Annotated in this window: 48 protein-coding genes and 1 tRNA gene (1 of these 49 cut by a window edge); 33 read left to right on the top strand and 16 right to left on the bottom strand. The window is 73.4% G+C overall.

All coding sequences use genetic code 11. The annotated features are described in order from the left end of the window. Nucleotides 1–257: 257 nt before the first annotated feature. Together AC2H4J_RS08135 and AC2H4J_RS08130 are read left to right on the top strand one after the other, a co-directional pair. On the top strand, nt 258–1,136 hold the full coding sequence (locus AC2H4J_RS08135) for a tetratricopeptide repeat protein (protein WP_487464349.1): 879 nt from the start codon (nt 258–260) through the stop codon (nt 1,134–1,136). A 99-nt stretch (nt 1,137–1,235) separates the two neighbouring features. Further along, nucleotides 1,236–1,595, top strand: a complete 360-nt coding sequence (locus tag AC2H4J_RS08130; protein WP_487464348.1) for a single-stranded DNA-binding protein — start codon at nt 1,236–1,238, stop codon at nt 1,593–1,595. Nucleotides 1,596–1,609: 14 nt separating this feature from the next. Here the strand turns inward: AC2H4J_RS08130 and AC2H4J_RS08125 are convergent, their stop codons facing one another. After that, nucleotides 1,610–2,908 (bottom strand): DUF1015 domain-containing protein, encoded by a 1,299-nt coding sequence (locus AC2H4J_RS08125; protein ID WP_487464347.1) that lies wholly within the window; start codon nt 2,906–2,908, stop codon nt 1,610–1,612. Nucleotides 2,909–2,987: 79 nt separating this feature from the next. Between AC2H4J_RS08125 and AC2H4J_RS08120 the strand changes: the two genes are divergently transcribed. Both AC2H4J_RS08120 and AC2H4J_RS08115 read left to right on the top strand, forming a co-directional pair. Next, entirely contained in the window at nt 2,988–3,383 is a 396-nt protein-coding gene (locus AC2H4J_RS08120; protein ID WP_487464361.1) for a tetratricopeptide repeat protein, read from the top strand. Next, on the top strand, nt 3,380–4,465 hold the full coding sequence (locus AC2H4J_RS08115; protein WP_487464346.1) for an HAD-IIA family hydrolase: 1,086 nt from the start codon (nt 3,380–3,382) through the stop codon (nt 4,463–4,465). Before AC2H4J_RS08120 ends, AC2H4J_RS08115 begins: the two co-directional genes overlap by 4 nt. Nucleotides 4,466–4,467: 2 nt before the next feature. Here AC2H4J_RS08115 and AC2H4J_RS08110 read toward each other — a convergent pair whose 3' ends face one another. Beyond that, complete coding sequence (locus AC2H4J_RS08110; RefSeq protein ID WP_487464360.1) at nt 4,468–4,797, bottom strand: alkyl sulfatase C-terminal domain-containing protein; 330 nt, start codon at nt 4,795–4,797, stop codon at nt 4,468–4,470. A gap of 114 nt (nt 4,798–4,911) precedes the next feature. On the opposite strand from AC2H4J_RS08110, the gene AC2H4J_RS08105 reads away from it, so the two are divergent. The 5 genes from AC2H4J_RS08105 to AC2H4J_RS08085 all read left to right on the top strand — a co-directional run bounded on the left by AC2H4J_RS08105 (nt 4,912) and on the right by AC2H4J_RS08085 (nt 9,535). Further along, complete coding sequence (locus AC2H4J_RS08105) at nt 4,912–5,148, top strand: hypothetical protein (protein ID WP_487464345.1); 237 nt, start codon at nt 4,912–4,914, stop codon at nt 5,146–5,148. Further along, entirely contained in the window at nt 5,148–5,945 is a 798-nt protein-coding gene (locus AC2H4J_RS08100) for a TlyA family RNA methyltransferase (protein WP_487464344.1), read from the top strand. The genes AC2H4J_RS08105 and AC2H4J_RS08100 overlap by 1 nt, the downstream gene beginning before the upstream one ends. Next, nucleotides 5,942–6,997, top strand: coding sequence for an NAD kinase (locus AC2H4J_RS08095; protein WP_487464343.1), 1,056 nt, complete (start codon nt 5,942–5,944; stop codon nt 6,995–6,997). Before AC2H4J_RS08100 ends, AC2H4J_RS08095 begins: the two co-directional genes overlap by 4 nt. Then, nucleotides 6,972–8,765 (top strand): DNA repair protein RecN, encoded by a 1,794-nt coding sequence (gene recN / locus AC2H4J_RS08090; protein WP_487464342.1) that lies wholly within the window; start codon nt 6,972–6,974, stop codon nt 8,763–8,765. The genes AC2H4J_RS08095 and recN overlap by 26 nt, the downstream gene beginning before the upstream one ends. 110 nt (nt 8,766–8,875) lie before the next feature. Further along, on the top strand, nt 8,876–9,535 hold the full coding sequence (locus AC2H4J_RS08085) for a class I SAM-dependent methyltransferase (protein ID WP_487464341.1): 660 nt from the start codon (nt 8,876–8,878) through the stop codon (nt 9,533–9,535). Between the two features lie 7 nt (nt 9,536–9,542). Here the strand turns inward: AC2H4J_RS08085 and AC2H4J_RS08080 are convergent, their stop codons facing one another. Beyond that, nucleotides 9,543–10,367, bottom strand: coding sequence for a TetR/AcrR family transcriptional regulator (locus AC2H4J_RS08080; RefSeq protein WP_487464340.1), 825 nt, complete (start codon nt 10,365–10,367; stop codon nt 9,543–9,545). 215 nt (nt 10,368–10,582) lie between these two features. Between AC2H4J_RS08080 and steA the strand changes: the two genes are divergently transcribed. Genes steA through AC2H4J_RS08040 form a run of 8 tightly spaced genes read left to right on the top strand, consistent with a single transcriptional unit; the run spans nt 10,583 to nt 20,819 of the window. Next, nucleotides 10,583–11,719 carry a putative cytokinetic ring protein SteA gene (steA, locus tag AC2H4J_RS08075; protein ID WP_487464339.1) on the top strand — a complete coding sequence of 379 codons (1,137 nt, stop codon included), beginning with the start codon at nt 10,583–10,585 and terminating at the stop codon, nt 11,717–11,719. Further along, nucleotides 11,716–12,663: a copper transporter gene (locus AC2H4J_RS08070; protein ID WP_487464338.1), complete on the top strand. Its 948-nt coding sequence runs from the start codon at nt 11,716–11,718 to the stop codon at nt 12,661–12,663. The genes steA and AC2H4J_RS08070 overlap by 4 nt, the downstream gene beginning before the upstream one ends. After that, a complete protein-coding gene (locus AC2H4J_RS08065; protein WP_487464337.1) occupies nt 12,660–13,490 on the top strand; it encodes a hypothetical protein in 831 nt (276 codons plus the stop codon). Before AC2H4J_RS08070 ends, AC2H4J_RS08065 begins: the two co-directional genes overlap by 4 nt. After that, the gene (gene murJ / locus AC2H4J_RS08060) at nt 13,487–15,121 is read left to right on the top strand and encodes a murein biosynthesis integral membrane protein MurJ (protein ID WP_487464336.1); all 1,635 of its coding nucleotides are present in this window, start codon (nt 13,487–13,489) and stop codon (nt 15,119–15,121) included. Before AC2H4J_RS08065 ends, murJ begins: the two co-directional genes overlap by 4 nt. Continuing rightward, complete coding sequence (locus AC2H4J_RS08055; RefSeq protein WP_487464335.1) at nt 15,118–16,257, top strand: glycosyltransferase family 4 protein; 1,140 nt, start codon at nt 15,118–15,120, stop codon at nt 16,255–16,257. The genes murJ and AC2H4J_RS08055 overlap by 4 nt, the downstream gene beginning before the upstream one ends. Beyond that, nucleotides 16,254–18,536: a hypothetical protein gene (locus AC2H4J_RS08050; RefSeq protein ID WP_487464334.1), complete on the top strand. Its 2,283-nt coding sequence runs from the start codon at nt 16,254–16,256 to the stop codon at nt 18,534–18,536. The genes AC2H4J_RS08055 and AC2H4J_RS08050 overlap by 4 nt, the downstream gene beginning before the upstream one ends. After that, nucleotides 18,511–20,235: a CTP synthase gene (pyrG, locus tag AC2H4J_RS08045; protein WP_487464333.1), complete on the top strand. Its 1,725-nt coding sequence runs from the start codon at nt 18,511–18,513 to the stop codon at nt 20,233–20,235. The genes AC2H4J_RS08050 and pyrG overlap by 26 nt, the downstream gene beginning before the upstream one ends. Further along, nucleotides 20,235–20,819, top strand: a complete 585-nt coding sequence (locus AC2H4J_RS08040) for an NUDIX domain-containing protein (RefSeq protein WP_487464332.1) — start codon at nt 20,235–20,237, stop codon at nt 20,817–20,819. Before pyrG ends, AC2H4J_RS08040 begins: the two co-directional genes overlap by 1 nt. On the opposite strand, the gene AC2H4J_RS08035 is transcribed toward AC2H4J_RS08040, so the two are convergent. Beyond that, complete coding sequence (locus tag AC2H4J_RS08035) at nt 20,816–21,427, bottom strand: hypothetical protein (protein WP_487464331.1); 612 nt, start codon at nt 21,425–21,427, stop codon at nt 20,816–20,818. The two genes, AC2H4J_RS08040 and AC2H4J_RS08035, sit on opposite strands and share 4 nt — an antisense overlap. Before the next feature lie 260 nt (nt 21,428–21,687). Here AC2H4J_RS08035 and ald point away from each other — a divergent pair, with 260 nt between their 5' ends. From ald to scpB, 6 genes are all read left to right on the top strand, one after another. Next, complete coding sequence (gene ald / locus AC2H4J_RS08030) at nt 21,688–22,803, top strand: alanine dehydrogenase (protein WP_487464330.1); 1,116 nt, start codon at nt 21,688–21,690, stop codon at nt 22,801–22,803. 41 nt (nt 22,804–22,844) lie between these two features. Then, entirely contained in the window at nt 22,845–23,774 is a 930-nt protein-coding gene (locus AC2H4J_RS08025; protein ID WP_487464329.1) for a site-specific tyrosine recombinase XerD, read from the top strand. A gap of 215 nt (nt 23,775–23,989) precedes the next feature. Beyond that, on the top strand, nt 23,990–24,895 hold the full coding sequence (locus tag AC2H4J_RS08020) for a ParA family protein (RefSeq protein ID WP_487464328.1): 906 nt from the start codon (nt 23,990–23,992) through the stop codon (nt 24,893–24,895). Nucleotides 24,896–24,971: 76 nt separating this feature from the next. Beyond that, complete coding sequence (locus tag AC2H4J_RS08015) at nt 24,972–25,463, top strand: hypothetical protein (RefSeq protein ID WP_487464327.1); 492 nt, start codon at nt 24,972–24,974, stop codon at nt 25,461–25,463. Nucleotides 25,464–25,482: 19 nt separating this feature from the next. After that, nucleotides 25,483–26,313, top strand: coding sequence for a segregation and condensation protein A (locus tag AC2H4J_RS08010; protein WP_487464326.1), 831 nt, complete (start codon nt 25,483–25,485; stop codon nt 26,311–26,313). A gap of 73 nt (nt 26,314–26,386) precedes the next feature. After that, nucleotides 26,387–27,232: an SMC-Scp complex subunit ScpB gene (scpB, locus tag AC2H4J_RS08005; RefSeq protein ID WP_487464325.1), complete on the top strand. Its 846-nt coding sequence runs from the start codon at nt 26,387–26,389 to the stop codon at nt 27,230–27,232. Between the two features lie 43 nt (nt 27,233–27,275). Here scpB and AC2H4J_RS08000 read toward each other — a convergent pair whose 3' ends face one another. Beyond that, nucleotides 27,276–28,097 (bottom strand): alpha/beta fold hydrolase, encoded by an 822-nt coding sequence (locus AC2H4J_RS08000; protein ID WP_487464324.1) that lies wholly within the window; start codon nt 28,095–28,097, stop codon nt 27,276–27,278. A 122-nt stretch (nt 28,098–28,219) separates the two neighbouring features. On the opposite strand from AC2H4J_RS08000, the gene AC2H4J_RS07995 reads away from it, so the two are divergent. The 4 genes from AC2H4J_RS07995 (at nt 28,220) to der (ending at nt 31,623) form a co-directional block, all read left to right on the top strand. Further along, on the top strand, nt 28,220–29,062 hold the full coding sequence (locus tag AC2H4J_RS07995; RefSeq protein WP_487464323.1) for a pseudouridine synthase: 843 nt from the start codon (nt 28,220–28,222) through the stop codon (nt 29,060–29,062). A gap of 154 nt (nt 29,063–29,216) precedes the next feature. Next, nucleotides 29,217–29,579 (top strand): chorismate mutase, encoded by a 363-nt coding sequence (aroH, locus tag AC2H4J_RS07990; protein ID WP_487464322.1) that lies wholly within the window; start codon nt 29,217–29,219, stop codon nt 29,577–29,579. Beyond that, a complete protein-coding gene (gene cmk / locus AC2H4J_RS07985) occupies nt 29,576–30,271 on the top strand; it encodes a (d)CMP kinase (RefSeq protein WP_487464321.1) in 696 nt (231 codons plus the stop codon). Before aroH ends, cmk begins: the two co-directional genes overlap by 4 nt. Further along, the gene (gene der / locus AC2H4J_RS07980; protein WP_487464320.1) at nt 30,268–31,623 is read left to right on the top strand and encodes a ribosome biogenesis GTPase Der; all 1,356 of its coding nucleotides are present in this window, start codon (nt 30,268–30,270) and stop codon (nt 31,621–31,623) included. Before cmk ends, der begins: the two co-directional genes overlap by 4 nt. 3 nt (nt 31,624–31,626) lie before the next feature. On the opposite strand, the gene AC2H4J_RS07975 is transcribed toward der, so the two are convergent. Next, nucleotides 31,627–31,848: a hypothetical protein gene (locus AC2H4J_RS07975; protein ID WP_487464319.1), complete on the bottom strand. Its 222-nt coding sequence runs from the start codon at nt 31,846–31,848 to the stop codon at nt 31,627–31,629. A gap of 137 nt (nt 31,849–31,985) precedes the next feature. Between AC2H4J_RS07975 and AC2H4J_RS07970 the strand changes: the two genes are divergently transcribed. Beyond that, nucleotides 31,986–32,059: transfer RNA gene (locus AC2H4J_RS07970), tRNA-Pro, on the top strand. 72 nt (nt 32,060–32,131) lie between these two features. Here AC2H4J_RS07970 and AC2H4J_RS07965 read toward each other — a convergent pair. Next, nucleotides 32,132–32,977 carry an SMP-30/gluconolactonase/LRE family protein gene (locus AC2H4J_RS07965; protein WP_487464318.1) on the bottom strand — a complete coding sequence of 282 codons (846 nt, stop codon included), beginning with the start codon at nt 32,975–32,977 and terminating at the stop codon, nt 32,132–32,134. Nucleotides 32,978–33,118: 141 nt separating this feature from the next. Between AC2H4J_RS07965 and AC2H4J_RS07960 the strand changes: the two genes are divergently transcribed. Together AC2H4J_RS07960 and AC2H4J_RS07955 are read left to right on the top strand one after the other, a co-directional pair. Further along, nucleotides 33,119–33,277 carry a hypothetical protein gene (locus tag AC2H4J_RS07960; RefSeq protein ID WP_487464317.1) on the top strand — a complete coding sequence of 53 codons (159 nt, stop codon included), beginning with the start codon at nt 33,119–33,121 and terminating at the stop codon, nt 33,275–33,277. After that, complete coding sequence (locus AC2H4J_RS07955) at nt 33,274–34,713, top strand: glucose-6-phosphate dehydrogenase (protein WP_487464316.1); 1,440 nt, start codon at nt 33,274–33,276, stop codon at nt 34,711–34,713. Before AC2H4J_RS07960 ends, AC2H4J_RS07955 begins: the two co-directional genes overlap by 4 nt. Nucleotides 34,714–34,728: 15 nt before the next feature. Here AC2H4J_RS07955 and AC2H4J_RS07950 read toward each other — a convergent pair whose 3' ends face one another. Then, entirely contained in the window at nt 34,729–36,114 is a 1,386-nt protein-coding gene (locus AC2H4J_RS07950) for a glycoside-pentoside-hexuronide (GPH):cation symporter (RefSeq protein WP_487464315.1), read from the bottom strand. Next, nucleotides 36,111–36,809, bottom strand: coding sequence for a cytidylate kinase-like family protein (locus AC2H4J_RS07945; RefSeq protein ID WP_487464314.1), 699 nt, complete (start codon nt 36,807–36,809; stop codon nt 36,111–36,113). Before AC2H4J_RS07945 ends, AC2H4J_RS07950 begins: the two co-directional genes overlap by 4 nt. 155 nt (nt 36,810–36,964) lie before the next feature. On the opposite strand from AC2H4J_RS07945, the gene AC2H4J_RS07940 reads away from it, so the two are divergent. Then, nucleotides 36,965–39,109 carry a beta-glucosidase gene (locus tag AC2H4J_RS07940; RefSeq protein ID WP_487464313.1) on the top strand — a complete coding sequence of 715 codons (2,145 nt, stop codon included), beginning with the start codon at nt 36,965–36,967 and terminating at the stop codon, nt 39,107–39,109. Nucleotides 39,110–39,112: 3 nt separating this feature from the next. On the opposite strand, the gene AC2H4J_RS07935 is transcribed toward AC2H4J_RS07940, so the two are convergent. Together AC2H4J_RS07935 and AC2H4J_RS07930 are read right to left on the bottom strand one after the other, a co-directional pair. After that, nucleotides 39,113–39,673 carry a DUF421 domain-containing protein gene (locus tag AC2H4J_RS07935; RefSeq protein ID WP_487464312.1) on the bottom strand — a complete coding sequence of 187 codons (561 nt, stop codon included), beginning with the start codon at nt 39,671–39,673 and terminating at the stop codon, nt 39,113–39,115. A 57-nt stretch (nt 39,674–39,730) separates the two neighbouring features. After that, the gene (locus AC2H4J_RS07930) at nt 39,731–40,966 is read right to left on the bottom strand and encodes an FUSC family protein (protein ID WP_487464311.1); all 1,236 of its coding nucleotides are present in this window, start codon (nt 40,964–40,966) and stop codon (nt 39,731–39,733) included. Between the two features lie 147 nt (nt 40,967–41,113). Between AC2H4J_RS07930 and AC2H4J_RS07925 the strand changes: the two genes are divergently transcribed. Next, nucleotides 41,114–42,505 carry a dihydrolipoyl dehydrogenase family protein gene (locus AC2H4J_RS07925; RefSeq protein WP_487464310.1) on the top strand — a complete coding sequence of 464 codons (1,392 nt, stop codon included), beginning with the start codon at nt 41,114–41,116 and terminating at the stop codon, nt 42,503–42,505. Between the two features lie 243 nt (nt 42,506–42,748). Here AC2H4J_RS07925 and AC2H4J_RS07920 read toward each other — a convergent pair whose 3' ends face one another. After that, nucleotides 42,749–43,969 (bottom strand): metal-dependent hydrolase family protein, encoded by a 1,221-nt coding sequence (locus tag AC2H4J_RS07920; RefSeq protein ID WP_487464309.1) that lies wholly within the window; start codon nt 43,967–43,969, stop codon nt 42,749–42,751. 130 nt (nt 43,970–44,099) lie between these two features. Between AC2H4J_RS07920 and AC2H4J_RS07915 the strand changes: the two genes are divergently transcribed. Next, the gene (locus tag AC2H4J_RS07915; RefSeq protein WP_487464308.1) at nt 44,100–45,362 is read left to right on the top strand and encodes an amidohydrolase; all 1,263 of its coding nucleotides are present in this window, start codon (nt 44,100–44,102) and stop codon (nt 45,360–45,362) included. A 114-nt stretch (nt 45,363–45,476) separates the two neighbouring features. Here the strand turns inward: AC2H4J_RS07915 and AC2H4J_RS07910 are convergent, their stop codons facing one another. From AC2H4J_RS07910 to AC2H4J_RS07895, 4 genes are all read right to left on the bottom strand, one after another. Then, nucleotides 45,477–46,508 (bottom strand): ornithine cyclodeaminase, encoded by a 1,032-nt coding sequence (locus AC2H4J_RS07910; RefSeq protein ID WP_487464307.1) that lies wholly within the window; start codon nt 46,506–46,508, stop codon nt 45,477–45,479. A gap of 114 nt (nt 46,509–46,622) precedes the next feature. Continuing rightward, a complete protein-coding gene (locus AC2H4J_RS07905; RefSeq protein WP_487464306.1) occupies nt 46,623–47,594 on the bottom strand; it encodes a transporter substrate-binding domain-containing protein in 972 nt (323 codons plus the stop codon). 49 nt (nt 47,595–47,643) lie between these two features. After that, nucleotides 47,644–49,275: an amidohydrolase gene (locus AC2H4J_RS07900; RefSeq protein ID WP_487464305.1), complete on the bottom strand. Its 1,632-nt coding sequence runs from the start codon at nt 49,273–49,275 to the stop codon at nt 47,644–47,646. A 20-nt stretch (nt 49,276–49,295) separates the two neighbouring features. Then, nucleotides 49,296–50,352 carry the 3' portion of an amidohydrolase gene (locus tag AC2H4J_RS07895; RefSeq protein ID WP_487464304.1) on the bottom strand. 203 nt of this gene lie beyond the right edge of the window, so 1,057 of the gene's 1,260 nt are visible here — the last part of the coding sequence; its start codon lies beyond the right edge, outside the window; it ends in the stop codon at nt 49,296–49,298.

Below are 50,352 nucleotides of genomic sequence, written 5' to 3'. Positions count from 1 at the left end.
AGTGGCAGGACCGCCGACCGCAGGGGGACCGTCCGGCGCAGTCGGGCAGCCCTCGCGGTCAGTGGGGCGACCGCCGGCCGCAGGGCGACCGTCCGACCGGTGACCGTCCGCAGTGGCAAGACCGTCGTCCCTCGGGTGACCGTCCTCAGCGCACTGCCGGAGGCCGGGGAGGCTGGCAGGACCGGAGTCCGTCCGGAGACCGCCAGGGGCGGCCATCCGATCGTCCGGCAGCGGCGCGCCAGGACCGCCGTCCGCCGTTGCCGCCGGGTCCGGAGATCCCCGAGTGGGTCGACAACCGGGATCTGGACCCTGCCGTGCGCGGGGTGCTGCGCGGGCTCGACCCGCGCAACGCCGAACGCGTCGCCGCGCATCTCGTGGCCGCCGGCAGCCTCCTCGACGAGGACCCCGACGCGGCGCTCGCGCATGCCCGCGCTGCTCGTGACCGCGCGTCCCGAGTCGCCGCGGTTCGAGAGGCCGTCGGCGTCGCCGCGTACCACGCGGGTGACTTCGCCGAGGCCGCCCGTGAGATCCGCGCCTACCGGCGCATGAGTGGCGACCGGGGATACCGCGCGGTCCTCGCCGATTGCGAGCGCGCCCTCGGGCGCGCCGACGTCGCGCTGCGCCTGGTGGCCGAGGCCCTGGCCGATTCCCCCGACACGGAGGAGTCGCTCGAGCTGCGCATCGTGGAGGCCGGCGCGCGCCGCGACCTCGGGGAGGACACCGCGGCGAGGCTCGTGCTCGAGACCGCCCTCGGTGGGCGACCCGACCCGTCCGCGCTCGACTCCGACGATCCGGCCCGCGTCCGCCTCGCCGCCGCCTACGCCGACCTCCTCACGGCCCAGGGAGAGGACGAACTGGCCTCCGCGTGGCTGACCGCCGTCGCCGCCGCTGATCCCGACAACCTCACCGGAGCGGTGGACGGCCCGGGCATCGAATTCATCGATCTGGAGGAGGAGTTCGAGAACGCGTCGGAGGCGCCAGACACGACGGGCGTGTCGGACGGCCCGCCGGCTCCGGAGGTCGTGGAGGAGTTGCCCGAGGACACGCACGGTCTCGGGAAGAGCTTTGACGAAGAGGTCGAGGCGGAGGTCGCGGAGCTGCTCGGCGAGAGTGAGCCCACGGACGGCGAGCACTGACCTACGACATCCGGCTGCTCCTCGTCCACAGCCGTCGGCGCCGTCCACAGATGCGCGTGAGCCCTGGGTCGATCGACGGCAGCACACCAGGCTGGCTGCATGAGCGTGGCTGTGATCGACCGAAACGACGTGGTGCTGCGGGGGCGCGTCTCCGCTGCGGCTGAGATCCGGACATTGCCGAGTGGGGACGACCTGTTGACGTTCCGGCTGATCGTGCGCCGGCCCGTGCCGAGGGCCCGCGGTCAGGCGATGGACGTGCTCTCCTGCATCACCTACGACCGGGCGCTGCAACGTCGCATTGCGCTGTGGCAGCCAGGTGACGTGGTGGAGGTCGAGGGCGCCCTGCAGCGTCGCTTCTGGCGGACGGGCTCGGGCACAGCCTCTGTGTGCGAGGTGAACTGCCGTCGCGGACGCAAGGTGCCGCGGTCGGCCGGAAGCGCTGCCGAGCGCAGCGCGTGACGCCTCGGTCGAAGTCAGTCGCCCAGCGGGCGGAGGACCAGGCCGGTCCGGGGCTTCGGCACGAACAGGGTGGACTTACGGGGCATCCGCGCCCCGGCGCGTGCCACAGCGGCCACGTCGACCGGCGAAGGCGCCCGGAGGAGCAGGGCGACGCCGGCCCGCTCGACCGCGGTCCGATAGGCCTCCTCGGCGGTGTGCGCGATCAGCACCGACTCCGGGTCGTCCCCGCGCCGCCAGAGGTGCGCCAACAGCCCGTGATGGGCGAGGACGACGTCCAGGCCACGCCACGCCGCCGGCGCCTCGTTCGGGACGGCGGCGAGCACGTCCGCGGACGGGTTCGTGAGCCGGTGGAGTCGCTGTCCGTCGGTGACCAGGAAACCCGACTCGCCGGGGGTCGCGAGCCAGCGCTGCACGGCGGCCAGGATCTCGGGCTCCGTACCTCCGCCCACGGGCATCTCGGCCACGTCGAACCCGGCAGCGGCACGGGACACGGCCGCGTCCTGGGACAGGTCGGGCACCACCCGGTGGATCGGTGCCACCCGCAGCCCCCCGGGGCCCATGGGCGTGACCAGCGCGAGCACGGCGTCGCTGCCCGGCGATCCGACGCGCGCGTTGGCCCGGACGGCGGCGAACCGGTGGTGGCCGTCGGCGATCACCGAGCCGGTGCGCCGAAAGGCCTCGCTCAGCCGCGCCAGCGTGTCCGGCGAGGTGAGCCGCCAGAGCCGGTGGACGACCCCGTCGGAGTCCTGGAGTTCCAGCGTCGGGTCGCCCCGCCGAGCCGCCCGGGTGAGTTCCGCGACCGTCTCCTCCGGATCGTGAGCCAGCACGATCGGCTCGAGGTCGGTGGCTGTTGCGGCGAGGAGTCGCCGCCGGTCCTCGACCGCGGGGGCGTAGGTGTCCTCGTGCGGCAGGACCGCCGCCGAACCCGCGGGTGGGAGGGAGACCGCCCCAAGCCAGCCCACGGTGGCCGGTGCGCCGCCGGGCGGCTGGAGCTCGTAGAGCCACAAGGCGGGATCGGCATCGCGCTCGAGGACACCCTCGTCGAGCCAACTGTTCAACAGGGCAGCGGCCTGGGTCGTTGGGTCCGCGCTCGGATCGGCGCCGGTCGCGCACCGCGGGAGGATGAGACGCACGATGTTGTGCGGATCGGCGTCGGCCAGGTGATCCCGCCCCGAAGGCGTCACCAGGTCGTAGGCTGGCGAACTCACCCGGGCGAGGTGCCCGGGGTCCCGCCGCCGATAGGTCAGCGCCCGGAAGGGACGGACCTCGAGGCCGGCCGCGGCAGGCGGCCGGGATTCCGACGACGTGGACATGACAGCGATCGTAGGAGCGCCCTGCTCGACGGCGGCGACGCGAGGGTCGCGCTGTGGTTCGAAGGAGGGGGGCGTGCGGATGACGGAGGCCCATTCTCCCGACGGCGACGTCTACGAGTGGTACCGGCGTGGCCTCACGCTGCTCGCCGACGGGCATCCTGCGGCGGCCGCGACGCTGCTCGCTCGAGCTGCGGAGGCGGAACCGGACTCCCGCAGCCTGCTCGAGGCGCTCGGGCGGGCCCAGTACGACGCGGGCCGCTACGACGAGGCCATGGCGACGTTCACCGCGCTGATCCTGCGGAACCCCACCGACGACTACGCCCACTTCGGGCTCGGCCTCGCCGCGAACAAGGCCCGCGCCCTTGCACTCGCCGCCGAGCACCTCGCCCTGGCCGTCGCCATGCGTCCCGATCTCGGGCACTACGCCCGGGCCCTCCGCGAGGTTCGGGCACGGCGCGCGAGGGAGTCGGCGTGACGGCGGCGCAGCCGCTCGCGGCCGGCAGCTCCGTGCCGCCGTGCGAGGCCTACGACGTCGCGTTGCTCGACCTCGACGGCGTGGTCTACGTCGGCCCGGACGCGGTGCCGGGGGTCCCTGACGCGCTGGCTGGAGCCCGCAGAGCCGGCATGCGCCTCGGCTTCGTCACCAACAACGCCGCCCGCACCCCGGCAGACGTGGCGGCCCACCTGACCGCGCTGCGCGTCCCGGCCGGCGCGGAGGACGTCATCACGAGTGCCCAGGCGGCTGCCACGGTCGTGGCGCAGCTGGTGCCCCGCGGTGCCCGGGTCCTCCCGGTGGGCGGTCCCGGAGTCGCTGCCGCACTCACCGCTGCCGGGCTGGAGGTCGTGGAGGGCGCGGACGACGATCCCGTCGCCGTCGTCCAGGGCTACGGCCGCGAGGTCGGCTGGACCGAACTCGCCGAGGCCGTCGTCGCCGTGCGGAACGGCGCCCGGCACGTGGCGACCAATCTCGACGCCACCATCCCGTCGCCTCGCGGTCCGCTTCCCGGCAACGGTGCGATGGTCGGCATCGTCTCGGCGATCACCGGTCAGGAGCCGCTCGTCACCGGCAAGCCGGACCCGGCGATGCACGCCGAATGCGTCCGGCGCACCGATGCCCGACGTCCGCTCGTGGTCGGTGACCGGCTGGACACCGACATCGAGGGAGCCCGGCGGGCCGGCGCTGCCAGCCTGCTGGTCCTCACCGGCGTGACCGATCCGGGCACGCTCCTCGCCGCCCGCCCCGACCACCGGCCCGACCTGCTGTCCACCGACGCCGGTGGCCTCCTGGTCGTCCACCCGCCGGTCGCCCTCGAGGGGCAGACCCATCGGTGCGGGAACTGGCGGGTCAGCCAGGCGGAGGCGGACGACGTCCTCGTCCTCGAGCAGGTGACCGACGGGGAGGACGGCGACGGCCTCGACGGTCTTCGGGCGCTCTGCGTCGCCCACTGGGCGCGCCATCCCGATGTCGGCGCTCCCGCCCGCGTGATCGCCTCCGGATCTCGGGCCGTCGCGGCCCTGCGGCGGTGGGCTCTGGCCGTCGACGACTTCACGAGCTGAGGTCAGAGGATCTTGCGCAGCCTCAGGATGTCCCGCAGCCCGGCCTCGAGCTTGACCTTCCCGCTCGCCCACGCCTTGCCGAAGTGCAGCCGCCCGTCGGTCATCGCGATCAGGTCGTCGCTGCTCATCGTGAGCCGGATGTCCGCCTTGGGCACTTCCGGCCCATGGGGCAGGACGTGGAGGTCGCGCACGGAGCCGGAGCTCAAGCGCCCCAGCACGACCTCGTCGAGGTCGGTCAGTCGGCAGGACAGGCTGCGGTCCAATCCGGCGGCCGCCGGATGGGAAGCGATGTCTCCGAGGATGCCCTTCAGTGCCTTCAGGCACTCGTCCATGGTCGCCACGCGGGCGGTCCTCCCACACTGCACTCGTCGATCCGGGCGCTGGGACGATATCGCCCCGGCCGCAGTGAGCCGTGCCCGTTCCCGGGCTGCCGGTAACCTCGCAGCATGACCGAGCCGAGCCCGTCGCGACCCGTGCCGGGTCCGCCGCGGCCCGTTCCGGGCCCTCCCTCGCCGCCTGCGGCCACGGCGCCGGAGAACCCGGCCACCCGGCCGGAGGACTCGGCCACCCCCGGGGACCGCTTCGCGGACCTAGGGGAGCAGCCGGTGGCCGACCACGTCGCGGTCTTCGAGGCCGAGCACGGCCGGCTGCAGCGCGAACTCGGCACGATCGACCAGCTCTGATGCCACGGCGCAGCCGACTCGACGCCGAGCTCGTGCGGCGCGGGCTGGCCCGTTCCCGCGAGCATGCGGTCACGCTGATCGCCGAAGGGCGGGTCGCCGTCGCCGGAACCGCCGCCACGAAGCCGGCGACCGGAGTCGAGGCCGGCACGCCGGTCGTCGTCCGCACCGATCCCGATACGCCCAGCTGGGTGTCCCGCGGCGCGCACAAGCTCCTCGGCGCGCTCGACGCCTTCGGTGTCGCCGTCGACGGACGACGCGCTCTGGACGCCGGCGCCTCCACCGGCGGCTTCACCGAGGTGCTGCTGACCCGGGGCGCCAGGGAGGTGGTGGCAGTCGACGTCGGCTACGGCGAGCTCGCCTGGAGCCTGCGCACCGACGACCGGGTGCACGTCCATGAGCGCACCAACGTGCGCAGCCTGACGCCCGAGGCGATCGAGGGCCCGGTCGACCTCGTGGTGGCCGACCTCTCGTTCATCTCCCTGCGCCTGGTGCTGCCCGCGCTCACCGCCTGCGCCCGACCAGACGCGGACCTGCTGCCCATGGTCAAGCCGCAGTTCGAGGTCGGCCGCGAGCGGCTGGGCAGCGGGGGAGTCGTCCGCGACCCCGAGCACCGGGTGCAGGCGGTTCTCGAGGTCGCGCGGGCCGCGGAGTCCCTCGGCTGGGGGACCGCCGGGGTGGTGGCGAGCCCGCTGCCAGGTCCGGCTGGCAACGTGGAGTTCTTCCTGTGGCTCCGGCGCGACGCCGGCCCAGCGCAGGAGCACCAGGTCCGTCGAGCAGTGGAGGAGGGACCCCAGTGACCGATGGCTCACTGACCGATGGCTCGAGCGCCGCCGAGGACACGCCCCGGCGCGTCCTCCTGACGGTGCACACCGGGCGACGGGACATCGTGGAACTGGCCCGCACGTCGGCCGTCCGGCTGATCGCGGGCGGCATCGTGGTGCGGCTACTGGAGGACGAGGCCGAGGCGCTGGAGCTCGCCGAGGCCGAGGTCGTCCCAGCCGACGCCGACGCAGCGAAGGACGCCGAGATCGTCATGGTCTTCGGGGGCGACGGCACGTTCCTGCGCGCCGCGGAGCTGGGCCGCTACACCGATGCCGCTCTCATGGGCGTCAACCTCGGCCGGGTGGGCTTTCTGGCAGAGACGGAGCCGGAGGCGGTGGAGGAGACGCTGACCGCCATCGAGCAGTGCCGGTACTCCGTCGAGGAGCGCCTGGCCCTGCACGTCGACGTCCGGGACGCCGTGGGCGAGATCGTCGGTGACACCTGGGCGCTCAACGAGGTGTCGGTCGAGAAGGCCGAACGCTCCCGCGTCCTCGACGTCGTGCTGGCGATCGACGGCCGCCCGCTGACCAGCTTCGGCTGCGACGGCGTCTTGTGCGCCACCCCGACGGGCTCCACGGCGTACGCGTTCTCCGCCGGCGGACCGGTGGTGTGGCCGGACGTCGAGGCGCTGCTGCTGGTCCCCAGCAACGCCCATGCGCTCTTCGCCCGCCCGCTGGTCACGTCGCCCAACTCGGTCCTCACCGTCGCGGTGCCTGCCGACGGCAACCGCGCTCGTGTCTCGGCCGACGGACGGCGCATCGTCGAGATCCCCGACGGCGGCCGTGTCGACGTCCGGCGCGCCGACATGCCGGTCCGGATCGCCCGGGTGCACGCCTCGACGTTCGGCGATCGGCTGGTCGCCAAGTTCGGGCTGCCGGTCCGCGGTTTCCGGGACGCGCGGCACGCCGGCCCCGGCCACGAGCTGTTCACCAGCAGGAACGTCCTGAGCCGGGACATCATCAGCGGCGACGGCAACGTCGTGGACGGGGGGGAGGCCCCAGGTGTCAGCGCCGACGACGACGCCTGACCACACGAGCGCCGCGAGTTCCGACGGTGACCTCGGCCGGCTGACCGAGCTGCGCATCCGCGGCCTCGGCTCGATCGACGACGTCACGCTCGAGCTCGGCAGCGGCCTCACCGTGGTCACCGGCGAGACCGGCGCCGGCAAGACGATGGTCGTGACCGGACTGACCCTGCTCTTCGGTGGCCGCGCCGATCCGGGGCGGGTCCGCGCGTCGGGGCGCGCCGGTGTGGAGGGCCGCCTGGTGCTGCCCGCCGACTCGCCGGTCTGGGAACGCGCCGCCGACGCGGGCGCGGATCCCGACGACGACGGCAGCCTGATCCTCGCCCGCACGGTCAGCGCGGAAGGCCGTTCGCGGGCGTTCCTCGGCGGGCGCACCGTCCCGGTGGGGGTGGTGTCCGAGCTCGCCGAGGGTCTGCTCGCGGTGCACGGCCAGTCCGATCAGCTGCGGCTGTCCCGCCCGGCCGAGCAGCGCCGCGCCCTCGACCGGTACGCCGGGCCGGCCCACCTGGAGCTGCTCGACCGCTACCGCGCCGCCCACCAGCGCTGGCGCGAGCTCACCGCCGACCTCGAGCGCCGGCGCAGCCAGGCGCGCGAGCTCGCCCAGGCCGCCGATGTGCTGCGGCACGGGCTGGAGGAGATCGAGGCGGTCGCACCCGAGCCCGGTGAGGACGACGCCCTCGACACGCAGGCCAAGCGACTCGGCGACGCCGACGCGCTGCGCGCCGCGGCCGACGAGGCGCGGGCGGCCCTGGTCGGTGACGTCACCGGCGACCTCGGCGGGGACGACCTGCCGCAGGACGCGACCGCCGGGTTGTCGATCGCGCAGCGGGCGCTGGCCGCCTCCGACGACCCCACCCTGGTCCTCCTCGCCCAGGACGTCGCCGATGCCGTCGCCGTCGTCTCCGACGTCGCAGCACAGCTGGCCGGCTACGTGGCCGACCTCGACGCCGATCCCGGGCGCCTCGCCGAGGTGCTCGACCGACGCGCCGCCATCACCGCCCTCGTCCGCAAGTACGCCGGGCCGGGGGAGGGGCTGGCAGGGGTCCTCGCCTGGGCCGAGGACGCCGCGCACAAGCTGTCCGCGCTGGACGTGTCCGACGAGGCGCTGGACGCGCTGGCCGCCGCGCGCGACACGGCGCGCGCGCAGGTCGACGACCTCGGTGCCGAGGTGTCGGCGGGCAGGCGCGCGGCCGCCGACGGTTTCGCGGCGGAGGTCGGCGTCGAGCTGGCCGGGCTGGCGATGAAGAGCGCGGCCGTGTCCTTCTCCATCGAGAGCCATCCCGACGAGCCGGGTCCCGAGGGCGTCGACGAGGTCGTGCTGCTGCTGGCGGCCCATCCGGGGGCGCCGGCCCGCCCCGTGCACAAGGGCGCGTCGGGCGGCGAGCTCTCCCGGGTGATGCTCGCGATCGAGGTCGTGTTCGCGGGCGCCGACCCGGTGCCGGTCATGGTCTTCGACGAGGTCGACGCCGGTGTCGGCGGCCAGGCGGCGGGGGAGATCGGCCGGCGACTGGCCCGGCTGGCCACGGACCACCAGGTCGTCGTCGTCACCCACCTGGCCCAGGTCGCGGCGTTCGCCGACACGCACATCGTCGTCGACAAGTCGCCGGACACCGGCGCGGGCGTGACCGCCACCGACATCCGTGCCGTCGACGGCGAGGACCGGGTGCGGGAACTGGCCCGCATGCTGTCGGGGCTGGCCGACAGCGACACCGGCCAGGCGCACGCCAGGGAGCTGCTGGCGGTCGCCGCGGGCGCCCGCGAGGTGCCGTAGGACACGGCTGGGTGACGGCGGGCGTGACCGGAGCCGTCGCGGGGTAGCGGACGTTCGTGGGTTGTTTCTCGTCCGCCGACGAATCGGCGCACTACGGTTTCTCGGTCTGCATGCTGCTCGAGCAGTACCGCACGGAGCTGGGCTGGGACGCCCACGGTGTCGTCGAGCTCGGGACGGGCGACGCCACGGCGATCAGCCAGGTGGCCAGTGCCCTGCCGGGCCTGCGGGTGCGCAGCTACGACATCAGCGCACCCTCGGTGGAGACCGCACGCGCGAACATCGCCGCCGCCGGGGTCGGCGACCGGTACACCGTCGAACTGGGCGACTTCTTCGACCAGGCCGACTCCGCGGGCGGCCCGCCCGTGTCCACGGTCATCTCCAATCCGCCCTACATCCCCGCACCCGACCGCGACATCCTGATGCCCGAGCTCTGGGGCGGCGTCCGCGGCAACGACCTGGTGCTCCGCCTGCTCAAGGCGGGCTACGACAACGTCATCGCAGCCGTGGCCAGCTACTCCGACCCGGGCGAGACCGTGCGCACGGCGGGCGACGTGGGCTACCGCGTGGCCAACTTCCTGGCGATGGGGCTGGACTTCGGCCCCTACAGCAGTGAGCCCAAGGTCGCCCGGCACATCCGGCAGCTGTGCGCCGAGGGACGTGGATGGGCCGATGACGACGGCTACATGGTCGCGGTGGCCCTGTTCACCCGGGACCCCGACGTCCCGGGCGACCGCGCCGGCCAGCTGCTGCGCGCGCTGCAGGTCGCCTGAGCCGCGCTCAGCGGCGCTTGGCGTACCCCGCGAGGCCGAACTGCAGGAGCGAGAGCCCGCGGCGGCCCTGGCGCAGCAGCTCGGCGGTCAGCTCGGCGCCGTCGACACCCTCGATCACCTGGTCGCGCGCCAGCTCGAGCAGCGACGCGTAGAGGCCCAGGACGGCGTGCGCGGCCAGCCACGGCTCCACCCGGCCGTGCCGGGCACCGGTCTCCTCCACGATCAGCTCGGCGAGCGCGTCGGTCAGCTCGCCGAGGATCTCGCGCTCCCGTACCTGCAGCACGCGGCTGCCGCGGATCACCCGCGCCATGCGGGCCACGCCGTCGGCCGCCTCGGGTGCACCCAGCATGCTCACTGCCGACACGACGAAGCTGCCGGCCGCGGCCGAGACCGATTCCCCGGCGGGACGACGACGGACGGCGTCCAGCAGCGCCGCCCGCATCGGCGGGTCGGCATCGAAGACCAGTCCCTCCTTGACCGGGAAATGGTTGAACACCGTCTTCTCCACCACGCCGGCCCGCTTGGCGATCTCCATCACACTGACCGCGTCGAAACCGCGCTCGGCGAACAGCTCCGCCGCCGCGTCGACGATCCGCGCCCGGGTCTCCTGACGGCGCAGCTCGCGCCGCCCGGGCCCGCGCTCGGCCCGGTCCTTGCGCCGGGCCCGCGCCGGCGGTTCGGCCTCCGGCCGGATCGGCGGTACGGCACGGATCACCGCTGCTGACGTGGGCGATTCGGTGGGCGCGCCGGCTGGAACCGCGGTGTCCTCCTCGCCGGACGTCGGCCCAGGTCGGTCGGTGGTGCGGGGCAGGGCGTGGGCCACTCCAGTCACGCCTGCCACGCTAGTCACGAGCAGATAACGGTCCCGCGAGAGAGCCGGAGGCCGCGGCCCTGGCGTGTCGTGGCGCCCGAAGTGTCGGACACGGTGCGTAACTGTGGGGTCGCGTTTGCGCGTCGGGGGACTCGCCCCCCGACAGGCGTGAAACCATGCCGGACATGCGCATCGGCACCCTTCGGCGCGGCCGGCCACAGGAGGCAGGGCCCGGTGTGGCCGGCACTGCCCGCCTGGACCGCCGAACGAAGAACCTCACCAAGCGACTGCGCCCCGGCGACATCGCCGTCATCGACCACGTCGACATCGACCGGGTCAGCGCCGATGCGCTGGTCGGCTGCAAGGTCGCCGCGGTCGTCAACGCCGCGCCCAGCATCTCCGGCCGCTACCCGAACCTCGGTCCCGAGATCCTCCTGGCCGCGGGGATCCCGCTGCTGGACGACGTCGGCCGCGAGGTGTTCTCCCGCCTGAAGGAGGGGACCCTGGTCCGGCTGGACGGCACGCAGCTGCTCGACGAGGAGGGCGCCGTCCTCGCCGAGGGCGTCGCGCAGGACGACACGAGCGTGGCCGAGGCGATGGCGGAGGCCAAGGCCGGACTCTCGGTGCAGCTGGAGGCCTTCGCGGCCAACACCATGGAGTACATGAAGCGCGAGCGCGCGCTCCTGCTCGACGGCGTCGGCGTGCCCGACGTGGCCACGTCGATCGACGGCCGGCACGTCCTGGTCGTCGTCCGTGGGTACGACTACAAGGAGGACCTCGCCGCCCTCCGCCCCTACATCCGTGACTACCGACCTGTCCTGATCGGGGTGGACGGAGGAGCGGACGCGCTGGTCGAGGCCGGGTACTCGCCCGACATGATCGTCGGCGACATGGACTCGGTGAGCGACGACGTCCTGCGCTCCGGCGCCGAGGTGGTCGTGCACGCCTACGCCGACGGCCGGGCCCCGGGCCTCGCCCGCGTCCAGGACCTCGGCGTGGAGGCGATCACGTTCCCTGCGTCGGCCACCAGCGAGGACATCGCCATGCTGCTGGCCGACGAGAAGGGCGCCCGGCTGATCGTCGCCGTGGGAACCCACGCCACGCTCGTGGAGTTCCTGGACAAGGGCCGTGGCGGCATGGCCTCGACCTTCCTGACCCGCCTCCGGCTGGGCGGCAAGCTCGTCGACGCGAAGGGTGTGAGCCGGCTCTACCGCAGCCGGATCTCCACGACCGCGCTCGTCGTGCTCGTCCTCGCCGCGTTCATCGCCATCGGTTCGGCCATCGCCGTGTCCGCAGCCGGGCAGGTCTACCTCGACCTGCTCCTCGATCAGTGGAACGGCTTCGTGTTCTGGTTGGAGAACCTCTTCTCGTGATCGATTTCCGCTATCACCTGGTCTCGCTGATCGCCGTCTTCCTGGCGGTGGCGCTCGGGATAATCATCGGCACGACGGCGCTGAACGAGCCGATCCTCGCCGACATCAAGAACCAGGTCAGTGCCCTGGAGAAGGACAAGCGCTCGCTCGAGGACCGCACGCAGCAGCTGCAGTCGCAGGTCAACAGCACCGACACCTTCGCCGACGCCGTGGCCCCCGCCCTCGTCGACCGCGCCCTCACCGGCCGCAGCGTCCTGCTGGTCGTGACCAACAAGGACGTCCCCTCCGACAGCGTCGACCAGCTCACCTCGCTCATCCGTGATGCCGGGGGCACCGTGAGCGGCACCCTCACCCTGCGGCCGGAGTACAGCGCCCCGTCGACCGCGACGAGCCTGAAGAACTACGTCACCGGGTCGGGCCTTCCGGCCGGTGTCTCGCTGCCCCCGGTCGACGACGCCGGCAAGCTGGTGGGGTCGCTCCTGGCGAAGGTCCTGATGATCCCGCCGTCGGGCACCGCCCCCGACCGTGCCGCGCTCTCGTCGGTGCTCGCCGGGCTGTCGGCGCTGAACGTCCTGAGCGCCGAGGGTGACTCCGTCGCGCCCGCCGACTACGCCATCGTCCTGACCTCGGGCGCGTTCTCCGGGTCCGACGCCGCCGACCGCAACGCCACCCTCGCCGAGCTGGTCAGCGCCCTGGACTCCGCCGGCACCGGCGCGATCGTGGCCGGGGACGCCGGCTCGGCCGCCGACAGCGGGCTGGTCGGGGTCATCCGCGCCGACCCCACGCTGTCGGCGGCGATCTCCACCGTCGACAACGCGGCCACGGCGGCCGGGCGGATCAGCGCGGTGCTCGCCCTCGTCAGCGAAGGAAAGGGCACCTCCGGCAAGTACGGCACTGGACCCGACACCCAGCCGGTCCCGCCGGTGCCCGCCTCGACACCGTGAGCGCCGCCCGCAACGCCGGCCTCGCGCTCACCGGGGCGGCCGCGCTCCGCGCCGCGCTGGCCGGTGCCGCCGCGCTGACCGCACGCCCGGCGGGCGCGCCCTGGCGGCGGATGAACTACGCCAAGCGCCCGGTCACCCTGCTCGGTGGGCCGGCGCTCGCCGCCTCCGCGACGGTCTCCGCCGTCCTCGGCGCCCCACGGGGCACCCGGACGGCGGCAGCCGTCGTCGGTGCCGTCTCCGGCCTGGTCGGCGGATACGACGACCTGGCCGGCGCCCGCCCCGAGCAGGCGCGGGACAAGGGGCTGGCCGGACACCTGGCCGCCCTCAAGGCCGGGCGCGTGTCGGCCGGCGCGGTCAAGGTGGCCGGCATCGGGGCGGCCGCCGCCGTCGCCGCCGTCCTCACCCGCGGGGACCGCCGGTCCGTCGTCGACGCCGTGCTCACCACCGGACTCGTCGCCGGCACGGCCAATCTGCTCAACCTGCTCGACCTGCGCCCGGGGCGGGCCGGCAAGGCCGGTGCCCTGATGGCCGCGACCACGCTGGCCGGGCCCGCCGGTGGACTCGTCGCGGGTCCGCTCGGCGCCACCCTGGCCGCGCTGCCCGCGGACCTCGGTGAGCGGATCATGCTCGGCGACTGCGGGGCCAACTCCCTCGGCGCCCTGCTCGGCCTGCGGCTGGCTTCGATCCCGGGCCGCGCACCGCGCACGGCCCTGCTCACGGGTGTCGTGGCCCTGACGCTGGCCAGCGAGAAGGTCAGCTTCACGAAGGTCATCGAGGCCACACCGGGGCTGCGCGAACTGGACCGGCTCGGCCGTCGGCCCTCGTGAACCGGCGCACGGTCGCCCAGGGCGTCGCCGGGGCCGCGGCGCTGATCGCCGTCCTGACCCTGCTCGCCCGGGTGGCCGGCTTCGGCCGCACGCTGGTGTTCACCAACACCGTCGGCGCGGCCACGACCGGTGACACCTACCAGGCCGCCAACACCGTTCCCAACATCGTCTTCGAGGTGGTCGCCGGGGGAGCGCTGGCCGGCCTCGTGGTGCCGATGCTCGCCGGCGGCATCGCCGCCGGGGACCGGGAGCAGGTCCGGCGGACGGCGTCGGCCCTGCTCGGTTGGGCGTTGCTGGTCCTCACGCCCCTGGCCGTGATCATCGCGCTGGCCGCCGGCCCGATCGCCGGGCTGCTGCTGGCCGGGCGCAGCGACGCCGAGATCGCGCTGGCCGCCCGCTTCCTCGTCGTCTTCGCGCCGCAGGTCGTCCTCTACGGCATCGGCATCGTGCTCGCCGGCGTCCTGCAGGCCCACCGCCGGTTCGCCGGCCCGGCCCTGGCGCCGCTGTTGTCCAGCGTCGTCGTCGCCGGCGCCTACGTCGTGTTCGCGGTCATCGGCGGCGGCCGGCAGGTCGCCGACCTGTCGCGCCCCGCCGAGCTGGTCCTCGGCGTCGGGACGACGCTCGGCGTGGTGGCGCTGAGCCTGAGCCTGCTGGTGCCGCTGCGCGGCCTCCGGCTCGGCCTCCGGCCGTCCCTCCGCTTCCCGGTCGGCGCCGCCCCCCGCGTGCGCCGGCTCGCGCTGGCGGGCGTCCTCACGCTGGCCGGTCAGCAACTGGTGGCCGCCGCGGCGCTCCGGCTGGCCGCCGACGGGCCGGTCGGCACGCAGGTGGTCTACGGCGCCGGGCTGACGCTGTTCCTCGTCCCGTGGGCGGCCCTCGCCGTGCCGCTGGCCACCTCGGCGTACCCGGGGCTCACCGAGCGGGCCGAAGCCGGCGACGAGGCGGGGTACCGCCGGTCGCTGGCTCCGGTCGCCGTCCTCACCGTGGCCGCGGCGGCCGTCGCGGCCGGCCTGCTGGTGGCCGTGTCCGGCCCGATGGCGCGGGTCTTCCTGGCCAGCGCCTCCAGCGCCAAGGTGGACGCCCTCCGGGACACGATCATCGGCTTCGCGCCCGGCCTGGTCGGCTACGCGCTGGTGGCACTGCTGACCCGGGCCCTGTACGCCCGCGGGCTGTGGAAGGCGCCGACGGTCTGCGTCGTCGGCGGCTGGCTGGTGGCGGTCATCGCCGACGTGGTGCTCTCCCGGGTGCTGCCCGCGGCCGACCGGGGCCTCGCCCTCGGCGCCGGGCACAGCACCGGCGTGACGGTCGCCGGCATCGGGCTGCTCGTCGTCGTCGCGCGCTCCGCCGGCCCGGAGGCGCTGCACGGCGTCGGCCGCGCGGGTGTGCCGGCCCTGGCCGGTGGCGCCCTCGGCGCCGGGGCCGGGCTGCTGGTGGCGCGTCTGCTCGGGGCCGATCCCGTGCCGGACGCCGGACCGCTCGCCGCCGTCGGCGTCGGAGTGGCGGCCGCCGCGGTCGTGCTCGTCGTCGCCGCGACCGTCATGATGGGCACGGCGCGGGCCGCCCTCACCGGGGCCGTGCGGGCGCTCCGCAGGCCGGACGAGCAGCGCGCCGGGGCGACGGGAGGTGCACGGTGAGCGAGGCGTCGCCCCTGCGCGCCCGCCGGATCGTCGAGGTGCTCGCCACCAGCGCGGGCGGCGTGGGCGCCCACGTGCGCACGATCGTCCCGGTCATCGCCGCTGCCGGCGCCCGCGTCGGCGTCTGCGGCGCCCCGGCCACCGAGCAGCTGTTCGGCTTCACAGCGGTCGGCGCGGAGTTCCGGCCGGTCGGCATCTCCGCGGGCCTGGACCCGGTCGCCGACAGCCGGGCCGTGGTCCAGCTGCGCCGCGCGACCGCCGGCGCCGACCTCGTGCACGCCCACGGGCTGCGCGCCGGCCTGGTCGCCGCGGCCGCCCGGCGCCTGGCGGGGGAACGGCAGCGCCCCCTGGTGCTGACGCTGCACAACGCACTGCAGGACAGCACGGGGGCACGCCGGAGGCTGTTGCGCGCGGTCGAGGGCCTGACGATCCGCGCCGCTGACCTGGTGCTCGCAGTCTCCAGCGACCTCGCCGACAACGCCCGGCGGCTCGGCGCACGTGACGTGCGCGTGGTCCCGGCGCTGGCGCCGCCGCTGCCTCCGGCCACCCGGTCGCGCGCCGAGGTGCGCGCGGAGCTCGGCATGGACGACGGCCGGCCGCTGGTCGTCGCCGTCGGGCGGCTGCATCCGCAGAAGGGCTACGGCGTCCTGCTCGACGCCGTGGCGGGGTGGGAGCGCGCGGGGCGGCTGGATCCCGCGCCGCTGGTCGCCATCGCCGGCGACGGGCCGCTCGAGCAGGAGCTCGCCGACCGGATCCGGACCGAGCGGCTGCCGGTCGTCCTGCTCGGCCGCCGGTCCGACGTGTCCGACCTGCTCGGCGCCGCGGACCTCTGCGTGCTGCCCTCCCGGTGGGAGGGCAGCCCCTTCACCGCGCAGGAGGCCCTCCGCGCGGGCACCCCGCTGGTGTCCACCCGGGCCGGGGGGATCCCCGAGCTGGTCGGGGCCGGCGCCGAACTCGTTCCCGTGGGCGATGCCGCCGCGCTGACCGATGCGGTCGTCCGCGTGCTCGGCGACCCGGTGCGCGCCGCGGAGCTGGCCGCCGCCGGGCGCGCCCAGGCTGCCGGCTGGCCGGACGAGCAGGCGGCGGGACGACAGATCGTCGCCGTCTACCGCGAGCTGCTCGGTCCGCCGTCATGAGCGCCTGGGGCCGCGCGACGGCCGTCGTCCTCGTCCTGCTGTCGGTGCTGCTGGGTCTTCCGTCGACGGCGCTGGCCGCCCCGGACCCCGCGACCGCCGACCGGGTGCTGGTTATCGGCGTCCCCGGCCTGACGTGGGGGCAGATCGACCCGAAGGGCACGCCCGAACTGTGGTCCCTGGCGCAGTCCTCGGCGATCGGGGCGGTGTCGGTGCGCGCGGTGCGGCCCACCACCTGCGTGCTCGACGGATGGGCCACCCTCGGCGCCGGCAACCGGGTCAAGGTCCCGGGGCCGGACACGACGACGGAACCGGCTCCACCGCCGCTCACCTTCTGCGGGTCGCAGCAACGGATGGCGAGCAGCGTGCCGTCCGATCCCGCGGCGGCGGTGCGCCGGGCCGCGGCCGCCCCGGGCACCGTCCGCTATGGCTCCGAACCCGGCTCGCTCGGGGCGGCCGTCGGCTGCGCGACGGTCGTCGGCAAGGCCGCCGGGCTGGCCGCCGCGGCACCACACGTGAAGCTGACCCGGCGCGCCTCCCTGCCCACCGATCCGGCCGCGCTCAGCTCGCTGCTGTCCGGCTGCAAGCTCTCGCTGATCTCGCTCGACCAGCTGATCTCCGCCGGCCGGCCCGGCTCGCACAGCACCGTCACCGGCGTGGACCCGGCGCAGCGGAGCGCGGCACTCAAGGGCATCGACGACGCCGTCCGGAAGCTGCGGGTGGCCGCCGGCCGGCTGCCCGGCAGCACACTGTTGCTGCTGCAGGGCATCTCCGAGGTCAACGACGGGCGAGCGGCGCTGCACGTGGGGATCGCGTCCGGCCCGGGATTCACCGGCGCGCACTGGCTGATGTCGGCGAACACCGGCCGGGCGCCCTACGTCGAGCTCATCGACGTCGCGCCCACCGCGTTGCAGGCCCTCGGGATCAACACGCCGGCGTCCATGAACGGGCAGCCGTGGCAGGCCGCCGGGCAGCGTCCCGGTCTCAGCGACGCCGTGGCCCAGCTCGACGAAGCGAACACCGCCGCCACCGTTCACTACCGGCATACCCGCGCGTTCTTCTGGTGGCTGGTGATCGTGGTGGCCGTTCTGGTCGGGCTCGGCATCGTCACCTTGGGTGGCTGGCCGCGGGTACGCGCGCCCTGGGCCGGCCACGCCCGCGGCCGGCAGGCAGTGAGGACTGCGGCGCTGCTGCTGGCCGCCCTCCCGGTGTCCACCTATCTGGTCAACCTCGTCCCCTGGCAGCGCAGCGGCCAGCCCGGGCTCACGCTGGTCGCGGTTCTGGCGGTCACCGACCTGGTCGTTGCAGCCCTCGCCGGGTGGGGACCGTGGCGCCGGAATCCACTCGGGCCGGCCGTGGCGGTGCTGGCCATGACCTGGGCCACGCTGCTGGGCGACGTCCTCACCGGGTCGCACCTGGAGCTCAACGGCCTGCTCGGCTACGACGCGATCGTGGCGGGACGGTTCGTCGGCTTCGGCAACCTCACCTTCGGGCTGCATGCGGTCTGCGCGTTGCTGATCACCGCTGCGATCGCGACCGCCGTCGGCCGGCGGACGCCGGGCCGCGCGCGACTGCTCACCGGAGGGCTGGCCCTGCTGATGGGTCTGGTCACCGTCGGCATCGTCGGATGGCCGAGTCTCGGGCGTGACTTCGGCGGTGTGCTCGCCTTGCTGCCCGGGTTCGTGTTGCTCGCGATGCTGCTGGCGGGCGTGCGGGTCACGGTCGTGCGGATGGCTGCCGTCCTCGGCGCCGCGGTGCTCGCCGTCGGCACCGTCGCGTTCCTGGACTGGCAGCGGCCGGCGGGGCAGCGCAGCCACCTCGGCCGTTTCGTCGAGCAGATCCTCACCGGCGAGGCGTGGACCGTGGTGAGCCGCAAGGGGCAGGCCAATCTGAGCATTCTGCTCGGCAGCCCGCTGTCCTGGATGCTCCTCGTCGCGGCGGTGGCGGCCGTGTGGCTGTTACGGGCCGACGGCCCGCTGCGGGGCCGGGACGGGATCGGCCCCGGCGGGCTCGAGGTTCGCGACACCGCGGTGCTGAAGGCATCCCTGATCGCCGTCCTGGTCAGTGAGGCGCTCGGCTCGCTGGTCAACGACTCGGGCGTCGCCATCGCCGCCACCGGGGCGGCGCTGCTCGTGCCGCTGCTGGTCTGGCTGGCGGCCGGCGCCGGGCGCGGGGCGGCCAGTTCGGGGGAGGAGTCGGGTGGCACTCCCCACTCCGGGCCGGTCGAGGGCCCGGAGCGTGTTACGGTCGTATCCCGTGGATCGACCGTCTCAGGCACGTGACCTCGGGCTCCTTCACAACTCCCAGCCGACGAAGTACGTGTTCGTCACCGGCGGGGTTGTGTCCTCTCTCGGCAAGGGACTGACAGCGAGTTCGCTGGGCGCCCTGCTGTCCAGCCGTGGTCTCCGGGTCACGATGCAGAAGCTCGACCCCTACCTCAACGTCGACCCCGGGACGATGAACCCGTTCCAGCACGGCGAGGTCTTCGTCACCGAGGACGGCGCCGAGACCGACCTCGACGTCGGCCACTACGAGCGCTTCCTGGACATCGACCTCTCCGGCCGGGCGAACGTGACGACCGGGCAGGTGTACTCCGAGGTGATCGCCAAGGAGCGGCGCGGCGAGTACCTGGGCGACACCGTGCAGGTCATCCCGCACATCACCAACGAGATCAAGTCGCGGATCATGGCCGGCGGGCAGGGCCCCGAGCGGGTGGACGTCGTCATCACCGAGATCGGCGGCACGGTCGGTGACATCGAGTCGCTGCCGTTCCTCGAGGCCGCCCGCCAGGTGCGGCACGAGATCGGCCGGGACAACTGCTTCTTCCTGCACATCTCGCTGGTCCCGTACATCGCGCCGTCCGGTGAGCTGAAGACCAAGCCGACGCAGCACTCCGTCGCCGCGCTGCGCAGCATCGGCATCCAGCCCGACGCGCTGGTGTGCCGCTCCGACCGCGAGATCGGGGCCAACCTCAAGCGCAAGATCAGCCTGATGTGCGACGTCGACGCCGAGGGCGTCATCTCCTGCCCCGACGCGCCGTCGATCTACGACATCCCGAAGGTGCTGCACCGCGAGGGCCTGGACGCCTACGTCGTCCGCCGGCTCGGCCTGCCGTTCCGCGACGTCGACTGGACCGTCTGGGGCGACCTGCTCGACCGGGTGCACGCGCCGAAGGAGACGGTCACCGTCGCGCTGGTCGGCAAGTACATCGACCTGCCCGACGCCTACCTGTCGGTCACCGAGGCCCTGCGGGCGGGCGGGTTCGCCCACCGCACCCGCGTGCAGATCCGCTGGGTGCCGTCGGACGACTGCGAGACGCCCGAGGGTGCCGAGAAGGCGCTGGCCGGTGTCGACGGCGTCTGCATCCCCGGCGGGTTCGGGGTGCGCGGCATCGAGGGCAAGCTCGGCGCGCTGCGCTACACCCGCACCAACGGCATCCCGACCCTGGGGCTGTGCCTGGGCATGCAGTGCATGGTCATCGAGTACGCGCGGGACGTGGCCGGTCTGGAGAAGGCCAACTCGGCCGAGTTCGACCCCGAGACGCCCGACGCCGTCATCGCGACCATGGCCGGCCAGCTGGACGTCGTCGCCGGCGACCGCGACATGGGCGGCACCATGCGGCTGGGCAGCTACCCGGCGACCCTGCAGAAGGGGTCGGTCGCCGCGAACGCCTACGGGTCGACGGAGGTGACCGAGCGGCACCGGCATCGCTACGAGGTGGCCAACGCCTACCGCGATCGGCTCACCGACGCCGGGCTGGTCTTCTCCGGGACGTCGCCCGACGGATTGCTGGTCGAGTTCGCCGAGCTGCCGGCCGAGGTGCACCCGTTCTACGTGGGCACGCAGGCGCACCCGGAGCTGAAGAGCCGGCCCACCCGGCCGCACCCGCTGTTCTCGGCGTTCGTGCAGGCCGCGATCGACTACCAGGAGGCGGCCCGGTTGCCGATGGGTTCCGGCGAGGGCGAGAAGGTCGGCATCTGATGCCGCACGACTTCCAGGTGCTGAAGAGCGAGCCGGTCTACGACGGCCGGGTGATCTCGCTGCGCCGGGACACCGTGGCGATGCCGGGCGGGGGCGACAGCGTCCGGGAGGTCGTGCACCACCCGGGTGCGGTGGCCGTGGTGGCCCTCGACGAGCAGGACCACGTCGTCCTGCTCCGCCAGTACCGCCATCCCGTGGGGCAGCATCTGTGGGAACTGCCGGCCGGGCTTCGCGACGAGGACGGCGAGCCGCCGCTGGAGACGGCGAAGCGGGAGCTGGCCGAGGAGGTCCAGCTGGCCGCGGAGCGGTGGTCCCTGCTGCTCACCGTCAACAACTCGCCGGGCTTCAGCGACGAACTGGTGCAGGTCTTCCTGGCCGAGGACCTGCGCCCGGTCGACCGTCCCGAGGGGTTCGTCGTCGAGCACGAGGAGGCCGACATGACGATCCAGCGGGTGCCCCTCGCCGACGCCGTCCAGCGCGTCTTCGACGGCGACATCCGCAACTCCTCGGCGGTAGCCGGCATCCTGGCCGCCGCTCAGGCGCGTACGAGCTCGCCGAAGCTGCGGCCCGCCGACTCCGTCTAGTCACCCCGCGGCAGCCGCAGGCCGAGCCGGGCGAGCTCCACGCCGGCCAGCGCCCGGACCGCCACGGGGTCGCCGGTGTGCCAGGCGGCGCCGGTACCCGACGGGAGGGCGGCCAGCCGGGGGAGCGGGGCGGTGGCGAGGGCGCGGGCAGCCAGGATCTCCAGGTCAGGGGTGCCGGTCAGCAGCCGTCGCGCCGCGCCCGCCTCCCGCGCGTAGCGCAGCCGCCACGGCAGCCAACGGAACAGCAGCCACCCCACCGGCAGGACCACCAGGACGACGGCCAGCACCGCGGCCAGGGTGCCGACCGCGTCCTGCGCGGACTGTCCCGCCCCGGACACCGAGCCGCCCGCGTCGGACAGTGCGCCCAGCGGCTTGGCCAGCTCGTCGCCCACCAGCGGGACCCGCTGGGCCGCATCGGCCGCGGAGTTCATGTTGCCGGCGACGGACCGGCCGAGGTCCTCCACGGCGCGGCCCGGCTCGGCGAGCACCAGGACGGCGGCGTGCACGGTGCGGGCCATCAGCACCCAGACGACGAGCCACGCGAGCATGCCGAGGTCGGCCAGGATCTGCTGCAGTCGCAGAGCGGGCTGCTGGGCGTAGGGGTGCATCGGTGCATCCTCCGTCGGGCGCCGCCGGCCCGCAGTCGATGCGTGGGACACGCTGCGACGCGCCTGGGAAGCGGGCCGCGCTCGACGTTCCGGCCCCCGCCGCCGGCACTTTTCGCCGTCCTGTACCGCCCCGGCGGACCGATCCGGGCCGGCCGCGTGCCTAGACTCCGCGCGAGGGCGCCCCGACCGGGCGCACCCACGACGTGGTGGGGGAACCCGTGACCCTCGGGAACCGGCCCGCCAGGACCAGGAGAGCGGCAATGCGCGTCGGGGTTCCCCGAGAGGTCAAGAACCGGGAGTACCGGGTGGCGCTCACCCCTGCGGGGGTGACCGAACTGGTGCGCGCCGGGCACGAGGTGCTCGTGGAGCGTGGTGCGGGGGAGGGCTCGTCCATCCCGGACGACGACTTCGTCGGCGCCGGCGCGCGGATCGTCGCCGATGCGGACGACGTGTGGGCCGACGCCGACCTGCTGCTCAAGGTCAAGGAGCCGATCGAGGAGGAGTACGACCGACTCCGCCGCGGTCAGACCCTCTTCACCTACCTCCACCTCGCCGCCTCGAAGGAGTGCACCGACGCGCTGGTCGCCTCGGGTACGACGGCGATCGCCTACGAGACCGTGCAGACCGCCGACGGCGCCCTGCCGCTGCTCGCCCCCATGTCGGAGGTGGCCGGCCGGATGGCGCCGCAGGTCGGTGCGCACAGCCTCGAGCGCGCGCACGGCGGTCGTGGGGTGCTGCTGGGCGGCGTGTCCGGGGTGTACGCGGCGAAGGTCGTCGTCATCGGCGCGGGTGTCTCGGGCATGAACGCCGCGGCCATCGCGCTCGGCATGCAGGCGGAGGTCGTCGTCCTCGACCGTGACATCGACAAGCTCCGGGCCGCGGACCGGATCTACCAGGGCCACCTGCAGACCGTCGCCTCCAACGCCTACGAGGTGGAGTGCGCCGTGCTCGACGCCGACCTGGTGATCGGTGCGGTGCTCGTCGCAGGCGCGAAGGCTCCCGTGCTGATCAGCAACGAGCTGGTCGGCCGGATGAAGCCGGGCTCGGTGCTCGTCGACATCGCCGTCGACCAGGGCGGCTGCTTCGAGGACACCCGCCCCACCACGCACGACGACCCGACCTTCCGGGTCCACGACTCGGTCTTCTACTGCGTGGCGAACATGCCGGGGGCGGTGCCCAACACGTCCACGCACGCGCTGACCAACGTGACGCTGCCCTACGTCATGGCGCTGGCCAACGAGGGAACGACGGCCGCGGTCGCCGGCAACCGGGCGCTGGCCCACGGGGTGAACGTCGTCGACGGGCACGTGGTGCTGCCCGAGGTCGCCGAGGCGCACGGGATGGCCGTCGTCGATCTCCAGGAGGTCCTGCGCTGACGCTCACCGCCGGCGTCGGGGCCGGACCGGACCCGTCCCGCGTGGTCACCGGATACCTCGACCACCTCACCGTCGAGCGCGGACTGGCCGCAAACACGATCGCGTCCTACCGCCGCGACCTGCGGCGGTACACCGAGTACCTGGCGGCGGCCGGGGTGCGGGGGATGCGGGAGGTCGCCGAGTCCGACGTGGCGGGGTTCCTGACCGCGCTACGACAGGGCGACGACCACCATCCGCCGCTGTCGGCGACGTCGGCGGCGCGCGCGGTGGTCGCCGTCCGCGGGCTGCATCGGTTCGCGCTGCTCGACGGGCTGGTTCCCGACGACGTCGCGCACGAGGTGCGGCCGCCGACGCCGGCGCGGCGGCTGCCGAAGGCGGTGCCGGTCGAGTCGGTCGTGGCGCTGATCGAGGCCGCCGGCGCGGTCGAGGGGCCGAGGGGGCTGCGTGACCGTGCCCTGCTGGAGCTGCTGTACGGCACCGGCGCCCGGATCTCGGAGGCGGTCGGGCTGGCGGTCGACGACCTGGACCGCGGCCAGTCGACGGTGCGGCTGGCGGGCAAGGGCGGCAAGGAGCGGATCGTCCCGGTCGGCAGCTACGCGTTGAAGGCGGTCGAGGACTACCTGGTGCGGGCGCGGCCGGCGCTGGCGGCCAACGGCCGGGGTGGCGTGCGCGGGGGAGCGCTCTTCCTCAACGTCCGCGGCGGGGCGCTGTCACGGCAGTCGGCCTGGGCGATCCTGCGCTCCGCGGCCGAGCGGGCCGGGGGGGCCCACGGAGTGGACTCCACAGTGATCTCCCCGCACACGCTGCGGCACTCGTTCGCGACCCACCTGCTCGACGGCGGGGCCGACGTCCGTGTCGTCCAGGAGTTGCTCGGGCACGCCTCGGTGACGACCACGCAGGTCTACACGCTGGTCACCGTCGACCGGCTGCGCGAGGTGTATGCGACCAGTCACCCGCGCGCCCTCAGCTGACAGCTGTCTTCCGACGTCCTTGTCAGGTTCTGTCTCTGCTTCAGCTTGTGTTGTCACAGGTGTTGTCAGTGGTCGCCATGTCGACATGGCGCCCGGCGTGCCTCCTTGGGAAGACCCTCCCCACTCCATAGCGTCCTGTTCACACCCGAGCGGGCAGGACGGCTGACCGCACCCGGACGACCGGGATCGGGCACGAGGTGGAGGCAACAAGACCCATGGCTACCCGAGCGGACGCGGCCTCTGCCGTCGCGCGCCCGCAGGACAGCGGCCCAGAGATGGGAGCGGTGTCCCGCCAGCAGGACCCCGCCAAGGCCCGGCAGCGCCCGCTGCCCGAGCCCCGGCCCATCACCGAGCACGGGCCCGCGCAGATCATCGCGATGTGCAACCAGAAGGGCGGGGTCGGCAAGACGACCTCGACCATCAACCTGGGTGCGGCGCTGACCGAGTACGGACGGCGCGTCCTGCTGATCGACCTCGACCCGCAGGGTGCGCTGTCGGTCGGCCTGGGCATCCCCGCCCAGACGATGGACCGCACCATCTACAACGCCCTGATGGAGCGGAAGACCACGCTGCGCGACGTGCGCGTGCCCACCGACATCGCGGGCCTGGACCTGGTGCCGAGCAACATCGACCTGTCCGCCGCCGAAGTGCAGCTGGTCAGCGAGGTGGCCCGGGAGCAGACCCTGCTGCGGGTGCTGGCCGACGTCCGTGACGAGTACGACTACATCCTCATCGACTGCCAGCCCTCGCTCGGGCTGCTGACGGTCAACGCCCTCACCGCCGCGCAGGGCGTGATCATCCCGCTGGAGTGCGAGTTCTTCTCGCTGCGCGGTGTGGCCCTGCTGGTCGACACCATCGACAAGGTCAAGGAGCGGCTGAACCCGTCGCTGCAGATCTCCGGGATCCTGGCGACGATGTACGACTCGCGGACGGTGCACTGCCGCGAGGTGTTCAGCCGGGTGGTCGAGGCCTTCGACGACACCGTCTTCCAGACCGTCATCCAGCGCACCGTGCGGTTCCCGGAGACCACGGTCGCCGGCCAGCCGATCACCACGTGGGCGCCCACGTCGTCGGGCGCCGCGGCGTACCGCGACCTCGCCAAGGAGGTGCTGGCTCTGTGACCGAGCTTACGAGGGCACACATGGACACAGCGACTCGGGTCATGCAGCCGACGAGCGCCAGCGAGGAGGTGTCGGCATGACGCGTCGACCTGTGCTCCCCGGCGCCTCGGAGCTGTTCCGCCGCACCGACTCGACCACCTCGGAGGCCGAGGTGACGGAGCTGCCCAGCCTGAACGCGACGACCAGCTCCCCGGCCCTGCGCGGCGGCGCCCGCCGCTCGGAGGAGTCCGGCGAGCAGCCGCCGCTCACCCTCGTTCCCGGTGGGGCGGCTGACCAGGTGCCGGGCTTCCGGTCGGCGCCGCAGCCGGTCATGCAGCCGAACATCCCCACGCGGGGACGGCCGGCCCGCCGGACCGAGCGCGCCAGGCACGACGAGAAGATCACCGTCTACATCTCCGCCGACGAGCTCCTCGCCCTGGAGACGGCCCGCGTGGCACTGCGCGGGCAGCACGGCGTGGCCGCCGACCGTGGCCGCATCGTGCGGGAGGCGATCTCGGTGATCCTGGCCGACCTCGCCGAGCGCGGCGACGACTCGGTCCTCGTCCGGCGCCTCCGGGGCAACGGCTGACGCCTTACTCTCGGCGTCCGTGAGCGGTAGCACCGGCGCGGCATCCTCGGCCCCTGCGGCCGACGATGCCGCGCCTGCGCGTTTCACGGTCAAGCTCACCAACTTCGAGGGCCCGTTCGACCTGCTCCTGCAGCTCATCGGCAAGCACAAGCTGGACGTCACCGAGATCGCGCTGTCGAAGGTCACCGACGAGTTCATCGCGCACCTCCGGGCGCTGGGCAGCGAACTCGACCTCGACCAGGCCAGCGAGTTCCTCGTGGTCGCGTCCACCCTGCTCGACCTCAAGGCCGCGCGGCTCCTGCCGGCCGCGGACGTCGACGACGAGGACGACCTGGAGCTGCTCGAGGCCCGCGACCTGCTGTTCGCACGGCTGCTGCAGTACAAGGCCTACAAGCAGGCAGCCGCGTTCCTGCGGGAGCGCGAGACGGAGGCTGCGCTGCGCTACCCGCGGGAAGCCGGGCTGGAGCCGCGGTTCGCCGAGCTCGTGCCCGAGGTCTCGCTCGACCTGACGCCCGCCCAGTTCGCCGCACTGGCCGCGCGGGCGCTCGCCCCGAAGGCGCCGGAGGTGGTCAGCGTCTCGCACCTGCATGCGCCACCGGTCAGCGTGGCGGAGCAGCTGCTCGTCGTCCGCAACCACCTGGTGCGTTCCGGCACGTCGAGTTTCCGCGCGCTCACCGCCGACTGCGGGCACACCCTCGAGGTGGTGGCGCGCTTCCTCGCGCTGCTCGAGCTCTACCGGCAGCAGCGCGTCGTCTTCGAGCAGCTCACACCGCTGGGGGAGCTGCACGTGCGGTGGACCGGTGGCGGGGCGGACGACGCAGCCGAGGACCTGGACGAGGAGTACTCGTGACCGAGCTTGCGAGGTCGCGCACGGACGCCGCACCGCCGGTCGCGTGGCCGACGAGCGCCAGCGAGGAGAGCACGTGACCGAGCAGGAACGTCCCGAACCGGCCCCCATCTCGTGGGACGCGCTGGCCGCCGAGCTGGAGGCCACCCGAGCCGACGCCGAGGAGCGGGGGGACGACGACCCCGCGACCTGGGATGCCGTCGCCCGCGAGCTGGCCACCCGGGTGGGCGACCGGCCCGTCGAGGAGCCGGCGCCCGCACCGATCTCCGAGCCCGAGCCGCTCGCGCCGCCGCAGGACCCGACGCCGCCCGACGTGCCCGTCAGCGAACCCGCGCCGGGGGAGGAGGCCGAGGAGGAGGCGCTCGAGCTGCTCACGCCCGAGGAGCTGGCCGGCGGACTGGAGGCGCTGCTGTTCGTGATGGACGACCCGGTGGACGAGCAGACGCTGGCCGGCGCGCTGCGGTGCACGGTCGAGCAGGTGCGCGACGGCCTGACGGGGCTCGCGGCCGGCTACGACCAGCGACGGTCGGGCCTCACCTTGCGCAAGGTGGGGGAGGGCTGGCGGCTCTACACCCGCGAGGAGCACGCCGGCGTGGTCGAGCGCTACCTGGTCGACGGGCAGCGGAGCCGACTGACGCAGGCGGCGCTGGAGACCCTCGCGGTCATCGCCTACCGCCAGCCGGTGACGCGGGCGCGCGTCTCGGGTATCCGCGGTGTCGGTGTCGACGGCGTCATGCGCACCCTCCTGTCGCGCGGGCTGGTGCACGAGGTGGGCACCGATCCCGACACCGGTGGCGGTCTGTACGCCACGACGCCGCTGTTCCTGGAACGGCTCGGACTGCGCACCCTGGCCGACCTGCCGGAGCTGGCGCCGCTGCTGCCGGAGACGTCGACGATGCTCGACGAGCACCCCGACAGCTGACGCCGAGGGACCATGCGAGCGGTCAGTCCGCCGGGGAGCCGTCTCATAAGGCGTGGTCTCCGGTCAGCTGCGCGATGAAGGCGGTGATGTCTGCGGCCAGTGGCACCGGTTGTTCCTCCAACACCAGGTGGCCGGCGTCCGGGTACTCGATCCAGTGCGATCCCGGGATGGCAGCCACCAGGGCCGCCGTCTGCTCGGTGCCCAGCACATGGTCGCGCCCGCCGCTGATCACCAGCGTGGGCGCCTCGATCGCGCCTGCGTCCGTCGGGGGGACCGAGGTGACCAGGCCCTGCAACGAGGCCCTCCAGATCGCCGCGGGGAGCCGGAGTCCGTCCGCGATCATCATGTCCACGTACCAGGACGGAAGGCGCTCGAGGTCGGTGAATCCGGCCATGAAGCTCCGCACCCAGTTAGCGGCGACCGGATCGCTGAGCCCGTCGAGTTCGTCGGCGAACTCACTACGGCCGCGCAGATCGCGCGGCGTCCCGGCGAGGACCAGCGCTGCGACCCGGTCGGGTGAGCTCACCGCCACCTGCTGGGCCACGTACCCGCCGCTCGACGCGCCCACCAGGACGGCACGTCCGATATTCAGCGCGTCCAGAACGGCGACGGCGTCCGCCGCCAGGCTCGGAACGTCGTAGCCGGTCGGCGGCCTGTCCGCGTCGCCGTGTCCGCGGAGATCCGCGGCCACTACGCGGAGTCGCGCCGCGAGCAACGGGATGAGGGCGGCGAACGAGCGACGGGATCCGGCCCAGCCGTGGAGGAGCAGCACCGGTGGGGAGCCGAGTGCGTCACCCGCCTCCGAGACCGTCGTCAACAGCCCGGTCGCCAGGCGTAGAGGGCGACCCCCGGCTAGGAGATCCACGGACATGACGGTAGTTCGAAGAGCATCGACAGCGGCGATCTCGCTCACTTTCGGGTGTGCAGTTGCCGGGGATCGCCGATCTCGTCCGGAGTACCGGTCGCACAGTGGGAGACTGGACGGCGATGAACACCGCCACGCCCGACGACGAGACCACCACCGCAGCCGGCGAGGGGTGGTCCGAGGACATGGAGCTGGCCCCCGCACACCCCGGCGACCGGGAGCAGCCCCGCGACGACGACCGGCAGGGCGAGCGCCTGCAGAAGGTGCTGGCCCGGGCGGGCGTGGGGTCGCGCAGGGTCTGCGAGGACATGATCGAGGCGGGCCGCATCTCGGTGAACGGCCGGCCGGTCGACGTCCAGGGCATGCGGGTGAACCCGTCGGTCGACAAGATCTCCGTCGACGGCGTCCGCATCGAGATCCGCGACGACCGCGTCACGTACGCGATGAACAAGCCCCCGGGCGTCATCACCGCCATGAGCGACGACCGGAACCGGCCGACCGTGGGCGACATGGTCGGCGACCTGGCGAAGGGCCTGGTGCACGTCGGCCGACTCGACCAGGACACCGAGGGCCTGCTGCTGCTCACCACCGACGGCGAGCTGGCTCACCGGCTGGCCCACCCCTCCTACGAGGTGAAGAAGACCTACCTCGCCCAGGTCAGCGGATCGGTGCCGCGCGACCTGCACCGTCGTCTGCGTGCCGGCGTCGAGCTGGACGACGGTCCGGTCGCCGTGGACTCGTTCCGGGTCGTGGACACCCACGCCGGCCAGTCGGTCGTCGAGGTCGTGCTGCACGAGGGCCGCAAGCACATCGTGCGCCGGCTGCTGGCCCACGTCGGCCTGCCGGTGTCGCGCCTGACGCGCACCGCCGTCGGTCCGATCGAGCTGCGGGCGATGCGGTCGGGCACCATCCGCAAGCTCAGCCGCGAGGAGCTGGGCGCGTTGCAGGAGGCGGTCGGGCTCTGACGTTCCTGCCCGAACGTCCCGGTGTGCGCAGATGCGCAGTTCTGGGCGCTCGTTCCGCGCATCCGCGCACACCGTCGGTGCGTTCCGGGCGGCAAAACTAGACTTCACAGGGCTCCGGCGATCCGGGCCCCGCCAGATCGAAAGAGGAGTGTGCATGGCCGTCCGAGCCATCCGGGGCGCGACGCAGGTCGACGCCGACGACCGGGAGCAGGTGCTCGAGGCGACCCGCGAGCTGGTCAGCGCCGTGCTGGAGCGCAACGCCCTGTCCCACGACGACATCATCAGCATCCTGTTCACCGCGACGCCCGACCTCGTGTCGGAGTTCCCTGCGCTGGCCGCGCGCGAGCTGGGGATGGGTGACGTCCCGCTGATGTGCGCCGCGGAGATCGACGTCCCGCACGCCCTGCCGCGGGTGCTGCGGCTGATGGCTCACGTCGAGACCGACCGCCCGCGCAGCGAGGTCCAGCACGTGTACCTCCGCGGTGCCGTCGCCCTGCGGCGGGACATCGCGCAGTGAGCGCCGAGTTCCGGGGCCAGATCACCCTCGACGGCCCCTCGGGCACCGGCAAGTCCAGCGTCGCCCGCGACGTCGCGCGCAAGCTCGGCGCCGCCTATCTCGACACGGGAGCCATGTACCGCGCCGCCACCGTCGCCGTGCTCGACGCCGGCGTCAGCCTCGACGACAAGGTCGCGGTCGCCCGGGCCGTCTCGCAGGCGGTCATCGAGGTCGGCACCAGCGCCCACCGCGAGAAGGTCGTGGTGGACGGCGTCGACGTCCGCGAGCGCATCCGCGGCGCCGAGGTGACGCGGGCGGTGTCGCCGGTGTCCGCCGTCCCCGCCGTCCGCCGGCTGCTGGTCGGCCGCCAGCGGGACCTGGTCGCCGCGGCTGACGCCGTCGTGGTCGAGGGTCGCGACATCGGCACCGTCGTCCTGCCCGACGCGACGCTGAAGATCTACCTGACCGCCTCGCCGGAGGTCCGCGCCCAGCGCCGTGCCGCCCAGCTCGGCGTGACCGCGCCGGAGAAGATCGCCGCCCTCGCGCAGGATCTGCACCGCCGCGACGAGCACGACAGCCGCCGGGCCGACAGCCCGCTGCGCCCGGCGGACGACGCGATCGTCGTCGACAGCACCGACCTGGACAAGGCGGGCGTGGTCACCCGCATCCTCGAACTGGCCGGCTCGGCCGTCGGGGCGGGGGAGCCGGCATGACCGAGACCACCGCGCAGACCTCCGCTCCCTTGCCGGTCGTCGCGATCGTCGGCCGGCCCAACGTCGGCAAGTCGACCCTGGTCAACCGCATCCTGGGCCGCCGCGCCGCCGTCGTGCAGGACGTCCCGGGTGTCACCCGCGACCGCATCTCCTACGAGGCGCTCTGGAACGGCAAGCGCTTCACGCTGGTCGACACCGGCGGCTGGGACCCGAAGGCGACGGGCATGGGTGCGTCGATCACCCGCCAGGCCGAGTACGCGATGCAGACCGCGGACGTGATCGTGCTCGTGGTCGACAGCTCCGTCGGCGCCACCGACACCGACCTCGCGGCCGCGCGCATCCTGCGGCGCAGCGAGCGGCCGGTCATCCTCGTGGCCAACAAGGTCGACGACGAGCGCAGCGAGGCCGGCGCCGCTGAGCTCTGGTCGCTCGGGCTGGGGGAGCCCCAGCCGGTCAGCGCCCTGCACGGCCGCTCCAGCGGTGACCTGCTGGACATGATCCTCGACGCGCTGCCCGACGCCCCGCGCGAGCAGCTCGAGGAGGGCGGCCCCCGCCGGGTGGCGTTGGTCGGCCGGCCCAACGTGGGCAAGTCCAGCCTGCTCAACCGGCTGGCGAAGGACGAGCGGTCGGTCGTCGACTCGGTCGCCGGCACCACGGTGGACCCCGTGGACTCGATCGTGACGCTGGGCGGTGAGGAGTGGCGGTTCGTCGACACCGCGGGCCTGCGCCGCAAGGTCAGCACCGCCAGCGGCACCGAGTACTACGCCTCGCTCCGGACCGAGGCGGCGATCCAGGCCGCCGAGGTGGCTGTCGTGCTGCTCGCCGCCGACGAGGTGATCAGCGAGCAGGACCAGCGGGTGATCAGCCAGGTCGTCGAGGCCGGCCGGGCCCTGGTCGTCGCGATCAACAAGTGGGACACCCTCGACGAGGACCGGCACTACCAGCTGGAGAAGGAGATCGAGCGTGAGCTCGCCCGCGTGAAGTGGGCGACGCGGATCAACATCTCCGCGCAGAGTGGTCGCGGCCTCAACAAGCTGGCCGACCACCTGCGGGCGGCGCTCGCCTCCTGGGAGTCCCGGGTGCCGACGGCGGAGCTGAACACATTCGTGCGGGCGCTGGTGCAGGAGACGCCGCCGCCGGCCCGTGGCGGACGCGCTCCGAAGATCAAGTACGTGACGCAGGCCGACGTCCGTCCGCCGCGCTTCGTGGTGTTCTCCACCGGCTTCCTGGAGGCCGGCTACCGGCGGTTCCTGGAGCGCAAGCTGCGCGAGCGGTGGGGCTTCGAGGGAACGCCGATCGAGGTCTCGGTGAAGGTCCGTGAGGGCCGGGGGAGCGACAAACCGAGGGGCTGACGGTCAGCCCCCGAGCATCCGGCCGACTGTCTGGATCCACGCCGCCCGCACCTGAGGCGGCCGGCGGCCCAGGTGCGGCGTGGGGTCGGACAGGTCGCCCGGCCGGGCGCCGACCATGCAGTCGAAGCTGACCCGGAACAGCAGGTGGCGCACCTCGTCGATCCGGAGCCCCGCGTCGAGAAGCGGCTGGATGATCCACAACTCCTCGGATCCTTGCGTCGTCACATCCGGCATTCGCGGCAGCGGGGACGTACGGATGGTGCGCAGGGGCGGCCGACCACCGGTCCGGGGCCCGCGCGGGGTGCGGTAACCTGCTCAGGCGGTCGTCGCGCGGCTCGGGGTTCCCGGTGACGCTCGGCACGCGGGCTGTAGCGCAGCTTGGTAGCGCACTTGACTGGGGGTCAAGGGGTCGCAGGTTCAAATCCTGTCAGCCCGACAGTGGGAAATCGCAGGTCAGGGGCCGTGTCCGGAGATCCGGAACGGCCCCTGAGCGCTTCCGTGCCCGCGCTCAGCCGGCGAACTCGCGCACGGGCAGCCCACGGACACCGACGTCGGCCCGGAACAGCGCCCCGGCGAGGGGGTCCTCACCCGGCTGGACACCTTCCCGGGACGTCGTGATGAACAGCTGGTCGAGGTGCTCGCCGCCGAAGGTGCAGGCGGTCACCTTGCGCGCGGGCAGCTCCACGACCTCGTCGTGTCGGCCTTGGGGATCGAAGTGCCAGACGGCCCCGCGGTTGGCCAGCGCCACCCAGACGCCGCCGTGCTCGTCGACGGTCAGGCCGTCCGGCCGGCCGCCGTCCGGGATCTCGGCGAACCGGCGGCGGCCGGTCAGGCCGGAGTCCGTGGCGTAGTCGAAGACGTCGACCCCGTACGTGGCGGTGTCGTTGTAGTAGGCGCGGGAGCCGTCGGGACTCCACTCCAGCCCGTTGGAGACCGTGACGCCCTCCAGCACGGCCGAGATCGCGCCGTCCGGGTCCAGCCGGTAGAGAGCGGCGCCGCCGGGCCTCTGGTCGTAGGCCATCGAGCCGCAGTAGAAGCGCCCGTCCGGATCGCAGCCGCCCTCGTTCATCCGGACGCTCTCGTCCAGCCATACCGGGTCGAGCCGTCTCAGGGTCCCGGCGTCCTCCTCCAGGGCGAAGCCGCGCTCGATCCCGAGCACCGCTCCGCCTTGACGGCGGGGGCGCAGGGCGGCGACCACGGCCGCGACGTGGCGCCGGTGCACCGCGCCGTCCTCGTCCAGGGCGAGAACGTCGCCCGCGAGCATGTCCACCCACCGCAGCCCTCCCCACCGGGTCGACCAGACCGGACCCTCCCCGTGGTAGGCGACTGGCTCGGTCAGTTGTTCGGCGCGCATCCGGCGCCTCCTCACGGTCGGGCTGCTGGCGCTCCAGTTCCCCTGTCCCGCGAGCCGCGAAACGGCGACCCGTTCCGACAGCACCCGGCATGGCTCGTGCACTGCCGGGTAAGAGCGCGGTGCCAGCACAGGAGGGCCCGCATGCTCCCGCCGCGTGACACCAGCACCCGTCAGCGCACGCCGCAGCCCGGCCGGTGGTGGTTCCGACTCGACACGGCCGGCGAGGGCCGCGAGCCCGAGGCCGGCTGGGCGCTGCGACCCCGTGGGCGCGGGAAGCTCGACCGAGAGCAGTCCGCGTGATCGGGCGACTCGTACTCCTCGGCGCCACCGGTGACCTCGCCGGCCGGTTCCTCCTGCCCGCTCTCGCCGCGCTGAGAGCCGCCGGTCGGCTGCCCGAGGGGTTCACCATCAGCGGTGGCGCCGCGGACGAGTGGAACGACGAGCGATTCCAGCGGTTCGCCGAGGAGCGCCTGGCCGATCACGCCGCGGACCTCCCGGGTCCCGACCGGAGGGCGGTGGTGCGCTCTCTCCGCTACCGGCCGGTCGACGTGACCGACCGGGACAGTCTCGCGGCAGTGATCCAGCCCGGGCCGGGCGGCAACGAGGCCGGCACGCCGGTCGCCGTGTACCTCGCGCTGCCACCGTCCCTCGTCCCGGCCACGGTGCGCACCCTCGCCGAGGTGGGGCTGCCGCCGGGTAGCCGGGTGGCTCTGGAGAAGCCCTTCGGCGAGGACCTGGCCGGAGCGCAGGCCCTCAACGCCCTGCTGGCCCGTGTCAGCGGGGAGGCGGGTGAGCGGGCCGTGTTCAGGGTCGACGACGTGCTGGGAATGGCGACGGCGCAGAACCTCCTGGGGCTGCGCGCGGCGAACCCCTGGCTGAGCGCGTGCTGGACGGGTGAATACATCGAGCAGATCGACGTCCTGTGGGAGGAGACGCTGGCCCTGGAGGGCCGGGCCGGGTACTACGACGGGGCCGGCGCGCTCAAGGACGTGCTGCAGAACCACATGCTGCAGGCGCTGGCCCTGGTCGCGATGGAACGTCCGCCGGCGCTGGGAGAGCGGGACGTCCGCGACGCCAAGGTGGCCGCACTCCGTGCCGTGCGCGGGCCGACCGCGGCCGATGCCGGGGTGCGTTCCCGCCGGGCGCGCTACAGCGCCGGGCGACTGGCCGACACCGGCGGCGCGGACGGCGCCCGGGTACCCGACTACGCGGACGAGGAGGGCGTCGATCCCACCCGCGACACCGAGACCTACGCCGACCTGCTCCTCGAGATCGACACTCCCCGCTGGGCCGGGACCCGCTTCCGGCTGCGCACCGGCAAGGCACTGGCCGAGCGTCGGAAGGGAGTGCTGGTCCGGTTCAGGGCCGGCGAGCCCCCGCCGCAGCCGGGCGCCGGCGACGACCCGCAGGCCAGCGACCTCTGGGTCGGACTGGACGGGCCGGACGACATCCGCCTGCGGCTGACCGGTTACTCGCCAGACGCACCGGGTGGCGGCTGGGTGCCGGTCACCCTGTACGGGGAACCCCCGCCCTCACAGCTGCCGGCCTACGCCCGCGTGCTGCTCGACCTCCTGAACGGTGGCTCCTCGATGTCGGTCCGCGGCGACGAGGCGGAGGAGGCGTGGCGGGTGGTCACCCCCGTGCTGTCCGCCTGGGCCGACGGCACACCGCCGCTGCTGGAGTACCCCGCCGGTTCCACCGGCCTGCCCCCGCCCGAGGGCGCCGGACGTTCCTGATCCGGACCGACAGGGTCACGCTCGCGCCGACGGGACGGCATCGTCGGCGAGCGCCCGCTCGCGGCTGCGGTCGGTGAGCTCGCGGACGATCGCGCGGTACCGCCGCTCGGTGACCGGGTAGGCGAGCATGATCAGGGCGCCGAGACCGACGAACACCGCAGGGCCGACCCCGGTGACGATCCGGATCGCGTCCCGCGCGCCCTGGGTCTGGACGTCGGCCCCGGCGACGTACCCGCCGACGCCGATGCCCCATGCCGCGATGCCGCCGCCGATGCCCTGGCCGACCTTGCGGCTGAAGGACAGCGCCGAGTAGTTGATGCCCTCGCTGCGCACTCCCGACTTCCACTCGCCGTAGTCGACGGTGTCGGCCTGCAGTGCCCACATCAGCGACTGGCAGGCGGCGATACCGACGCCGTACACGGTGAAGGAGATGATCGGCAGGACGAGCTGCGAGGGAGGGACGAGGGCTATGCCCAGCCCGCCTGCCGCGGTCACCAGGCCGGCGATGACGTACCCCTTCTTCTTGCCGACGCTCGCGACGATCTTCGGGACGAACGGGCTGACGACGAACATCGAACCGGTGGTGAGCACGGTGAGCAGGATCGTCAGGTCGGCGTTGCCGAGCACGTCGCGGGCGTAGTAGACCTGCAGCGTCTGCATGACGAACAAACCGATCAGCACCGCGAGTGCGCTCAGGCAGAGCGTCATCAGCGGCCGGTTACCGCCGAGGGCGGACAGGCTCTTACCCAGGCTCAGCGGCTCGGTCGGCTGCCGTGCGACCTCGCGCGAGTTGCGGAAGAGGAACAGGTACAGGACGACGCCGAGGACGGCGAACGCGATCGTGGTGACCGTCAGGGAGCGCTGCAGGTTCGCCGACCGGGTGATCTGGGGCGACACCACCACGGTCAGGCCGATGATGGCCACGGCCGAGCCGACGGAGCGGGCGCCGGAGAGCTTGGCCCGCTCGTCGGAGCGCTGGGTCATCGCCGCGGCGAGGGAGCCGAAGGGGATGTTGGTCAGGCTGTACACCAGCGAGAAGAGCATGTAGGTGGCGTACGCGTAGACCAGTGCCGCGGTCCCGCCGAGGCCGCCCGGCACGCTGAAGACCGCGACCGCGAGCAGCAGCAGTGGCACGCCGGCGAGGAGGAAGTACGGGCGGAAGCGGCCCCACCGCGTGGTCGTCCGGTCGACGAGGTACCCCGCGACGACGTCGGTGACCGCGCCCCACACCCGTGCGACGAGCAGGATCGTGCCGGCCGCACCGGCGGCGATGCCTGCGACGTCGGTGTAGTAGACGAGCAGGAACATCGACACCAGGGTGAAGGTGAGGTTGTTGGCCGCGTCGCCGCCGGCGTAGGCCAGGTAGTTCTTCGCGGTGAGCGGCAGCGGACCCGTCGTCATGCCGGGGTTCCCTGCTGCGCGTCGGTGCCGGGGCGGGGCGCCCGGGCCGCGCCCTCGCAGTGCGCGCGGGCCGCCTCGACGACCAGGCCGACGCAGGTCTCCCAGTCGAGGACGGTGCTGTCCACCCGCAGGTGGTACAGGTCAGGGTCGTCGAGGTCGACGCCGTAGGTCTCGCGGACGTAGCCGATGCGCAGCCGGTCGTTCTCCCTGCGGCGGCGCTCGGCGGTGCGCGCGTCGATCCCGAACATCCGCATGGCTTGTTCGACCCGCGCCTCCCGCGGGCCGTCGAGGCGCACGTGCAGCGCCCCGGGAACGCCCTGCAGCACCACCATGGCGCCCCGGCCGACGCACACCCCGCCGCGCACGGTCGCCTCGGCGAGATAGTCCGCGGTGGCCGCCCGAAGACGCCGGGCACCGTGGTCGGGGCCGGCGCTCGGATCGGCGGTCGTCGGCTCGCCCAGGGTGTCGAGGAAGCGGCGGAGCCGGCTGCGGGGCGACTTCTCGACGTCTGGGTCGTAGGACTCGATGGACTCCTCGGGGACACCCAGCCGCTCTGCCACCCCTGTCACGATCGCGTGGTCGAGGAAGGGGACACCGAGCCGTTCGGCGATCCGCGGGCCGATGCGCGAGATCGCTGTGCCGTAGAGGGCCACCACGGTGACCAGGGGTGGGGTCGCGGTCTGCTCGGCAGGCATGCGGGCCTCCTCCACGAGCTCGGCGTCGGCAGGCCAGCGGGACAGAGACCTGTCGGGTCGAGCGTCGACGGGCGAGTGCGAAGCCGCAAACCCAGCGCTCGCCCCATGGCTGCAGCTCGATTGCGCGCCGCCGATCGGGCCCGCATCCTGGGCGGGTGCCCAGCGCTGACACAGCGGACCGGTCCTGGCTGGATCCTTCGGTCTTCCCCGAGGAGCGGGCGCGAGCGCTCGTCGCCGCCATGACGTTGCAGCAGAAGATCGCCCAGCTGCACGGCGCCATGCAGACCATCGACATCTACCAGCTCCAGGCGGACACCGCCGAGGGGATGGAGCAACTCGCTGCGCAGATCCGGGTCGAGCGCCACGTCGCAGCCATCGAGGAGCTGGGCATCCCGCGGTTCCGCATCACCAACGGGCCGGTGGGCGTGGGAATGGGGGACGGGACCCCGAGCCCGCCGGCCACCGCGCTGCCGATGACGATCGGTCTGGCCGCCGGGTTCGATCCCGAGCTGGCACGTGAGTACGGCGGGGTCATCGGCAGCGAGACGGCGACCCTCGGCCAGCACGTCCTGGAGGGCCCCGGCGTCTGCCTGCACCGCACGCCGATCTCCGGGCGCAACTTCGAGTACTTCTCCGAGGACCCCTACCTCAGCGGCGTAATGGGCGTCGAGGTCGCCCGGGCCATCCAGGAGCACGGCGTCATCGCCATGGCCAAGCACTACGTGTGCAACGACCAGGAGTACGAGCGTTTCCGGGCGAACGTCGAGGTGGACGAGCGGACGCTGCGCGAGCTGTACCTGCTGCCGTTCGAGATGCTGGTCAAGGACGCCGACATCGCCGCGATCATGAGCGCCTACAACCGGGTGCGCGGCACGTACGCCACCGAGAACCGCTACCTGCTGCACACCGTCCTGCGCGAGGAATGGGGCTTCGGAGGCTACGTGCAGTCGGACTTCTGGTCGTGTCGGTCCGCCGCCCCGGCCATCAACGCCGGCATGGACCACGAGATGCCCGACGCCAAGTGGCTCAACGAGGACAACGTCACCTCCGCGCTGGCCGACACGAGCCTGGAGATCGAGACGGTCGACCGGGCGCTGGTCCGCCGCTACACGCAGATGTTCCGGTTCGGCCAGTTCGAGCGGCCCTACGCGCCGGGGGAGATCGACGCCGCAGCGCACGGCGCCGTCTCACGGCGGATCGGGGAGCAGATCGCGGTCCTGCTCAAGAACGAGGGCGCGATCCTGCCCCTGGATCCCGGCCTGGCGAGCATCGCCGTCATCGGTCAGGCGACCTACGTGGACCGGGCCACGCTCGGCGGCGGGGGCAGCTCCAAGGTCGACCCGCTCTACACCGTGTCGCCCATGGACGGCCTGCGCGACGTCCTGCAGGCGCTCGGGTCATCGATGAGCCTGCGCAAGGTCACCGTGGCCGACGACCTGTCCGACCTGGCCGAGGCGAAGACTGCGGCCGAGGCGGCCGATGCCGTCGTGATCATGGCCGGCCTCGTGGCCACCGAGGGCGCCGACCAGTCCGACGCCAACATGCTGAACGACCAGAACCGGATGATCGCCGAGGTGGGCCCGTTCAACGCCAGGACGGTCGTCGTCCTCAAGGACGGCAACCCGGTGCTCATGCCGTGGATCGACGCCGTCCCCGCCGTCCTGGAGGCGTGGAACCAGGGCGCCGAGGACGGCCATGTCGTGGCGGACCTGCTGTTCGGCGTCGTCAACCCGTCCGGGAAACTGCCCACGACCTACCCGCGGTCGGAGGAGGACACCCCGTTCGCCGGGCACCCGGACCGATACCCGGGCACCGACGAGGGAGCGGGCTACCCGGTGCTCCGCTACAGCGAGGGCCTGCTGATGGGCTACCGCTGGTACCAGAGCCAGGGCATCGCGCCCCTGTTCCCGTTCGGCCACGGGTTGTCGTACACGAGCTTCGCGCTGTCCGACCTGACGGTCAGCCCGTCTCGGACCGACGGGACGGCGCCGTTGAGCGTCCAGCTGACGGTCGCGAACACCGGGGAGAGGCCCGGCGCGGAGGTGGCCCAGGTCTACCTGGGTTTCCCCCAGGCGGCGGGCCAGCCGCCCCGGCGCCTGGTGGGTTTCCGGAAGGTCCACCTCGAACCGGGCGCCTCGGCGCGGATCGAGGTGACCGTCGACCCCTCCGCCACCCACCACCCGCTGTCGGTCTGGGACGACGGTGCCCACGACTTCGTCGTCCTGCCGGGGGAGTACACGGTCGTCGTGGGCACCTCGAGCGAGAACACGCCGCTGTCGGCCGGCGTGACGATCGGCTGAGGGTCACCACCGCGCGGCCGAGGACCTCTCGAGGTCGCGCAGCTGCGCGCTGAGGGCCGCGACGTCGGCCTTCGTCGGCGACTGCTCCTCTTCCTCGAGGCTGAGGACGAACTGGCCGCTCGGGGTGAGCTCCCCGTGCTGGATCTCCGCGATGCTGTCACCGTTCTGGCTGCGTATCGCATGGTCGATCTCGCTGTGCCGGATCCCCAGCTTCTTCAGGCCCCGTTCCTCGACGTGACCGTCCTCGATCACGGTCGTCGGCTTCCCCTGCAGGATGCGCGCGGCCCTGGGACTCATGGTCATCAGGTACCGCAGGCCGGTGTTGATGCCGACGAGGGTCACCGATGTGATCACGGCACCGGTCACGCTGTCGTCCGCGCCGACGATCGCATTCTCCACACCGCTGGCCAGCAGGAGCATCACGATCAGATCGAGGGTGTTCGTGGATGCCAGTCCGCGTTTCCCGGAGATTCTCAGGAGCCCCAGCAGGAAGAGGTAGACCAGCGCGATCCGCAGCACCTTCTGGACGAACGGGACCTGCTGGACGAGCAAGTCATGCCACATTCCCTTTCCTTCCGCTCACGGGCCGGCGGCATGACGTCGACCGGCTCCCCGCGCGCGTCACTGCGCAGCGTTGCCCTCCTGATGCGCCGACGCCTTCCGCACCCCGCCGCTCCGGGCGCCGTCGTCGGTGGCCGGTGCTCGATCATCGACGTCGTCCCCGACGCGCGTGCTCGTCCGACCCCGGAGGCGTCGCAGCAACCTCGACGGGTGCAGCCGGCTCGATCGGCGCGGGCGGCCGTGGCTCGGTGGGTCGGCGACCTGCGCGTCCTGGCCGGCCCGGCGGACCGCGCCGAGCGCCTGCTCCGGTGGGACCCCCGTGAAGATCATCACGTCGAGCGCGACCATGCGCACCGCGCCGAGGGCCGCGTCGGACGGCGCCGGCGCGTCGTCGTCGGACACCTGGCGGGCCAGGTCGAGTGCCTGCTGAGCCGCGCGCTGCCGGGTCGGGCGATCCCCGGGCTGCGGGGCCAGCTCGGCCAGCACCTGGGCGAGCCGGCCGACGGCCGGCGCCAGTGCGGCCTGCTGGGGTGCGGCTGTGGCCGGCGCGGTGCGGGTCAGCAGCAGGCAGCTGCCGGCGAGCAGGTCCAGGTGGTCGGCCCGTTCCCGTTCGCGGACCACCGGGGCCTCCTTCGACCGCCAGGTCACCGAGTGCCGGACGACGCGGTCGCTGGCCTTGCGCATGGTGGCCAGGTCGGACAGTGCGTCGCGGAGGCCCCGGAGACGCGACAGGGCCTGGTCGGCGAGCTGCGGATCGTCGCGCGCGAGGGACTCTCCGGTCAGTCGCAGCCCGTCGGCCAGTGTCGTGAGCACCGTGGTCTCCGCCCGCCGCAGCAGCCGCAGCGGGTCCGGCGGGAACACCAGCTGGCTGAAGACCAGCGCCACCCCGCCGCCGATGAGCGCCTCGATCAGCCGGTTGGTGCCCTCGGCGCGGTCGCCGAACGCGGTGATCAGGATGGCCGCGACGGCCGCCTGGGCGGTCACGACCCGCGCGCTGTCGATCAGCCGCGCGATCACCATCGCGGTGAAGGTGGCCGCCGCGAGCGTCCAGACGCCGCCGCCGGCGATCGCCACCGCGATCTCGCCGACGACGATGCCGACGAGAACCCCCACGAGCAGGCGCACCGCCTGGGACCCCCGCCGTCCCAGCGTGGCGTTCAGCCCGACCACCGCGGCGATCGGCGCGAAGAAGGGGCTGGAGCGGTGGAGGGCGTACACGGCGATCGTCCACGCGATGGCAGCGGCCGCCGTCTGCTGGACGATCGGCCACAGCGCCCGCGCCGTCCGGCGCAGCACCGATCGATCGTCAGGTCCCGGCCACCGTCGCGCTCCGCCGTCGTGCATCCGCACCCCATGTCTGCTCGGCCAGGTCCGGCATACCCCCGCTCGGGCTGGGTAGCCGCCGGTCGCGGGATCCGGCGACCGCAGTGCCCGGGAGGCGCCATGACCGAGACCGAGCACGTCGACCTGCTCGTGGTCGGCGGCGGCAAGGCGGGCAAGTCACTGGCACTGGACCGGGCGAAGGCCGGCTGGTCGGTCGCGATGGTGGAGCACGACAAGATCGGCGGCACGTGCATCAACGTCGCCTGCATCCCGACCAAGGCGCTCGTCGCCTCCGCGAGGACCCTGCTCACCGCACGCCGCGCCGACCAGCTCGGCATCGAGCTCGGCGGCCGGCCGGCGGTCGTCCTCGACCGGTTGCGTGCCCACAAGGAGGGCGTGATCGAGGGAATGGTCGTGGCCCACGCGAAGCTGTTCACCGGCTCGGGCATGGACTTCCTGATGGGCACGGCACGCTTCGTCGGCGAGCGCACCGTCGAGGTCGCGCTGAACGGCGGCGGCACGCGAACGGTCCGTGGGCGGGACGTCGTCGTGAACACCGGCACCGCGCCCGCGCTGCCCGGCCTGGCCGGTCTGGCCGAGGTCGAGCCGTGGACGTCGGAGACCATCCAGCGTCTGGACCGGCTGCCGTCCTCCATCGTGATCGTCGGGGGCGGTTACGTGGGCTGCGAGTTCGCCTCCATGCTCGCCGTCTTCGGCACCCGGGTGACCCTGGTGCAGAGTGCCGCCCGGCTGCTGCCGCGGGAGGACCCGGAGGTCTCCGGCTGGGTGGCCGACCTGCTCGCCGGCCAGGGCGTGGACGTCCGGCTCGGCGCGCGGGCAACAGGCGTACGGCGAGCGGACGGCGACGTCGTGCTCACGCTCGCCGACGGGACAGAACTCCGCGGCGGCGACCTCCTCGTGGCCACCGGGCGCCGGCCGGTCACCGCTGACCTGGACGCGGAGAAGGGCGGCATCGAGCTCGACGCGCGCGGCTTCGTCGTCGTCGACGAGCACCTGCGGACCACTGCCGAGCACGTGTGGGCCGCCGGCGACGTCGCCGGCAGCCCGCAGTTCACGCACGCGTCGTGGAACGACTTCCGGATCCTCACGGCGAACCTGACCGGCGGGGATGCCGTCACCACCGGCCGGCTCGTGCCCTACACGGTCTTCACCACGCCGGAGCTGGCCCGGATCGGGATGACCGAGAGCGAGGCCCGCGCGGAGGGGCGGGCGGTGACGGTGGCCCGGCTCGACGTCGCGGCGATCCCGCGGGCCAAGACGCTCCGCGAGACCACCGGGCACTGGAAGGTGGTCATCGACCGGGAGAGCGACCAGATCCTCGGCGCCGCGCTCCTCGGCCACGACGCCGGCGAGGTGCTCGCCGCGGTGCAGATGGCGATGCTCGGCTCCCTGCCTTACCAGCGCGTGCGGGATGCCGTCATCACCCACCCCACCATGGCCGAAGGGCTGAACCTGCTCTTCGACACCGTTGCCCGACAGACCCCGGCCTGACCGGGGCCACGGGTGATGCTGAGCTCTGCGGTGCACCGGGCTCTGCGGTGCACCGGCGCGAGCCGCGCTGGGCCAGCAGATGCGGGGCGACCATCCGTGGCTGCTCAGCGACGAGCAACGATGACGATCCCCCCGCCGAGCGCGGGAGCCGCGGAGGCTCCCTGGCGGGCTCACCCTCCTCCGGACCGGAGCCCCCCGGAAGCACTTCCGGTCCGGCTCCGGCCGCATTCGCCCGGCGCGGGCTCAGGCCACGTCCGGACGGCGGACGACCGCGCCGCGGCTCATGACGAAGTCCACGCCCGCGGTCGCCGCGATGTCGGCGATCGGGTCGCCCGGCATGGCGACCACGTCGGCGCATGAGCCCGGCGCCAGCACGCCCAGGTCGTCGCGCCCCAGCAGTTCGGCGGCGACCGAGGTCGCTGCCTTGAGGGCTCGCACCGACGTCAGACCGGCGGCCACCATCGCCTGGAACTCGAGGATGCCGTGGCTGAACGGGAACATTCCGCAGTCGGTGCCGTAGGCGATCTTCACGTCGCTCGCCGCCACGAGGCGTTGGGAGTCGAGGATCTGCCGGCTGTCGCGGCCGAACTTCCAGACCGCCTGCTCGGGCAGCGTGCCCGCCGCGAGCGCGCCGAGGTCCTCCTGGGTCATCTGCATCGTCGGCACCACGTACGTGCCGGCCCGGCTCGCCATCCCGACGCCCTCCTCGTCGATGAGGTAGGCGTGCTCGAGACTGCGGACGCCGTGCCGGATCGCCTGCTTGCAGGCCTCCGCGGCACCGGTGTGCACGGCGACCGGCATGCCGAGCTGCGCCGCGGTCGCCGTCAGCGCCGCCATCTCGTCGTCGAACCAGGTGCAGCGGGCCGGGTCGTCGCCGGCGCTGAAGTAGCCGCCCGCGTTCGCCGTCTTGATCCAGTCCGAGCCGAAGGCGTGCTCACGGCGCACCAGCCGCCGGATCTGCTCGGTGCCGTCGCCGACGGAGGACACCGGGAGGTCCCAGCGCGGCGCGTAGAAGCCGCCCACGTCCCCGTGTCCGCCCGTCGAGCTGAGCACGTGCCCGGCGACCACCAGACGCGGTCCCGCGACCAGCCCGGCGGTCAACGCATTGCGCAGGTCGACGGTCGGGAACTCGGGGTCCATCGTGCCGAGGTCGCGCAACGTGGTGAAGCCGTAGCGCAGGTACTCCTGCGCCAGGCCGAGGCCCGTCAGCGCCTTGCTCGCCGAGGAGGCCAGCGTCTGCGCCCCGAGGTCGGACGCGTCCATGGTCAGGTGCACGTGGGTGTCGATGAAGCCGGGGCAGACGGTGCGCTCGGACAGGTCGATCACCTCGGGGCCGTCCGGTCGGTCGACCGTCCGGTCGATGGCGGCGATGCGGCCGTCCCGCACGAGGATCTCGGTGGGTCCGCTCAGCTCCTCGGCAACCCCGTCGAACAGCGCTCCGCAGACGAGCACGTAGCTGCCCATACAGCCAGCGGTACCCCCACGCACCGGCCGCACACGAACCTGTGAACACCTCCTTCCCGTGGGTGGAATGGCGAGGGCGCGGGCACACTGACCTCGGGAAGCACTCACACCGACGTCCTCAGGGGTGGCCATGGCCTCCGACTCAGCCGTCACGTCCGTTCTCTCCGGGCAGGAGGCCGCCCGCTCGTGGCAGGAGGACCTGTACCGCGACGTCCACCAGCATCCGGAGCTCTCGCACCAGGAGCACCGGACGGCGGGGTTGGTGGCCGACCGGCTGCGGCAGGCCGGTTTCGAGGTGCACGAGAAGGTGGGCGGCACCGGGGTGGTCGGCGTCCTCCGCAACGGGGACGGCGCGACGGTCCTGCTGCGGGCGGACATGGACGCGTTGCCGGTGCGCGAGGCGACCGGGCTGCCCTACGCCAGCCAGGTCACTGCGACCGACGGCGACGGCAACCAGGTGCCGGTGATGCACGCCTGCGGGCACGACATGCACGTGGCGTGCCTGGCCGGTGCGGCGCAGTTGCTGGCCGACGGCAAGCAGCACTGGAACGGGACGTTGATCGCGCTGTTCCAGCCCGCGGAGGAGACGGGGGACGGGGCGAAGGCGATGGTGGACGACGGTCTCGCCCAGTTGATCCCCACGCCGGACGTGGCCCTCGCGCAGCACGTGATGGCGCTGCCCACCGGCCGGGTGGGCACCCACCCCGGGCCGGCCCTGACGACGGCGGACAGCATGCGCATCACCGTCCACGGCCGCGGCGCGCACGGCTCGATGCCGCAGGCTTCGGTCGACCCGGTCGTGCTCGCGGCCATGATCGTGGTCCGGCTGCAGACCGTCGTCTCCCGCGAGGTCGCGCCGAGCGACACGGCCGTCCTCACCGTGGGCAGCATCCAGGCGGGGACGAAGAGCAACGTCATTCCTGATCAGGCCACCCTGCAGCTCAACATCCGGACGTTCAGCGACTCGGCGCGCACGACGATCCTGGACGCGATCCGGCGGATCGTGACGGCCGAGTGCCAGGCCTCGGGCAGTCCGAAGGAGCCGGAGTTCGAACTGTTCGACCACTTCCCGCTCACCGACAACGACAGCGCCACGACCGAGCAGGCGGCGACGGCGTTCGGGGAGCACTTCGGCAGCCAGTTCCGGCAGGCGGGTCAGCAGTCGGCCAGCGAGGATTTCAGCGACATCCCCGAGGCCCTGGGCGTGCCGTACAGCTACTGGTTCATCGGCGGTATCGACGCCGACCTCTACGACAGGGCCGAGAAGGCCGGCCGCATCGCCCAGGACGTTCCGGTCAACCACTCCGCCGAGTTCGCTCCGGTCATCCAGCCGACCCTGGACACCGGCACCCAGGCGCTCGTCGTCGGCGCGCTGGCCTGGCTGGCCGCCTGAGGACCGTTGCGGTTCAGTCGTCATGCCTCCTCGGCCACCGTTGGCTCTCGTCCCTGCCCGGTCGACTGTCTGCGGCCGGCCCTGGGCAGGCGGCGCGTCGTCGATGCCGTCCTCTCAGGCCGGGATGGGGGACAGAACGGGGATCATGCCGAAGAGGTCCTTGGGGTCGTCCGGCTCGGCGACCAGGTCGACGTCGGTCACCCACGGCGTCCCGCGCACCGCGTCGCGGACGTAGCGCAGGGCCGACAGGTCCTCGAGGGCGAAGCCGACCGAGTCGAACACCGTCACCTGCTCTTCCGATGTACGACCCGCGCGGCGGCCGGTGAGCACCTCCCAGAGCTCGGTGACCGGGAAGTCGGGCTCCATCGCCTGGATCTCGCCCTCGATCCGGGTCTGCGGCGTGAACTCGACGAAGACCTCGGCCGCCCGGAGGATCGCCGGATCCAGCTCGGTCTTCCCGGGGCAGTCGCCGCCGACCGCGTTGAGGTGCATGCCGGGCTCGATCCAGTCGGCGAGCAGCACGGTGGCCAGGGCCTTGTCCGCGGTGCAGGTGGTCACCACGTCCGCACCGAGCACGGCTTCCCGCGCGGAGGTGGCCAGGGTGATGTCGAAACCGAGGGGTTCGAGGTTGCGGCGCAGCTTGGCCGCGGCGGCGGGATCGGTGTCCCAGACGGTGACCTGCTCGATACCGAGGGCACCGCGCATGCCCAGGGCCTGGAACTCGGACTGGCTGCCCGCGCCGATCAGGGTCAGACGCCGGCTGTCCGGGCGGGCCAGGGCCGTGGCCGCGACGGCCGACGTGGCCGCCGTCCGCAGCGCCGTCAGCAGGGTCATCTCCGCGAGGAAGACCGGATAGCCGTTGGACACGTCGGCCAGGGCGCCGAAAGCGGTGACGGTCTGGTAGCCGCGGGCCGGGTTCGAGGGGTGGCCGTTGACGTACTTGAACGCGTACGTCGTCGCGTCGCTGACCGGCATGAGCTCGATGACGCCGAACGACGTGTGGCTGGCCACCCGCGGGGTCTTGTCGAAGGCCGGCCACCGCCGGAAGTCCTCCCGGAGGTAGCCGGCGATCCCGGAGATGGCCTCTTCCACCCCCGCCTCGGCCACCCAGCGGACCATGTTGCGCACCCCGACGAACTCCGTCATCTCTCCACTCTCCGCTCAGCCACGATCCGGAACCCGCCGGCGGCGGGGGTGGGGGCCGCCGGCCCGCTCCGGTGGGAGCGGAGGCCGGCGGCCGCCCGGTCGAACGGCGAGGGATCAGACCTCGCCGCGGTTCACGGTGATCTCCTTCACGTGCCCGGTGGTCATCCCGTACGCCCCGAGGATCGAGGTGTACGTGCCGTCGTCGACCAGCGCCTGGTAGGCCTTCTGCAGGGCGGGGATCAGCTCGGCGTCGAACTTCTTGTTCAGCAGAACGCCGACCGGGTTGGGCAGGGTCTCGGTGTAGCCCACGGAGAGGGCGCCCTCGGACTGCTGCACGACGTTGATCGCGATCGGTGCGTCGATGACCATCGCGTCGGCGCGACCGGCGCGCAGCGTCTGCACCGCGGAGACCGAGGTGTCGGCCTGCACCGCGACCGGCGCCTCCTTGCCGGCGTCCTCGCACAGGGCGAGAACTGAGCCCGGCGCATTCGCGTCGGTGATCTGGAGCAGCTGCACGGTGCCCACGGCGGCGGTGACCTTCTTGCCGCACAGATCGGTGTTCGTGACGATGCCGAGCGGGTTGCAGTCGGCGACGACGGCCGACACCGAGGCGTTGACGTAGTCGACGAAGGAACCGAGCGCCTGCCGCTCCTTCGTGTCGTTGAAGAACCCGGCGATGCCGTCGACCTGGCCGGCGCTGTAGGCGGCCAGCGGGTTCTGCAGCATCTGGAACTCGATGGGCACGCCGAGCTTCTCTCCGGCGGCGCGGAGCAGGTCCGGCTCGAACCCCCGCTGCTCGCCGTCCTTCGCGAAGTTCACCGGCGGCAGGTCGGGGGCGACGCCGAGGACGACGGGCTGGGCCTTGGTGCCGGCGGAGACCAGGTCGGCCAGGGCGGGGTCGGGCTTCTGGGTGGGAAGCGGGGGCGCGGCGAGCGGGTCGCCTGCGGGGACCGCCTCGGTCCTGCAGGCGGCACTGCTCGTGGCGCCGGTGGCGTCCGGCTTGTCGACCTGGGCGCCGCAGCCGGTCAGCACGCCGACGAGCAGTAGGCCGAGCGCCGGGACCGCGGGCAGCAGACGGGTTCTCATGGGTTCCTCCGGTTCTGGGGGGAGTGGTGCGGGGGGTGGTTCGCGCCGGTCACCGGCGGTCCAGGGAGTCCGTGCCGTGGCGGATCTCGCCGCCGACGACCGTGGCCACCACGGCGAGGTCGCCGATCGACTCCGGGGCCACGGCGAGGAGGTCGTCGGAGAGGACGACGAGGTCGGCGAGCCTGCCGCGGGCGAGGGTGCCCTTGCGGTGCTCCTGGTGGTCGGCGTGGGCCGAGCCGACCGTGTAGGCGCGCAGCGCCTGCAGCGGGGTGAGCCGCTCGGCCGGGTTGAGGATCCGGCCGTCGGGCAGCTGCCGGTTCACCAGCGAGTGGATGCCGCGCAGCGGGGACCCGTCGACCACCGGGCAGTCGGAGCTACCGGGCAGCTCGATCCCGGCGTCGAGGAAGCTGCGCTGCCGGTACAGCAGCTCCGACCGCTCACCGCCCAGGGCGGTCACGTAGCTGTCGCCCAGCTCGTCGAGGAATCTGCCCTGCGGCACCGGGACGACGCCGAGCTGCTCGATCCGCTTCACCTGCACGTCGCCGGCGATCCCGCAGTGCTCGATGCGGTGCCGCGGATCGTGCCGCGGGTACAGCTGCTGAGCGCGCTCGTAGGCGTCCAGGACGACCTCGACCGCGGCGTCCCCGATCGCGTGCGTGCCGATCTGCCAGCCGGCCCGGTGCGCCGCGAGCACCTGCTGCTGCAGCACGTCGGCGTCCTCGAGCAGCAGGCCGCGCCCGCCGGGCCGGTCGGCGTAGTCGCAGCAGACCGCAGCCGTGCGCGCGGTCAGCGCGCCATCACTGATGATCTTGACCGCGCCGATGCGCAGGAAGTCGTCGCCGAGACCGGTGCGCAGGCCGAGGTCGAGACCCAGTCCGCCGTCGAACTCGTGCAACGCCGAGATCTCCGGCATGACGGTCATGCGCACCCCGAGCACGCCACGCTCGCGGGCGGTCATGAACGCCGCCAGGTCGCTGGGGCTGTTGCCGATCATGGCGCCGCTGATGCCGGGCTCGGTGACGCTGGTGAGCCCGTCGGCCAGCGCCGCCCGCGAGGCCAGGGCGATCGCGTCGATGAACTCCTCGAACGGCTGCGGCCGGATCTGCTCGAACACCATCGTCTGGGCCCGCTCGGCGATCAGGCCGGTCGGATCGCCGTCCGGGCGCCGCTCGATCCAGCCGCCGTCGACGTCGGGCAGGTCCCGCGGGTCGGCAAAGCCCATCCGCGCGATGGCCGCGGTGCTGGCCACCCCGGCGTGGTGGGAGGCGTGCGCCACCCACACCGGCCGCCCGCCGGAGACCGCGTCCAGGCCTTCGCGGGTGGGGGAGCCGTCGAGCTTGCCGTCGTCCAGGCCCGCGGCGAGCACCCAGGCGTCGGCCGCGAGCGTGGCGGCGTGCCGGCCGACGGCGGCGTAGACGTCGTCGAGGGAGCGGACGGCTGCCGGGGAGACGTCGCACATCTGCAGGTCCTGGCCCCGCGCGGACAGGTGCTGGTGCGCGTCGTGCAGCCCCGGGACGACGGGAGCCCCGCGCAGGTCGATCACGGTCTCGGCCCGGCAACCGTGCAGCTCCTCGTCGAAGCCGACGATCAGGCCGCCGAGCACGCCGACCGCCGAGGCGGTGGGCCGGCGCGGGTCGAGGGTGGTGAATCGTCCGTTGCGGAAGAGAGCGTCGAGCAGCACGGGAGTCCTTCGGTTGGCGGTCAGGCGCGGGAGGTCGGCCGCGCGACCGAGGCGAGTAGGGTGGTGACGTCGACCGCGCCGCCGGCGAGCGCGAACTCCGCGTCGACGGCTGCCCGCAGGTCCGCGTCGCCGAGGTAGTCGACGGCGGTCAGCGCGAGACCGACGGCGCCGTCCACCACCGCCCGGTCGGCGGCCGGTCCGGCGGCGTGCGCGGCGAAGGCAGCCGTGTGCATGCCGGCCTCCTGCGGGGCGATCCCGAGCATCGGGTGGATCGCGGGCACGCGGAGGCTGACGTTGCCCAGGTCCGTCGAGCCGCCACCGCCGCTGGGCAGGGCGTCGGCGGTGACCACCGTGCGGCCGCGGCCGGTCAGGTGGGCGGCGTACCGGGCGGCGAGGGTGGCGTTGCTGCGGACCGGGAGATACGGCGGCGCGGGGTCCCAGGCCGCCTCCAGGGTCGTGCCCGTGACCAGCGCCGCGCCCTCCAGCACCCGCTGCACCCGGTCGGTCAGGTCGACCAGCCCCTCGACGGTCGCGGACCGCAGCATCACCGTCGCCCGGGCCAGCGCCGGGACGACGTTCACCGCCGAACCGCCCTCGCTGATGATCGCGTGCAGCCGGTCGGTGCCGGCCACGTGCTGCCGCAGCGCGGCCAGCCCCTGGTAGGCGGAGACCACGGCGTCGAGCGCGTTGCGGCCCAGGTGCGGGGTGGCCGACGCGTGCGCGGGAATTCCCCGGAAGGTCACCTGGACCACCCGGCAGCCGAGGGCGGTGAAGTCGGCGACGTCGTCGCCGGCGAACGGGTGCAGCATGAGCACCGCGTCGACGTCGTCGAACGCCCCGGCGCGGGCCATGAGCTCCTTGCCCGAGCCGTTCTCCTCGGCGGGGGTGCCCAGGAGGACGACGGAGCCGCCGAGCCGCTCGACCACGGCCGCCACCCCGAGGAACGCACCGACCGCGGTCGCGCAGATGACGTTGTGCCCGCAGCCGTGGCCGATGCCCGGGAGGGCGTCGTACTCCGCCAGCAGGGCCACGCGCGGCGACCCGGCACCGGCCTGCGCCCGGAAGGCGGTGGCCAGC

This window comes from Blastococcus sp. OS1-29 (assembly GCF_057628075.1).
This window is presented reverse-complemented; position numbering and strand designations above follow the sequence as displayed.

Excerpts from the sequence above, each read along its gene's own strand:
- AC2H4J_RS08130 (WP_487464348.1), top strand. The coding sequence starts at position 1,236 with ATGAGCGTGGCTGTGATCGACCGAAACGACGTGGTGCTGCGGGGGCGC.
- AC2H4J_RS08125 (WP_487464347.1), bottom strand. The coding sequence starts at position 2,908 with ATGTCCACGTCGTCGGAATCCCGGCCGCCTGCCGCGGCCGGCCTCGAG.
- AC2H4J_RS08120 (WP_487464361.1), top strand. The coding sequence starts at position 2,988 with ATGACGGAGGCCCATTCTCCCGACGGCGACGTCTACGAGTGGTACCGG.
- AC2H4J_RS08110 (WP_487464360.1), bottom strand. The coding sequence starts at position 4,797 with ATGGACGAGTGCCTGAAGGCACTGAAGGGCATCCTCGGAGACATCGCT.
- AC2H4J_RS08105 (WP_487464345.1), top strand. The coding sequence starts at position 4,912 with ATGACCGAGCCGAGCCCGTCGCGACCCGTGCCGGGTCCGCCGCGGCCC.
- AC2H4J_RS08100 (WP_487464344.1), top strand. The coding sequence starts at position 5,148 with ATGCCACGGCGCAGCCGACTCGACGCCGAGCTCGTGCGGCGCGGGCTG.
- AC2H4J_RS08085 (WP_487464341.1), top strand. The coding sequence starts at position 8,876 with ATGCTGCTCGAGCAGTACCGCACGGAGCTGGGCTGGGACGCCCACGGT.
- AC2H4J_RS08050 (WP_487464334.1), top strand. The coding sequence starts at position 16,254 with ATGAGCGCCTGGGGCCGCGCGACGGCCGTCGTCCTCGTCCTGCTGTCG.
- AC2H4J_RS08040 (WP_487464332.1), top strand. The coding sequence starts at position 20,235 with ATGCCGCACGACTTCCAGGTGCTGAAGAGCGAGCCGGTCTACGACGGC.
- AC2H4J_RS08035 (WP_487464331.1), bottom strand. The coding sequence starts at position 21,427 with ATGCACCCCTACGCCCAGCAGCCCGCTCTGCGACTGCAGCAGATCCTG.
- ald (WP_487464330.1), top strand. The coding sequence starts at position 21,688 with ATGCGCGTCGGGGTTCCCCGAGAGGTCAAGAACCGGGAGTACCGGGTG.
- AC2H4J_RS08020 (WP_487464328.1), top strand. The coding sequence starts at position 23,990 with ATGGCTACCCGAGCGGACGCGGCCTCTGCCGTCGCGCGCCCGCAGGAC.
- AC2H4J_RS08015 (WP_487464327.1), top strand. The coding sequence starts at position 24,972 with ATGACGCGTCGACCTGTGCTCCCCGGCGCCTCGGAGCTGTTCCGCCGC.
- AC2H4J_RS07995 (WP_487464323.1), top strand. The coding sequence starts at position 28,220 with ATGAACACCGCCACGCCCGACGACGAGACCACCACCGCAGCCGGCGAG.
- aroH (WP_487464322.1), top strand. The coding sequence starts at position 29,217 with ATGGCCGTCCGAGCCATCCGGGGCGCGACGCAGGTCGACGCCGACGAC.
- der (WP_487464320.1), top strand. The coding sequence starts at position 30,268 with ATGACCGAGACCACCGCGCAGACCTCCGCTCCCTTGCCGGTCGTCGCG.
- AC2H4J_RS07965 (WP_487464318.1), bottom strand. The coding sequence starts at position 32,977 with ATGCGCGCCGAACAACTGACCGAGCCAGTCGCCTACCACGGGGAGGGT.
- AC2H4J_RS07960 (WP_487464317.1), top strand. The coding sequence starts at position 33,119 with ATGCTCCCGCCGCGTGACACCAGCACCCGTCAGCGCACGCCGCAGCCC.
- AC2H4J_RS07950 (WP_487464315.1), bottom strand. The coding sequence starts at position 36,114 with ATGACGACGGGTCCGCTGCCGCTCACCGCGAAGAACTACCTGGCCTAC.
- AC2H4J_RS07945 (WP_487464314.1), bottom strand. The coding sequence starts at position 36,809 with ATGCCTGCCGAGCAGACCGCGACCCCACCCCTGGTCACCGTGGTGGCC.
- AC2H4J_RS07935 (WP_487464312.1), bottom strand. The coding sequence starts at position 39,673 with ATGTGGCATGACTTGCTCGTCCAGCAGGTCCCGTTCGTCCAGAAGGTG.
- AC2H4J_RS07925 (WP_487464310.1), top strand. The coding sequence starts at position 41,114 with ATGACCGAGACCGAGCACGTCGACCTGCTCGTGGTCGGCGGCGGCAAG.
- AC2H4J_RS07920 (WP_487464309.1), bottom strand. The coding sequence starts at position 43,969 with ATGGGCAGCTACGTGCTCGTCTGCGGAGCGCTGTTCGACGGGGTTGCC.
- AC2H4J_RS07915 (WP_487464308.1), top strand. The coding sequence starts at position 44,100 with ATGGCCTCCGACTCAGCCGTCACGTCCGTTCTCTCCGGGCAGGAGGCC.
- AC2H4J_RS07910 (WP_487464307.1), bottom strand. The coding sequence starts at position 46,508 with ATGACGGAGTTCGTCGGGGTGCGCAACATGGTCCGCTGGGTGGCCGAG.
- AC2H4J_RS07905 (WP_487464306.1), bottom strand. The coding sequence starts at position 47,594 with ATGAGAACCCGTCTGCTGCCCGCGGTCCCGGCGCTCGGCCTACTGCTC.